Source organism: Cryobacterium sandaracinum (genome assembly GCF_004403415.1).
Taxonomy (GTDB): Bacteria; Actinomycetota; Actinomycetes; order Actinomycetales; family Microbacteriaceae; genus Cryobacterium; species Cryobacterium sandaracinum.
Genome location: NZ_SOGO01000044.1, coordinates 1 through 45,668 on the forward strand (window position 1 = coordinate 1; position 45,668 = coordinate 45,668).

Consider the following 45,668-nt stretch of genomic DNA (forward strand, 5'->3'; position numbering starts at 1 on the left):
GCGACGAGACGCGGGTCAGGCGGGTGATCAGGTCGATGCCACTGCTAGCCCCGTTCTTATACGCGAGGGACTCGTGGCCGAGGATACGGCGGGACCGCACCGAAATGTCAGCGGCGGAGGCGACCCTGGCCGCATCGACCCGACGGCCGAGGTCTTCAACCATGCCCAGCACCATCATCGCGTCCGCCTCGCCCAGGAGGGAGAAAGACACCGAGTCGAGCACGGCTGCGGCCAGGTCACGGGCCTGCTGCAGCTGCTAGGGGTGACTGTGCACGGGGTGACTGTGCACGGGGTGCCTGCGCGAGGGGTGCCTGCGCGAGGGGTGCCTGCGCGAGGGAAGGCACCGCCTGCGGTGAGGCGGTGGGGTGGTGCGGAGTGGGGGCTCCAGCCATACCTTAATAGTAGATGTGTACTAATAATAAGTCAAGAAGTCTCACATTACTGTAGAAAGTAATTTGCTTGGGGCGGTGCCGTGGAGTCGGTTACGCACCGGCATCCGTTGCCGCGCCCTCAGGCACCCGCGCCCCTCAGGCACCCGGGCTCCCTAACGAATTCGACGGAGATTTTACCGATTTCGAGCCCAAACGGATGTTCTGGGCCGGTTCTGAGCAAAATCTCCGTCGAATTCGTTCGGCCAGGGGGCCGACGCAGGAGTGCCGGGGAGCTCAACTGGGGAGCTCACGCCGACGGGCTCAACCGCCGCTACCCGCTAGAAGTTCGGCAGGAACTCCTGCCAGACCGCCCGCCGCTCTCCTCGCGGATCCGATTCGATGCGATCGACCTCGTCTCAGAGTCAGCCGGTCGGTTTCCGAGTAGGTCGGCCAGGTGTCGTCGGGCCGCCTTGTGCAGGCGAAGCGAAGCCAGTGCAGGCGCATCCGTTCGCCCGCGTTGATGAAGAGTTCCCGCCCGCCGAGCAGGATCATGGCCCGAGCCGTGGGGCCGTGGGGCCGTCGACGTGGTCGAACAGGGCGAACAGCTCGATTCCGTGTGTGGCGTTGATGCCCAGCGTGTGCTTAAGCCGCGGGACCAGGTCGAACCGGTACGTATAGACCGGCGCGACCCGGGAGTGGAAGTCGCCGATCTGCAGGCTCGGATACCAGAACACGAAATCCCCGCCGCAGTCCGACGACGACTGTTTCGCCGGCAGGCTCGCGTAGACGGAGCGCATCGCGTCGTGCGGGCTCACCGGGGCGTGGTCGAAGATGGCCGCGATACGCGTCGGCGACTTCGGCAGGATGTCCACCCGGCTTCGGAACAGCGACCCCTCCCGCTCTTTGGTGCCGATGATCAGCGGCACCCGGTGCGCGGTCCCGTGACGGAAGGCGTCGAGCGGCCGCTCGGGCAGGAAATCCACGTCGATCACCGGGATCAGGCAGAAGGTGCCCGGGCTGGCATCCGGCGTGCGCGCCTGCAGCGCCACGGCCGCCTGGGTCAGGTCGGCTACCGCGGCGGTGGTCAGCGTGGATAAAGACCATCACCGGGCGGCCCAGCCGTCTACGCGACGCCGACGCCGGCCGAAGCACGTTGACACTCAGGCACTCCTCACCGGCTGCGGGGCCCGGAACCGCAGCTCGCCCACGGGTGGCGCGGCGTAGGGGATGCCGCGCCAGGCCGAATGCCATTGTCGTCCACGCCGCGCACGATCCCGCCGGTGACCCGCACCTCCAAGCGGCTCCGCGGGGTCGCGGTCATGGTGTCCTCACTTCGGGCGCGTCGACGCCGCTATCGGTACTCCGGGTTCGGCTGGAATCCGAACCGCTCGCCCTCGTCCCACTCCGCGCGGAGGTTCCCGTAGGCGGGGATGCCGCCGTTTGCCTTCAGCATTGCGGCCAGGTGCATCAGGTTCCAGGTCATAAAGGTCACGTTGCGGTTCGTGAAGTCACTGTCCGGCCCCCCGGAACCCGGGTCCAGGTAGCTCGGGCCCGGACCGATCGCGCCGATCCAGCCGACGTCGGCCGCCGGCGGAATCGTGAAGCCGATGTGCTGCAAGCTATAGAGCACGTTCGACGCGCAGTGCTTCACGCCGTCCTCGTTGCCGGTGATGACGGCCCCGCCCACCTTGCCGTAGTAGACGTACTGACCCTTGTCGTTCAGCTCCCCCGACATGGCATAGAGCCGTTCGATCACGCGCTTGGTGACCGAGCCGTTGTCGCCGAGCCAGATCGGTCCGCCGATCACGACGATGTCGGAGGCGCGCACCTTGTCGAACAGGGCGGGCCAGGCATCCGTCGCCCAGCCGTGTTCGGTCATGTCGGGGTAGACGCCCGAGGCGATGTCGTGGTCGATGGCCCGGATATTCTCGACGTGGACGCCCTGCTCGTGCATCAGGTTGATGCTGAGGTTCATCAGGCCCTGTGTGTGGCTGATTTCGGGGCTTCGTTTGAGGGTGCAATTGATGAACAGGGCCCGAAGGCCGGCGTATTCGAAGGATGCCTGGGTGTTGCGGATCGCGGTCATGGCGTCAGTTTTGCACCTGCCCCAGACCTCGTCTAGGGCCACACCGGGGCCCGCGCCCTCCGGATCGGGCCTTCGATCGGGCCGCGAATCGGGTTAACTGGGAGAGTGATTTCCAGAGAGCATCGGGTGTTGATCGTGGCCATTCTGGCGTCGTTCGTGGCGTTCCTGGACGGCTCCATCGTCACGGTCGCGCTGCCGGCGATTTCTCGGGAATTCGGCGGCGGTCTGGTGCTGCAACAATGGGCGGTCGACGGCTACCTGCTGTCATTGGGCGCCCTGATCCTCGTGGCCGGGTCACTCTCGGACACGTTCGGCCGGGTGCGGGTGCTCCGAATCGGACTGGTCTGGTTCGGGATCACCTCGCTGGCGTGCGCGGTCGCACCCTGGGGGAGTGCGCTCGTGTTGGCCCGAGTGCTGCAGGGCGTGGCGGCGGCTCTGCTCGTGCCGAGCTCCCTGGCGCTCATCACCTCGACGTTCTCGGGGGCGGCGCAGGCTCGAGCGATCGGGGCCTGGACCGGCTGGACGGGCATCGCGGGCATCATGGGTCCGGTGCTCGGCGGCATCCTGGTGGACACGCTCAGCTGGCGCCTGATCTTCGGGCTCAACGTGATCCCCATCATGGTTACCCTGGTGCTGCTGGCCGGCCTGGACGAGCCGGTGCGCACCCGTCCGGCGGCCCCCATCGACGCGTGGGGCGCCGGCCTGGCCGCGCTCGGGCTGGGCGGTCCGGTCTTCGCCCTGATCGAGCAGGGGCGGCTGGGCTGGGCCAGCCCGGTCGTGTTCGTGCCGCTTGTCGTCGGGCTGCTGGCCTTCGCGGGGTTCCTCTGGTGGGAGGCGCGCGCGCCGCATCCGATGATGCCCCTGAGCCTGTTCAAGATCCGCAATTTCGGCGTCGGTAACATCGCTACGGTCGGTTTCTACGCCGCCCTCGGCCTCGGTTTCTTCGTGTTCACGCTCTATCTGCAGCAGGTCGGCGGCTTCTCGGCGACCGTAACCGGTTTCGCCGGCATCCCGGCGACCGCCATGCTCCTGCTCTTCGCGACCCTGTTCGGCACCCTGGCCGGCCGCTACGGACCGCGCGCGTTTATGACCGTGGGCCCGATGGTGGCAGGAGCCGGATTCCTGCTGCTACTCGGGGCGGTGCCGCCGATCGCGCTCTGGTCGCAGGTCGTGCCGGCCGTCGTCGTGATCGGCCTCGGCCTGGCCATCACCGTGGCGCCGCTCACTTCCGCGGTCCTCGGCTCCATCCGGCCCGAGCAGGCCGGCATCGGCTCGGCCATCAACAACGCCGTCGCCCGGGTGGCCGGTCTAGTCGCGGTGGCTCTGGCCGGCACGATCATCGGAACTACGCTCGACGTTCCGGGATTCCAGCGCGTGATGGTCGTCGTCGCGGGCTTGATGTTCGCCGCCGGGCTCGCCTCCTGGCTCGGAATCCGCACCTCGGGTCCGGTTCTCGCGCCGGAGCACCCCGAATAACTGCTATAGTTTTCAAGTTGTCAGAGAGTACTTAGCTCTGGGCAGCCTGCGCTCGTAGCTCAACGGATAGAGCATCTGACTACGGATCAGAAGGTTGGGGGTTCGAATCCCTTCGGGCGCACATCTGGACCCCCGCAATCAGCAGATTGCGGGGGTTTCCTGTTTGTCCGAAATGCACGGGCGTCGGCACCCGAAAAAACGCGGTCTCTCGCAGCGATAGAGTGAGAAAGTGCTCACCCGCCTGGTTCAGATCTCCCGACCGGTGCTCTGGGTCAACACCATCGGAACCACCGTCATCGCCATGTGGCTGGTCGGGGATTTGTGGCGGTGGGAGATTGTTCCGCTGCTCCTCTGGGTGACGCTGCCGTTCAACCTGCTGATCTACGGTGTGAACGACATTTTCGACCAGGAAACGGATGCCCGGAACGCCCGCAAGGGTGGCCTCGAGGGGGCCCGCATCCTCGGCTCGGAAACCCGCGCCATCGTGCTCGGAGTCGTGCTGACCAACGCGCCTTTCGTGGCGTATTTCCTCGCTACGTTGCCGGCGGCGGCGCTCGCCTGGATCGCCGCGTACATGGTGATCTTCATCTTCTACTCGGCACCCCCGCTGCGTTTCAAAGCCCGGCGCTACCTCGACTCGCTCAGTAATGCCGCCTACGCTTTCCCGCTGGTCTTCGTGCCTCTCGCCCTCGGTGAGTCACCGGTCTGGGCGGCGGCGATCGGACTCATGGCGTGGAGTGTGGCCAAGCACACCTACGACGCGGTGCAGGACATCGACGAGGATCGTGCAGCCGGAATTCAAACCACTGCCGTTCATCTCGGCGCGCGCGGCTCCGTGGTGTGGAGCGGCGCGTGGTGGGCCCTGTCCACCGTGGGTTTCGCGCTGATCAACTGGCCGGTCGCCGTGGTGAATGCGCTCATCACCGGCTGGTTGGTGGGGTCGCTGGGGCGCAGCCCCACGCCGATGACGGCCCGCCGAATGTACCGCTACTCGATCGCGTTCCCCTACGTCGCAGGTTCCGTTGCCGGGGCCCAGCTCGTGGCAGTTTTTTTGCTCAAGGAGATCCTATGACACGATCCCGCAGGAAGACGAACCTGACCCCGCAGCGCATCGTCGTGCTCGGCGCGGGAGTCGGCGGGCTCACGGCCGCCGCGCTGCTGGCCCGCGCCGGCCATTCGGTGACGGTGCTGGAGGGCTCCGACTGGATCGGTGGCAAGAGCCGACGACTCGAAATCGACGGGCAGCACGTGGACACCGGACCGGCGCTGGTCACCTTCCCTCTGGTCTGGGAGGAGCTGCTGGCCCGCTACGACGCGCTCGGCGCCCGCCGCTCTGTTCCCGCCGAAGCCGCCGCGGTGGCCGCGGTGACGTTGCGGAGACTGCCTGAGGTGGGCCGGTACTTCTACCGGGGAGCGGACGCCGTCCTGCCGGTGCCCGCCGGTCACCCGTGGCACGCGGCCTGGACCCGGTTCGAAAAAGAACACGGTGGTCTCGGGCCTCAACTCACGAGCATGCTGACCGCCGACCCGGCCGATCCGGCATCGCTGCCGGCCGTACGCAACGTGTTTCGGCTCTACGGCACCCGCCTGACCACGCGCAGCTTTCTCGACGGCCTGAGCTGGATGCCCGAAGGCCTGCGTGAGGTCATCGCCATCCACACCCTCAATGCCGGTGTCTCTCCCCGGCGGACCCTCGCACTGTATGCGAGCATGCCGGCGATCATGGCCAGGGACGGCGTGTGGGTTCCCGAGGGCGGCGTGAACGAGCTGCCGCTCGCATTGCACCGGCTCGCGTTGAACGCCGGCGCGGTCGTGCGCATTAGCGAGCCCGTCACAGCCGTGTCGAAAGGGCTCGTGACCACGGCGACGGCGACGCATCCGGCCGACGTGATTGTGAGCGGGCTCGACCGTGGGGTGCTCGACGGGCTGCTCGGCGTGCCGCCGGTCCGGCCACAGAAGCTGTCCTGCTCCGGCGTGGCCATTTATGCAGTGCTTGAGACCTCGTTGCCGGAGGGCACCGCCACGCATTCCGTCGTGTTGCCCGACGACCCGGCCGCCCTGCACCGCAGTCTCGATGCCGGGGCTGTGCCCGAGCAGACGATGGCCTTCCTGAACTATTACCGGCCGCACGAGGTCTATGCCAACGACCGGGCCACCGTGGCGGTGCTTCTCACCGCGCCCGCTGACGGCCGCCGCTATGACCTTGACAGCCCGTGGGTGGCGCGTGAGGTCGCGCGGGTCAGCGCCGCCGTGGGCCTGGACCGGCCGATCAGCGAGCTGTTCCGTGATCACGTCGTGCTTGATCCGCGGTACTTCGCTGGCTGGGGCTCCACCGGTGGTGCGCTCTACGGCGCCACCAACCCGCTCTGGCAGAGCGGGCCGTTCCACCGCCCCGGGTACACCAGCCGGGCACGCCCGTGGCTGTGGCGGGTGGGGGCATCGGTGCACCCCGGCGGCGGTATACCGGCCGTGCTCGGCGGCGCCATGACAGCGACCCACAAGCTGATCGGCCGCCTCGACGCCCGCTGACCGAGGAGTGACGGCCGCCGGATCAGCGAACGGCCAGGTCCGGCCGAGGCAGATGCGCCGACTCGGGGCGCACATTGGCGCGATCACAGCCGAAGCAGGTCAGCACGTAGACGGGGAGGGCGCGGTGTGCGGCGTGCACCGGGTTCGGCGTCAGGCGAGCTGTCGAGTGGCAAAACGGACACGTGATTCTCATGGCTGAAGCTCCTGATTTTGTACCCGCCACGATCTGCAACGCGTGTTTCGAAGTTGACTCAGGTGATGTGGGCGCAGTACCCACTTGACCTGGCCGGATGCGTGTGTCGCACCCTCCGGCATCCTGTGCTAGCGAGGTTCGATGTGCTCGATCATGAAGTCCGTGCCGGGGAACAGGATGCTCTCATGCCCTTCGCTGAACCGCACGAGGTAGGGAGGTTCGCCGTCAAGCCCGCGAACCTCCACGATCTCACCGTGCCGGTCCGGTGCTTCTACCGTCTTTCCTCGGATGACGACCCGGTCTCCCTGTGCTGCATGCATGGGAATTACCTCCTCGCGGATCACCGTACGCCCGCTCGCGCCCCCTGCACAGGGCAGCGAGACGCGGCGCGCCGGGTTCCGTCAAGGCGGCGCAACCTGGGCGGTGCAGGTCAGTCCTCGCCATGCAGGCGATCGCAGAGGGCGGTGAGTTGCAGGAGCTCGTCGGTGCCGAGCGTGTCGCCGATGCGGTCGGTGATGGTGCCCATGTGCTGGACAGCGACCCGGCGGAACAGGTCGAAGCCGGCATCCGTCAGTTCGATCAGGGCGCCGCGGCCGTCAGTAGGGTCGGTGTGCTTCCGCACATAGCCCCGCGCGGCCAGTCGGTCGACCAGACGGCTCACGCTCGGCTGGGTCAACAGCACCTGCCGATTCAAATCGCGGAGCCGCAGGCGCCGCCCGGCGGCCCGGGACAGGTTGAACATTACGTCGTACTCGTTGAACGAGATGTCATGAGCCGGAAAGTCGGCGGCCAGGCTGCGCATAATGGCAACCTGGGCACGAAACAGTGATTCCCAGGCGGCCACGGCCACGGCTCGATCGGTCACGCTGCCTCCACTCATCCTTGATCTCCAAGAATAGGGACTCGGCATCGGGACGCCTCCCCCACTCGTGGGGATTTGGACAAAAAAAGAATGACGAACAAGTGGCGCTTCGTTACGCGTTCGTTATATATTCGAAGTGCGTCAACCGTTTGCTGTGGCGGAAGACGCGAAATGTGATTGCAGGACACTCTTGGTGCAAGGGAAGAGGGCCGGTCGTAGCTACTACGACCGGCCCTCTGTCACGCCATCGCCGTCGAATTGTTTTGCAGCGTCGCTCCCGGAAGGCGAGAACCGACCGCAATTTGTGGATGTTGTTCATCCCGGGCGGAGCGCCGTGCCCGGTGTTGGACCAATTCGACGAAGATTCTGGTCTGAAACTGCTTTTCGGAGTATTGCGGGGACGATTTGGGCAGAATCTCCGTCGATTTCGTTCAAGGAGAGTCGCTGCAAGGCCCCAAAAACCCCAATCGGCGAACCCTCATCGCCCACGGCGGCGGGACTCACACAGCGGGAAGCTAGAAGACGTCCGGGCTCGGCGTGCTCGATTGGCGGATCGACACGTCGGCGTGCCGGTCGAAGCGGTAGCCGACCCCGCGCACGGTGCGCACGATGTCTTCGTAGCGACCGAGCTTGGCGCGCAGGCGACGCACGTGCACGTCGATGGTGCGCTCATTCGGCGCGTCTTCCTCGTCGGAGGCGTTCCACAGCTTGGCGATCAGTTCGGCACGCTCGATGGTGCGGCCTTCGCGGAGCACCAGGTACTGCAGCAGCTCGAATTCCTTGTAGGTGAGCGCCGCGGTCTCGCCGTCGAGGATGACTCGCTTACGGGAGATGTCCACCACGACGCCGCCGAGTGCGCGGTCGGGGTCGTCTGTCACAGTGCGGTGCCGGGCCAGCGCAGTCGGGTCCTGCAGGGCGAGGCGCACGACGTCGACGTCGCGTCCACCGGCTCCGGCGGGCGCCAGTGCGACGGCGGCATGAGTCTCCGCGGTCGGCGCGATGGTTCCGGTGAGGGCTTTGAGCGCCTCGACGATGCGGCTGAGGCTGGTCCCGGCCGCGGCGGCCGTGGCCTCGTCGATGCCGACGTAGAAAACGAAGCCGCGGGCCTGAGTGCCCTCGGGCACGGCGCGGATGCGGGGTGCGGCGGGCGTCGGAACGGCCTGGCGTTCGAGGCGTGCGGCCTGGGCCGAGCGGGCGGTGTCAATGTGGGCAAGCGACATGAGAGTAATCCTTGGCTGGGGTACTGCAGGTGAACCCGACGCTGAGGAGCTGTTCCGGGTTCGAAAAAGTGCGGCCGGTGAGGCCTGGAGGGAGCGAGAGAGGCTCCGGAGTTCAACCAGCCGGCCGCGTGAAGTCAGCGGGGCGGGAACTCGGCGAGGTGTTCGCTGCTTAGCGGGACATTCGGCAACACGCACAGCAGCTGCCGGGCATCACCATGCCGGCAGTCCCGGGGGCCTCGAAGGAGGTCTGGGGGCGTGCGCTCGTTGTCATAGTTGCGAGTAAAGCCCACTGTTACGGCGTGTGTCAATTCTGCAACCAAGGATGACGCCGTGTGACACGCATCACGTTCGATGGCTCCGCGGCGGATCGGAGAATCCACCGCGGATCGCGAAAGCATGAAAGTTTCCATGATGAAATTTGATTTCATCAAAGATTCTTGAATATGCCGGGTACTGGCGCCCGGCATGTCGCAGGACCTGCGGTGTCCGCCGCCCGACGGAATTGGTGCTCGCTAGAGCTAGACCAAACCGTAGAGGCGGTCGCCGGCGTCACCGAGGCCGGGAACGATGTATCCGTGCTCGTCAAGCTTGTCGTCGACGGCACCGAGAACGATGGTCACTTCGCGGCCCTCGAGGGCCTTCTCGACCGCGGCGAGCCCCTCAGGCGCGGCGAGGATGCAGATGGCCGTGACATCGACGGCGCCGCGGTCGAAGAGGAACTGGATGGCTGCGATCAGCGAACCGCCCGTGGCCAGCATCGGGTCGAGCACGAAGCACTGGCGGTCGGAGAGGTCGTCGGGCAGGCGCTCCGCGTAGGTGGCGGGCTGAAGGGTCTCCTCGTTGCGGGCCATGCCGAGGAAGCCGACCTCTGCCGTCGGTAGCAGTTTGACCATGCCCTCGAGCATGCCCAGACCGGCGCGGAGGATCGGCACGACGAGCGGCTTGGGGTCGCTGATCTGCACGCCGCGGGCCTCGGAGACCGGGGTCTGCACGGTCACGTCTTCGACTCGCACGCCGCGGGTCCCCTCATAGGCGAGGAGGGTCATCAGCTCTTCGACAAGTGACCGGAAGATCGGCGACGGCGTGTTCTTGTCTCGGAGTACCGTGAGTTTGTGGGTGATCAGGGGGTGGTCGGCTACGTGGACTCGCATAGGCTCAATCTACTAGTCGGGGAGGGGAACGTAGATGGGCGAGGTCGATCGCCGGCACAGCGAATGGATGCGGCTCGCGCTCTGCGAGGCCCGCGCTGCCCTCGAAACGGGGGATGTGCCCGTCGGTGCGGTGGTGCTGGACCCGTCCGGCCGTGTGATCGGCCGCGGACGCAACGAGCGCGAAGCGCTGCAGGATCCCACCGGCCACGCCGAGATCGTCGCCATCCGTCACGCTGCCGCGTCCCTGGGGGACTGGCACCTGACCGGCTGCACCCTGGTGGTGACGTTGGAGCCCTGCGTGATGTGCGCGGGCGCGATCCTGGCCGCACGGGTGCCGGTCGTGGTTTTCGGCGCGTGGGACGAGAAGGCCGGCGCCTCCGGATCGGTCTACGACGTGCTGCGTGACCGCCGGCTCAATCACCGCGCTGAGGTCTACGCCGAGGTCGACGCTGACGAATGCGGGGAACTGCTCAGGGCGTTCTTCGCGGACCCAGACCGTCGAGCCATTCGCTGAACATGGACCGGGAAGCGTTCTGCATACCGCTGGAGTAACGTTCGCGTTCGCGGCGCAGGTCGCCCACGTCGAAGCCCTCGGCGGCCACCTCCGCCTCCGAGGCCGCCAGCCACACCTCGTGCATCTCCTCGGTGACCTCCGGGTGGAACTGCACGGCCAGCGCCCAGTCTCCGATCCCGAAGGCCTCATTGCCGTACTGGGGGGACCCGGCGAGCCGTGTCACCCCGTCGGGCAGGTCGAACGTGTCGCTGTGCCACTGGAAGACGGGTACGCCGCTGACGTGACGCAGCGGGGAGGTCGCCCCGGCCTTCGTGGGCTCCACGGAACGGTAGCCGATCTCGTTCGTCGGCCCGCGGTAGACGCGGGAGCCCAGGGCGTTCGCCATCAGCTGCGCACCCAGGCACACGCCGAAGACGGGCAGAGAGGCGCCGAGCCGCTGCGTGAGCAGGTCGATCTCGGCGTGCAGCGCGGGGAACTCGTCGGCCTCGTAGACCCCCATCTCGCCGCCGAGAACGACCAGCAGGTCGGCTTCCCGCGGGTCGAGGGCACGCACATCCTCCTTGAGCGTGTCGACGTAGCGAATGGAGTAACCGTGCTCCCGCAGCACCGGTTCGAGGTTGCCGAGGTGGATCGTGTCATCGTGGCGCAGGACGACCGCGGTGCGGGTCACTCGCTGCCTTTGATGACGATGGTGTCGGTGGGCGGCGTGCGGCGGTTGGGGTCGAAGAACAGGTCCGGCTCGAGGTAGATGACGCGGGCCGCCGGCACGGCCTCGCGGATGCGGGTTTCGACGGTGTTGATGCCCGCCGCCACATCAGAGAAATGGCTGTCGGCCTCGAAGGCGATCTTGGCGGCGACGAGCAGTTCGTCCGGGCCGAGGTAAAGGGTCTTGAGGTGGATGATCTTGCGCGTCTCCGGACCGGCCAGGATGGCACGCTCGATGGCCGCGGCATCCGTTTTACCGGCGCCTTCGCCGACGAGGAGGCTCTTGGTCTCTACGCCGAGGACCACGGCGACCAGGACGAGCAGTACGCCGATGAACAGGGTGCCGATGGCATCCCAGACGGGCTCGCCGGTGATGATGGTGAGGCCGACGGCGAGGAAGGCGAAGACCAGGCCGGCGAGAGCGGCGATGTCTTCGAGCAGCACGACGGGCAACTCGGGCGCCTTCGCGTGCCGCACGAACTGCACCCAGCTTTGGTTGCCGCGCACGAGGTTCGATTCCTGGATGGCGGTGCGAAGTGAGAAGGACTTGAGGCCCATGGCGACCAGCAGCACCACGATGGGCAGCCACGGCACGTCGAGCGGGTGCGGGTCCTGCAGCTTCCGCACACCCTCGTAAAGGGAGAAGACGCCGCCGACGGAGAACAGGATGATCGACACCACGAACGCGTAGACGTAGCGTTCCCGGCCGTAGCCGAATGGATGCTCCTTGTCGGCTTCCTGCTTGGCCTTGCGACCGCCGACGAGCAGAAGCACCTGATTTCCGGAGTCGGCCAGGGAGTGCACGCCCTCGGCGAGCATCGAGGAGGAACCGGAGAATGCCCAGGCCACGAATTTCGTGATCGCGATCCCCAGATTGGCGAGGAGTGCCGCCACGATTGCTTTGTTCCCGCCAGAAGTGCTCATGGGGCAATCCTAGAATGCACACCAGACGGACCCGGCACAGGGGGCGAAAGTAGACTCGTCGGATGACTTCGACTGCAACCACCACACTGCCCGCCATCGCGTTCCTCGGCGCCGGATCGATGGCGAGGGCCGTTCTGACCGGGCTGCTGAACCCGAATGTGACCGTTCTGGGCGGCATCCGGGCAACCAACCGCTCCACGGCGAAGGCCGACGAACTCGCAGGAATCCCCGGCGTCACCGCCTGGGCCACCGCCGACGAGCCCACGGCCAACCGCAAGGCCGTCGCCGGCGCGCGCATCGTGATCGTCGCTGTGAAGCCCGTCATGGTCCTCGACCTGCTGGCCGAGATCGCCGACAGTCTCGAACCGGGCACGCTCGTCATAAGTGTCGCCGCCGGCGTCACCATTGCCACGTTCGAGGCGTCGCTGCCCGAATCCGTGTCGGTCATCCGCTCGATGCCGAACACGCCGGCCCTCGTCGGCAAGGCCGTCACCGGGCTGAGCGCCGGCACGCGGTCCAGCGACACCGATCTCGAGCTCGCGAGGTCCCTCTTCGGCACCGTCGGCGACGTCCTGGTCGTGCCGGAGGAGAAGCTCGATGCCCTCAGCACCATCTCCGGGTCAGGTCCGGCCTACGTTTTCTACCTGATCGAGCAGCTCACCGCCACGGCGATCGCCAAGGGTTTCACCCCGGAGGAGGCCGCGGTCATGGTGAACGGCACCTTCCTCGGTGCGACGAGCCTGCTGGTGGCATCCGACCTGTCCCCGACGGAACTGCGCCGCCAGGTCACAAGCCCGAGCGGCACCACCGAGCGTGCCGTGTGGGAGCTGGAAAAGGGCGGGATCAAGGACCTGTTCGACCGGGCGACGGATGCCGCACTCGCCCGGGCCCGCGAACTCGCCGGCCACTAGAACTCCAGGCCATGAGAACTCCAGGCCCCTAGAACTCCAGCGACGCGAACCGCTCGATGTCGGACTCGGTGCCGGAGACGATGATCAGGTCCTGGTCGGTGATGACCGTCTTCTCGGTGGCGTAGGTGAAGGGGCGGTCGGGGCTCTTCACGCCGACCACGGTGACGTTGTACTTGCGGCGCAGCCCGGATTCGGTCAGGTTCAGGCCCCGGATCGGCTTGGGCGGGATCATCTTGACCAGGGCGAAGTCGTCGTCGAATTCGATGAAGTCGAGCAGGCGTCCGGAGACGAGGTGCGCCAGGCGTTCGCCTGCCTGTGCCTCCGGGAAGACGACGTGGTTCACCCCGATGCGCTCGAGGATCGTGCCGTGCGACTTGGAGATCGCTTTCGCCCAGATCTGCGGGATCCCGAGGTCGACCAGATTCGCCGCGATCAGCACACTGGCCTCGACGGACGAGCCGACGGCGCAGACGGCGATCGAGAATTGCTGCGCGCCGATCTGGCGAAGCGCTTCCAGGGAGGTGGCGTCGGCCTGCACCGCGTGCGTGACGCGTTCGGACCACTTCTGCACGAGGACCGCGCTGTCGTCGACGGCGAGCACATCCCGTCCGAGCCGGTCGAGTTGCCCCGCGGTGGCCGCGCCGAACCGGCCGAGGCCGATCACGAGCACCGGTGCGTCGTGTTTGAAGCGGTCAGCCAACGATGGGTCTCTCTTCCGGACGGGAGAACAACTGCCTGCTCTGGCTCGCGGCGAGGGCAGCCGCGAGGGTCACTGTACCAACCCTGCCCATGAACATGGTTGCCGCCAGCACATACACTCCGGCCGGAGGCAGTTCGCCGGTCAGGCCCGTCGACAGGCCGCAGGTGGCGAACGCGGAGATCACATCGAAGAGCACCTGGTCGAACGGCGCCTTGGAGATCTGCAGGATCAGGATGCTGGACACGGCAACCGTCGTGGCGCCCCACAGCACCACGCTGACCGCGAGCCTCAGGATGTCGCTGGGGATCCGGCGGCCGAACGCTTCCATCTGGCTTCGTCCGCTGGCCTCGGCGAAGGCGGCGAGGAAGAGGATGGCCAGGGTCGTCACCTTGATGCCGCCGGCGGTCGACGCGGAGCCGCCGCCGATGAACATCAGCATGTCCGTGGCGAGCAGGCTCGCCCCCTGCAGGTCGCTGATGTCGATGGTCGCGAAGCCGCCGGACCGGGTCATCATCGACAGGAAGAGCGACTGGAAGATCGTGTCGCCCACGTTCAGCGACCCGAACGTCTTCGGGTTGTCGAATTCGAGCGCGATGTACACGGCAACGCCGGCCACGAGCAGCACCACGGTCGTGAAGAGGGTCAGTTTCACGTGCAGCGACCAGCGTCTGGGGCTATGCCAGCCCCGGGCGAGGGCGTAGATCACCGGGAAACCCAGGCTGCCGAGGAAGGCGCCCACCATCAAGGCGCTGAGGAACCAGTAGTCGCTGGCGAACGGGGCCAAACCTCCGACGTTGGGGGAGAAGCCGCTGTTGGTGAACGCCATGGCCGCGTAGTACACGCTCTGCCAGAGCGCCTCGCCGACAGGTGTCCCGACCGCGAGGAAACGCGGAAAGAGCAGGATAGCCACGACCAGCTCGATTACGAAGGCGCTGATCGCGACCGTCACGAGCAGGTTGCCGACCTCGCCCAGGCGAACGGCCTGTCCTTCATTGACCGGTCCGGCATGGATGCGAGAGGGGTTCGTGTCACTGGCGGCCATCAGCCGGGCGCGCAGGCCCAGGCGCCGGGAAATGACCATTCCCATCAGGGAGGCGAGGGTCAGCACGCCGACCCCGCCGATATTGACGCCGACCACCACCAGGACATTGCCGAAGGCCGACCAGTGCGTGGCCATGTCCACCGTCGCTAGGCCGGTCACGCAGATCACCGACACCGCGGTGAAGAGGGCGTCGTGCAGCGGGGTGACGATGCGGTCTGCCGTGGCGATGGGCAGGGAGAACAGGAGGGTGAACACCAGGACCAGCGCGGTGAAAACGAGGATGGCGAATCGGGACGGCGAGCTGCGGACCAGACCGTCCACTGAGTCTCGCAACCAGGCGTACCAACTGGTGGGACGCGGTGCGAAGGCGGAATCCGCCATCCGTGTCTGCACTGAAACCTCCGACTTGCTCGCGACGAACGGCCGTCGACATGGTATCCCCCACCGGGAATGAGTAGCCTTGAGGCATGGCAGACATCTTCGGCGTGGTGGCGGATTCGACCCGACGCGAAATTCTACGCATTCTCCTCGAGCGATACAACCAATCGAACACGGCCGGCGGAGAGCTGAGCGTGTCTGACATCGTCGACAAGCTCGGCCTGAGCCAGCCAACCATCTCGAAGCACCTGAAGGTGCTGCGCGAAGCGGGCCTGGTGGGCGTGAGAGAAGCCGGTCAGCACCGGTATTACCATCTTGACTACGCGCCGCTTGAGGAAATCGAAGACTGGCTGATTCCCTTCCTCAGCGTCGACTTCGACGCCACCGTCGAGGAGCTGACCGAGGAGACCGAGGGCTTGAAGGTGGAACAGCGGGCATTCGCCGCGGCCATCGGAAAGGCCTTTGCGGAGACATCGTACCAAATGGCGCATGCGGTCAAAGATGCGAAGCCCCGAAAATGGCGGAGAATTGACTAGTCGGCGGCGCTTGAGCTCCCGAATGCGCACACCGCGTAGGAGAGTGTTGTTTTTCCGGTAGACTGATATCTACCGTGTCTGTCGCGAATCCCGCGGCGAAACCAATTCTTTTGTGAGGTCCGTGTGGGTTCTGTAATCAAGAAGCGACGCAAGCGTATGGCGAAGAAGAAGCACCGCAAGCTGCTTCGTAAGACTCGCCACCAGCGTCGCAATAAGAAGTAGACGGTTCTGGACCGTTTGTAATAGCTACCGGCGTAAGCGCTAGGCCCCTGGGGTCTAGCGCTTTTTGCTTGTCCGGGTGGCGGCCTTGATGCTGCCGCGTTTGAGGATCATCACCGGCCAGTGGCGGGCTGCGGCATAGCGGCGGAGCGTGGCATCCGGATTCACGACCACCGGATTGCCGACCAGGTCCAGCAACGGAATGTCGTTGTGGGAGTCGGAGTAGGCCCAGCAGACGGCCAGGTCGACGCCGCTGCGCTCTGCCTGGGCGTTGGCGGCGACGGCCTTGCTGACACCGTGGCAGACACCCGCGGTGAGGCGGCCGGTGAAAATTCCGTCGACGGCCTCGAGCCGGGTACCGAGCGCGCCCGTGAGGCCCAGCCGTTCGGCGATGACGTCGGCCACCTCCTGGGCGGTCGCGGAGACGAGCCAGACCTCGCGCCCGGCCTTGAGGTGCGCACGGGCGACGGCGACCGTTTCCGGCCAGAGCCGCTGCAAGAGGCGGGCGTCGAAGATCTCCGTGCTGAGCGCGACGAGTTCGTCCCGGCTGTAGCCCACGACCACTTCCAGCGCGCGCTCCCGGATGCTCGCGAGGTGCATCCTGTTTTCGCCGACGTAGAGGAATCGGGCCTGTTTCCAGGCGAAGGAGAGCAGGTCCCGGCCGGTGACCAGTCGTCGCCGCCAGGCACCCACACCGAGGTGGTACAGGCTGGCGCCGCGCAGGAGGGTGTTGTCCACGTCGAAGAACGCGATTGCGGGGGCGATGGTGTCTTCGGACATATGTGCGGTCAAGTCTAGTTGCGTATTGCGTCGGCGGGCCAGCATAGGCTGGAGCAATGGCTACTGCACTCCTCACCCTGATCGGCAAGCCCGGTTGTCACCTCTGCGATGACGCCCGGGATCTGGTCGACAGCGTCGTGACCAAACTCGCCGACGACCCGTCCGCCCCCGACATCGTGCTCGAAGAACGCTCGATTCTCGACGACGCCGAGCTGCACGCCCTGTACGTCGAGGACATCCCGGTGCTCCTGCTCAACGGCAAGGTGCACAATTACTGGCGCATCGATCCACTGCGGCTGCGCACGGCGCTTCTGGCCGTGCAATGATCCGGCACATCGTCTCCTGGCAACTAGCCCCGGCCGACCCGGTTCAGAAGGCCGCCGCCGCGGCCGGGATCGCGGTCCGCCTGGAAGGGCTCGTGGGCGTCGTCGACGAGATCCGCTCGCTGCAGGTGGGTTTCGACGTCGCCGGCGGCTCCAACTGGGACGTCGTGCTGATCGCCGACTTTGACGACCTGGACGCCGTCAACCGCTACCAGGTGCACCCCGCCCACCAGGCGGCGGGAACCTTCATCCGTTCCGTCGTATCGTCGAGGATGGCCGTCGATGTCGCCGTCTGACCGTTCGGCTACGGCCCGTTCGGCTACGGCTCGAGGCGCGTCGGGCCGCGGAACAGGTAGGTGACCTCGCGGATGCTGGCCTGGTGCAGCATCAGCATGAGCACCCGGGCGAGGCCCATGCCGAACCCGCCGTGCGACGGAACGCCGTAGCGGAAGAAGTCGAGGTAGCCCTCGATCTCCTCGGGGTCGACGCCCTTCTCCTTGGCCTGCTCGACCAAAATGTCGATGCGGTGCTCGCGCTGCGCTCCAGTGGAGATCTCGGTGCCGTTGAAGATCAGGTCATAGCTCTTGGTGATGCTCGCGTCGCCCTCGTGGCGCATGTGGTAGAACGGCCGGATGCTTGAGGCGTAGTCGGTGAGGAAGACGAACTCGTGGCCGAAGGTCTCGCGCACGTAGGCGGCGATCCGGCGTTCGCCTTCGGGGTCCATGTCGTCGTCATCGCGCGGGACCTCGTAGCCGCGGGTCTTGACGATCTCCTTGGCCTCGGCCAGCGGGATGCGCGGGAACGGTGTACTGGGCACGGTGACCTCGACCCCGAAGAGGGCCAGGACCTCGTCGCCGTGCTTCTCCTTGACGGCCGTGAATCCGGCGACAAGCAGCTCTTCGTGCAGCTGCATGACGTCTTCGTGGCTGTCGATCCAGCTGATCTCGGAGTCGACGCTGGTGAACTCGGTGGAGTGACGGCTGGTGAACGACGGGTCGGCGCGGAACGCCGGTCCGACCTCGAAGATTTTGCCGAAGCCGGCGGCCTGGGCCATCTGCTTGAAGAACTGCGGGCTCTGCGCGAGGTAGGCCTTGGTGTCGAAGTACTCCACCTCGAACAGCTCGGCGCGGGACTCGCTCGCGCTGGCCATCAGCTTCGGGGTGTGCAGCTCAATGAAGTCATTGTCGATCCAGTACGTGCGCAGTGCGTGCTCGAACGTGGTCTGGAGGCGGAAGATCAGGTTCTGCTTGGGCTGGCGCAGATCGATGAAGCGCCAGTCGAGGCGCTTGTCCAGATTGGAGTCGGCCGCGATCGGGGTCTCGGGGATGGCGACCGTGACGACCTCGAGGGTCGCGAGCTTGATTTCGATGCCGCCGAGCTTGACGCGCTCGTCGTGCTTGAGCTCACCGGTGACGGTGACGAAGCTGCCCTGCGACAGGGTGGAGATGGTGGTGGCCGGTTCGTCGGCGACGACAATGCCGTCGGCATCCGTAGTGCGCGGGTTCACGAGCTGCACCGCGCCGGATTCGTCGCGCAGCACGACGAACTGCACCTTCTTCTGGTCTCGGACGGTGTCGACCCACCCGGACACCGTCACGGGTCCGTTGTCGAGGGCGGCCAGGTTCTTGATCATTATGCGCTCAGTCACCGGTCAAGTTTAGCCGCACGGCTCTCGGCGTATTCGCGGGTGCCCCCTCCGTAGACTGGGAGAGTGGTAGCCAGACAGGTACATCTCGTGCGGCACGGTGAGGTTTTCAATCCCGAGTGCGTTCTGTACGGACGCCTGCCCGGATTCCGCCTCTCCGATCTGGGGGCCCAGATGGCCGAGGCGGCTGCCGCCGATCTGGTGGAGCGCGGGCGCCCCGTCGCCCGCATCATCTCCTCACCGCTGCAGCGTGCGCAGGAGTCGGCCGCTCCGATCGCGGCTGCCTTCACCCTTCCGGTCGACATCGACCCGCGCATCATCGAGCCGACCAATTTCTTCGAGGGCAAACGGATGCGGGGCACGGGCGGGGCTTTGCGCGATCCCCGCAGCTGGCACGCGCTGATCAACCCGCTGCGTCCCAGCTGGGGCGAACCGTTCGACTCGATCGCGAAGCGCATGCTCGCCGCGATCGAGGATGCCCGCAACTCGGTCGACGAGGGCGACGTCGTGCTCGTCAGCCACCAGCTTCCGATCTGGATGGTGCACCGCGCCCTGGCCCGGCAGCGTTTGCCGCACGACCCGCGCAAACGCCGCTGCGACCTGTCGAGCATCACAACCCTGTCCTGGCCCGGCGGCTTCCCCGACGAGACCGGCTACTCCAACCCTGCCCTGTCGCTGCAGGTCGGCGCCTCGGACGTAGGAGCCGTATGAACCTCCGTCCCCGCGCCGCCGTCACCGCTCTGGTTGCCGTGGCGCTACTGCTGACCGGCTGCTCCGCCGACCCGCTCGCCGAACAGTACCGCGAGGGCAGCAGTAAGGGCTTCATCGCCGGTGACGGCAGCTGGACCGAGATCCCGGCCGCCGAGCGCGGCGATCCCATCTCCTGGAGCGGCGCCGACGAAAACGGCGACCCGCTCTCCAGCGAGGACTACGCCGGCGAGGTCGTCGTGGTCAACTTCTGGTACGCCAGCTGCGCGCCCTGCCGGGCGGAAGCCCCGGCCCTGCAAAAACTCAACGAGGAATTCGCCGGCACGGACGCCCACTGGGTCGGCGTCAACGTGCGGGACCAGGCCGCGAACGCGACCGCGTTCAACGAGAGCTTCGGCATCACCTACCCGTCGGTGATGGACGTCGACAACGGGAGCATGCAGCTCGCGTTCAGCGGCAGCATCCCGCCCAACGCCGTTCCCACCACGCTGGTGCTCGACCGGTCAGGCCGGGTCGCGGCCCGCATCCTCGGTGCGATCTCGGAGCCCTCCATCCTCGAAACTCTCGTGCGCGACGCGATCGCCGAGGATTCGTAGGCGTGGACAACCCCTTCGGCGAGATCGTCTTCAGCGGCCAGCTCTACCTGGCCATTCCCATCGCCGTGCTGGCCGGGCTCGTCTCGTTCGCCTCTCCCTGCATCCTCCCGCTCGTGCCCGGCTACCTGGCCTACATCGGCGGCTTCACCGACGGCAGCTCGACCCCCGCGCGCGGCGACCGCCGGGGCCGCAACCGTCTGCTGCTCGGGGTCCTGTTGTTCATCCTCGGCTTCACCCTCGTCTTCGTGCTCACCGGTGTCATTTTCGGGGTTGCCGGATTCTGGCTGAACCAGTATCGAGATGCGATCACCCGCATCGCCGGCGTCGTGGTAATCCTGCTCGGCCTGGTGTTCGTCGGCCAGTTCGGTTTCGCGCAGCGCAGCGTGAAGGCAACCTGGAGACCGGGGATGGGCCTGGCCGGCGCTCCTCTGCTCGGCGCGGTCTTCGCCGTGGGCTGGACCCCCTGCACCGGCCCCACGCTCACGGCCATCAACTCTCTCAGCCTGACCACGGGCTCTCCCTGGCAGGGGGGACTGCTGGCCCTGTTCTACGCGCTCGGGCTGGGCATCCCGTTCCTTCTCATCGCGCTCGGCCTCAGCTGGGCGACCGGAGCCGTTTCCTTCCTGAAACGGCACGTCAGGGCTATCAACCTGTCTGGCGGTCTCCTCCTCGTTCTCATCGGCGTGCTCATGGTCAGTGGCGTGTGGAACGCCTGGCTCCTCGACCTGCAAGGAACGATCGGAAGTTATGTCCCGGCCATCTGACCATTACGACGCCCCGGCCTCCGCGGGAATCGTGCAACCGCACCTCGGCTTCGCAGGCTGGCTGCGCTGGTTCTGGCGCCAGCTGACGAACATGCGCACCGCGCTGTTCCTTCTGCTGCTTCTCGCGATCGCCGCCGTGCCGGGATCCCTGGTACCCCAGCGCAGCTCCGACCCGAACGGGGTTACCCAGTACTTCGCCGACAACCCCGACCTCGCACCGCTGCTCGACACGGTTCAGGCGTTCGACGTCTACTCGTCGGCGTGGTTCTCGGCCATCTACCTGCTGCTGTTCATCTCGCTGATCGGGTGCGTCATCCCGCGCACCAAGCACCACTACCTCGCGCTGCGGGCCAAGCCGCCGCGCACCCCCGCCCGCCTGTCCCGGCTGGCCGGCTTCACGGCGCGCATCGCTCCGGCCGGCACGGATGCCCAGGCCGCCGTCGAGTCCGCCCGCAGGCTTCTGAAGACCAGCGGCTACCGGGCGGCCGTCTTCGAGAATCGCGGGGAGACCTCGGTCTCGGCCGAACGCGGCTACCTGCGTGAAACCGGCAACCTGGTCTTCCACTTCGCCCTGGTCGGCATCCTGATCACCGTCGGTTTCGGTGGCGGCTTCGGGTTCAGCGGCCAACGTGTACTGGTCGAAGGGCAGACCTTCGTGAACACCCTGCTGGCCTACGACTCGTTCAACCCCGGCCGGTTCTTCAACGACACCAGCCTCACGCCCTATAAACTCACCCTCGACAACTTCGACGTCACCTACGAGGAGGAGAACCTCAAGGCCTACGGCCAGCCGATCGACTTCACAGCAGAGGTCACCATCACCCCGCGGGGTGAGGCCGCAGAGGCCAGTCAGGTGAAGGTGAACGGGCCGGCCCGCACCGGCGGCACCGACGTCTACCTGCTCGGCAACGGCTACGCCCCCACCCTCACCGTAAAGGACCCGAACGGGGTGGTCGTCTTCACCGACTCTGTGCCGTTCCTGCCGCAGGATGCCAACCTCACCTCCCTCGGCGTGATCAAGGTTCCCGACGGGCTCGCCGAGCAACTCGGCATGATCGGCTTCTTCTACCCGACCCAGGCCACCGCGGATTCGGGGGCCTTCTTCTCCTCCTTCCCTGACCTCGAATACCCGCTGCTGACCCTCAACGTCTACTCGGGAGACCTGGGGCTCGACGCGGGCGTGCCGACGTCGGTCTACTCGCTCGACATCGACAAGATGACCCAGCTCACCGGGGGCAAGACCGGCGTGGAGTCGATCGAGTTGAAGCCGGGGGAAACCCGGGAACTGCCGAACGGCCTCGGGTCCGTCACTTTCGACGACGCCAACCCGGGGGCGCAGAACGGGGACTTCTCTGGTTCGGTGCTGCGGTTTGCCTCGTTCGACATCCACCACGACCCCACCCAGCTCTGGGTGCTGTCCTTCGCCGTTCTGGCCCTGCTCGGCCTGCTGACGTCACTGTTCGTGCCACGTCGGCGGGTCTGGGTGAAGGCCGTGCCGGAGCAGGACGGCTCGCTGCGCCTCGAATACGCGGGTCTAGCCCGGGGCGAGGACCCGACCCTGGAATCCGCCGTCAGCGACCTCGCCGATCGGCACACGGACCTGCTGTTATCCTCCCAATCGGCCACCCCGGCATCCGAACAGAAATAGGCTGTCATCGTGAATCTCAACGAGCTCTCCATTCTGAGCCTCTACTCGGCCATGGCGGTCTACGCCCTCGCGTTCATCGCCTTTTCCTTCGACCTGGCCAAGCGCTCCGCGGCGGTCACCTCCGCCACGGCGGCAGACGCACAGGTGCGCCGGGCCGAATCTGCGCGCGCGGAAGCGGCCGGCGCGGCGGGCGCAACCACCACCCTCACCCGCATCAGCGCTCGCATCGCGAACGACGCGGTCACCCCCTACGGCCGCTCGGCCAGCCTGCGGGTGGGCGTCTCGCTCACCGTGCTGGCGTGGCTGATCCACCTGGTGTCGGCGGTGCTCCGCGGCGTGGCCGCCGAGCGCGTCCCGTGGGCGAACATGTACGAGTTCGCGATGACGGGCACCCTGCTGATCGTCTCGGTGTTCCTGATCGTGCTGACCCGCGCCGACCTGCGCTTCCTCGGCACCTTCGTCACCGGCATGGTGCTGGTGCTTCTCGGCATCGCGGCGCTGCGCTTCTACGTCGAGGTCGCGCCCCTGCCGCCGGCCCTGCAGTCGGCTTGGTTGGTCATTCACGTCTTCGTCGCCTCGCTAGGCACCGGCTTCTTCGCACTCGGGTTCGCCCTCTCGACCGTGCAACTCCTCCAGTTCCGGCGTGAGTCGCTCCTCGCGTCCGCGAAGAGCGGTCGGCTGCGGTTCCTGGCCACCCTGCCGTCGGCGGCCACGCTGGAGAACCTGGCCTATCGGGTCACCATCATCGGCTTCATCCTGTGGACCTTCACCCTCATGGCCGGCTCGATCTGGGCCGAACAGGCCTGGGGTCGCTACTGGGGCTGGGATACCAAGGAGGTCTGGACGTTCATCATCTGGACCCTCTACGCGGGCTACATCCACGCCCGCGCGACCCGTGGCTGGCGCGGATCACGGTCCGCCTGGTTGTCGATCATCGGCTTCGCCGCCGTCATGTTCAACTTCGGCATCGTCAACGTCTTCTTCAAGGGCCTGCACTCCTACTCCGGCCTCTAGACCAGGGGTCCTCGCTCCTAACGAATTCGACGGAGATTTCGGCCGGATCGCCGCCAAACAGGCCGAAAACCCTCTTCTTGCGCAGAATCTCCGTCGAATTGGTTCAGTCGGTGAGTAGCGCGTAGCAGCGGGTCAGGCGGGCCAGCCACCAGTCACGCCGGTCGTCCGCGGCTGCGTAACGCTCCAGCAGCTGCGGGTCGGGGGTCACCCGACGCACCGGGATGCCGCCGTCGACCGGCAGCAGCGGGTCGGTGGTGACATCCGCGGCAAGGAGCGACGCCGTGCCGAGTCCGCAGTCGAAGTTGAGTTCCGGAATCGCGGCGGCCAGGTGGGCGCCCATCGAGATGCCGACCGAGGTGTCGAGGGCGCTTGAGACCACGGCGGGCAGCCCGGTCTGGTTGATCAGCGCCAGGGCGGCGCGGATTCCGCCGAGCGGCGCGGCCTTGATCACGAGGATGTCGGCCGAACCCGTGCGGGCCACCAGCAGCGGGTCCTTGGCGCGGCGTACGCTTTCGTCGGCGGCGACGCCGACGTCGAGGTAGCCGGTGCGGCGGCGGATCTCGGCGAGTTCCTTGATGGTGGCGCAGGGCTGCTCCACGTATTCGAGGTCGAACTCGTTGAGGGCGTGGATGGCGTGCTCCGCCTCATCGACGTTCCACAGACCGTTCGCGTCGACACGAATGCGCCCCTCCGGCCCGAGCACACGGCGAACCATGCGCACGCGTGCCACGTCGTCGACGAGGGTCTGACCGGGGTCGGCGACCTTCACCTTGGCGGTGCGGCAGCCGGGGAACCGGGCGAGCACGCCGGCGACCTCGTCGGCGGTGACCGCCGGCACCGTCGCGTTCACGGGGATGCGTTCCCGAAGCAGGGGCGGCGTGGCCTGCCAACCGAAATCGAGGGCGGCCCGCAGCCAGGTGGCAGCCTCCGCGTCGTCGTATTCGGCGAACGGGGAGAATTCCGCCCAGCCTTCCGGTCCCTCCACGAGCAGGGCCTCGCGGGTGTCGAGTCCGCGAAACCGCGTCGCCAGAGGCAGGGCGACGACGCGGGCAGTTCTGAGCAACTCAGCAAGTGGTGGCAGCATGTTCCCAGTGTGCCAGCCGGGGGCTCTCCCGGGGAACGCCGGTCAGGCGGGGAACGCCAGTCAGGTCAGAGCACGTCCTGGTTGAACGCCCCGTCCACCTCGAGATCGATGTCCGGGCCGTTGTGCGGTTTGACGTTGAGAATTGCGAAGGGGATGCCCGGCGCGATCAGCAGGTAGGCGTCTTCGAAGCGCCCGCCGCCACTGTTCACCCGCAGCCAGTAGGGCTTCCCAGCCAGGAACGCGGTCTCAACCTCGGTCTGGATGGACTCCAACGACCGGCCGCCCAACGAGTACTCCGCGCCGCCGTAGACAATATCGACTCGGATCACGATTCGTCCTTCACCAATACTGTCGCGGGTCAATGTGGTTCCGGCACGAGCTGGAGGCCCCCGGAGGAATTGGCCGAAAGCATGAGGGCTTCGATCCATTCGCGGTTGAGGCTGGGGGAGCGCCCGCCGAAATACTTGTAGGCCAGGGGTATCGCGGGATGCAGCCAGATCGTGCTGCGGCCGTCGCCGCCCTGGGGGTCGTCTCGCCACGTGAAATAGAAACACTCGCCGCGTCGCAACTTCGCCCCGATGACGACCTGGATATGGGCGAGGACCCGGTCGTCGAAATCTGCTGTCAGAGACGAGTTGTACGTGAGCTTGCCCATATATCCCCCGATATCAAAGTTTTAGCCGAGGATAGCGTGAAGTCGCCAGCACCGCTACGCTCCGTTCAGTGGGAACGGCCGAGGTTCAGTCCCGCAGGTACCGCTCGAGTCGGGGGACCTTCAGCAGGGCCAGTGCGCGCTTCTCGATCTGGCGCACCCGTTCCCGGGTCACGCCCTGAACGACGGCGATCTGGTCCAGCGTCTGGGGCGCGCCCCCGTCGAGACCGAACCGGGACATCAGGATCGACCGCTCCCGCGGCGGCAGGGCGCGCATGTAGAAAACGATGTCCGAAGCCCGAATGGTGAGCATGGCGTGCTTCTCGGGCTGGGCCATGCCGCGGTGGACGGCTTGGCGGATCCACCAGGTGGCGTAGGTGGAGAATTTGTAGCCGGTCATGAAGTCGTATTTTTCGACGGCGCGGACGAGGCCGATGTTGCCGTCCTGCACGAGGTCCATGATGGGCATTCCGCGTCCGGAGTAGTGCTTGGCGATGCTGTCCACCAGGCGCAGATTCGCTTCGATGAAGTGGTNTCCACCAGGCGCAGATTCGCTTCGATGAAGTGGTTCTTCGCGCGGCGGCCGTCATGGGCAAGCCAGGCCAGCTCGCGGGCCAAGGACGGGTCGTCGACTCCGTGGGACAATTTTTCGACGGCGAACAGCCCGACCTCGATGCGCTGCGCGAGGGTCACCTCGTCGATGGCGGTGAGCAGGGGCCCCTGCCGATGCGGCGCAGGTAGTCGCCGAAGGCATCCGTCGATGTGCTGTAGCGGGAGGGAGCGGTCGACGGAGCGGAGGTGAAATTCGCTGACGCTGACGCTGACGCTGACGCCGGGGTCGGGGGCTGATTCGCGGCCGGTGGCGGTCGGGAGCTTGAGCGCTCCGGGGGCTGGGTCTCTTGCGTGGCCGTGCTCATCGCAGTGCCGTTCCGCTGGGTGCCGGACGGAGGGCGAGACTGACCGTGGCGCGGTCAAAGGATGAGAAGTACGCTCGCTCCCGGGGGGCGGCCGAAATCCGTCACTTCGAAGGCGTCGTCCACGCGCTGGATGAAGCCGACCAAGGCGGCCGGATCGCCGTCCGCGATCATCCGGTCGCTGATGCGCCATTCCGTGGGGGAGAGTTCGTTGATCCCGATATTTCTCGCGGGTGGGGTGGGGATCGTTTTTCGTGTGCCATTGTCGGCCATCACTGCCTCCGAGTATTTTTCAATAACTCAGTACACAGGGTGGAAACGACGGCCTCAAGGGGCTTGACTTTGCCGCTCAAACGGGGATGCCAACCAGCTTCCGAGAGGCCCATGGCCAGCCGCATTCCGGCGCCGCAGGCCCGCGTAGGCTGGGTGCATGATCGAACAGGTTTCCGAAATCTTCGACCCGACCCAGTGGCAGGAAGTCGCGGGCTTCGACCGCCTCACCGACGTCACGTACCACCACGACGTGACTGGGAGGATCGCCCGGGTGGCGTTCAACCGGCCCGAGGTGCGGAACGCGTTCCGCCCGCACACCGTCGACGAACTGCACGCCGCCCTCGAGGACGCGCGCGTCAACCCGCACATCGGGGTGGTGCTCCTGACCGGCAACGGACCCAGCCCGAAGGACGGCGGTTGGGCGTTCTGCTCGGGCGGGGACCAACGCATCCGAGGCCGGGATGGCTACAAGTACGCCGAGGGAGAGACCGCGTCCGGGATCGACACGGCACGCGGCGGCCGACTGCACATCCTCGAGGTGCAGCGGCTGATCCGGTTCATGCCCAAGGTTGTCATCGCGGTCATCCCCGGCTGGGCGGCCGGCGGCGGGCACTCCCTGCATGTGGTCTGCGACCTCAGCATCGCCAGCGCCGAGCACGGCAAGTTCAAGCAGACGGATGCCGACGTCGGCTCCTTCGACGCCGGCTACGGCAGCGCCTACTTCGCCCGCCAGGTGGGGCAGAAGACCGCGAGGGAAGTGTTCTTCCTGGCCCGCGAGTACTCCGCGCAGCGCGCCTTCGAGATAGGGGCCGTGAACGCCGTGGTGCCGCACGGCGAACTCGAGGTGGAGGCGCTGGATTGGGCCCGCACGATCCTGACCAAGTCGCCCACCGCCATCCGGATGCTGAAATTCGCTTTCAACGCCGTGGACGACGGCCTGGTCGGCCAGCAGGTGTTCGCCGGGGAGGCCACCCGCCTGGCCTACGGCACCGACGAGGCGGTCGAGGGGCGTGACGCGTTCCTGGAGAAGCGCGACCCCGACTGGGGTCCCTACGACTGGCAGTTCTAGGCGACCATGTTCCGTCGGCTGAGGGTGGTGCCGGTCCGTGACCCGCTCGACCTGATGACCCCGTTGCGCCTCGCGCTGGCCGACACCGGCGACGCCGTGCTGCCGGTACCCGGCCGGCAGGAGGCCGCCGGGCGGCTGAGCCTGCTGCGCGTGCCCCGTCAGGTGGCCGTGGTGATCGAGACGTCCGGATCGACGGATGTGCCCAAGCGCGTGATGCTCAGCACCGACGCCCTGCTGAGCAGCGCCGCCGCCTCCAGCGTGCGCCTCGGCGGCTCCGGTCAGTGGCTGCTGGCCCTGCCCGTGCATTACATCGCCGGGGTGCAGGTGCTCGTGCGCTCGATCGTGGCCGACACCGTCCCCGTCGTGCTGCCGAGCGGCCACTTCGACCCGGCCGTGTTCGCCGCCTCAGCCGGGCGCCTCACCGAACCGCTGCGGTTCACCGCCCTGGTCCCGGTGCAGCTGGCCCGGCTGGTCGCCGCGGCCGCAGACGACCCTCATCTGCTGGCCGTGCTACGCCGCTTCGACGGCATTCTGGTCGGCGGCCAGGCGCTGCCGTCGCTGCTCGCCGAGCGGGCCGTCGACCTCGACCTGCACGTGTTCGCCACCTACGGCTCGTCGGAAACTTCCGGCGGTTGTGTCTACAACGGCACCCCGATCGGCGACTCCGAGGTGCGCGTGGTCGATGGGCAGCTGGAGATCGCGGGCTCCGTGCTCGCCGAGGGGTACCTCGGTGACCCCCTGCGCACCAGTGATCGCTTCCTCGAGGTGCACGGGGGACGCTGGTACCGCACGGGTGACCTGGGCGAGGTGGATGCCGCGACGGGCCTCGTGCGCGTGCTCGGGCGAGCCGACAACGTGATCATCTCCGGCGGCGAGAAGGTGTCGCTCGACGCGGTCGAGCGGGTCGTCCGGTCGCTGCCGGGCTTCGGCGAGGCCGTGGCGGTGGGGCGGCCCGACGTCACGTGGGGCCAGGTCCCGGTGCTGGTCGTGCCGGCGGAACCCGGTGCGGCCGGCCTCCCCGAGGACTCCCTCGAGAGAATCGGGGAAGCCGTGGCATCCGTGCTGGGCAAGGCGGCCAGGCCCGCGTGCCTCGTGCGGGTCGCGTCGATCCCGCAGCTTTCCACCGGCAAACCCGACCGTCTTGCCCTGGGCCGGATGCTCGCCGATCTCTGAGCTGCCGAGCTACCGAGCCACCGAGCCACCGGCACGTACTATGAAGGCGTGGCACACGGAGCGCGGCCGGTCAGGCCCTCACAACAGCGATTGAATCCCTCGGCAGCGACCTCTTCGGCGGCCCGGAACGGGAGGTCGGGCAACCCGGCCCGGCGGAACGCCCCCGCCGGCCGCGGCCCGGCGCGAACCGGACCGGCCACGGCAGGAGACTGGGTCTCCGGAGCACGCCTGCGCACCCTCCCGCTGGCTATCGCACCGGTGGCCCTCGGCACCGGTGCGGCGATCGTCGTGAGCGGCCCCGGCGTCTTCCATCCGGTACGAGCGGTGCTCGCCCTGATCGTGGCCCTGTGCCTGCAGATCGGCGTGAACTACGCCAACGACTATTCCGACGGTATCCGCGGCACTGACGCCAACCGGATCGGCCCGGCCCGGCTGACCGGCGGCGGATCCGCCCAGCCCCGTGCCGTACTCACGGTGGCCCTCGCATTCTTCGCGCTCGCCGCGCTCGCCGGCCTCACCCTGGTGGTGCTGACCGGTCAGTGGTGGCTGCTGCTGGTGGGTGTCCTCGCCATCATTGCGGCCTGGTTCTACACCGGCGGACGCAAACCGTATGGCTACTTCGGTCTCGGCGAGGTCTTCGTCTTCGTGTTCTTCGGCCTTGTGGCCACCGTCGGTACCACGTATGTGCAGGTCGGCACCGTGAACACCGAAAGCTGGCTGAGCGGCGTCGGGATCGGCCTGATCGCCATGGCCGTGCTGATGGTCAACAACCTGCGCGACCTGGAGCCGGACCGGGCATCCGGCAAACGCACGCTCGCGGTGCTGATCGGGAGCATGGCGTCGCGCGTCGTGTTCTGCCTGTTCCTGCTGCTGGCGTTCGCGATCGTCGCCTTCTTCGCGGTCTTCTACCCGCTGGCCTGGCTGACGTTTTTCGTGCTGCTGCTGGCGGTGCCGGCCGGGTTGATCACGGTGACGGCGACGACCTCGACCGAACTGGTGCTGGCCCTCAAGCTGACCAGCGTCTCGGCGTTGGCCTACGGGCTGCTACTGGCTCTCGCGTTCGCGCTGTAGGTCGGCATCGGCCGCCCGTGCATCGGCCCGGTCGAGGGCAGCATCCTCGGACACGGCGTCGGGGTGCGCCGGCTCCGTATCGGGGTGCCGCGCCTGGTAGAGGCCCAGCGCGACCTTCTCGCGAGGCTTTCGCAAGAAGATGAAGGAGAGCGAGGCTCCGATCACAGCGGCGGCGATCGCGGCAAGCCACCACTCGATCCGGAGGAAGAGCATCACGGCGAGCGGAACGGCGAACAGGAGCACGCGGAAGACCGAATAGGACACCCAGGCGGGAACAACATTCATGGTCACAGTTTAGATCGCCGGGCTGTGCGCTCACTCACCGATCTCACGGGTGGGAGCCATACACTGTGGGGATGGTTCGCCTGTGGTTCGCTCTTGGAGTCGTCGTCGTCGTCCTCACCGTCTATGCGTTGGTGGATTGCGCGCTCCTGCAACGATCCCGGGTTCGCGGGCTACCACGCTGGGTGTGGATGTTCGTGATCGTGCTCATTCCCGTGATCGGGCCGGTACTGTGGCTGCTGATCGGTCGCGGCCGTGCCAGCACGGGTAAGATCGTGCGATCGTTCGCCCCCGACGACGACATCGACTTCCTCAAGGGTCTGGACCGGGCCACGTCCGACCAAGAACGACTCCGTGCCCTCGAGCAGGAGCTTGCCGACCTCGACGCTCCGGATCCCCGGGACCTCGGTGCGGCAGGAACCACCGACACGACAGGAACCTCCGGCACGACCGGTCAGGGCAGTAAGGGCAGTCAGGCCGGCCAGAACGGCCAGGCCGGGTTCGAGCCGAAAAAATCCGAGCCGGGCGAAGGCGATCAGCCTGGCCGGCGGGATGCCTGACATCGCGTCGAGCGGTAGCCCGGCCACAGACTTCAGCTTCTCTCTCCTGGGTGAATTCGTGCGTCTGGGCGTGCGCGACCTGGTTCTCAGCCCGGGCGCCCGGTCGCAGTCCCTTGCTTTGGCCGCCGCCGAACTGGAGCGGATCGGGCTGATCCGGCTGCACGTGCGCCTCGACGAGCGCGGCGCGGGCTTCCTCGCTCTCGGCCTAGCCGTCGAGGCTGGCCGGCCGACGCTGGTCGTCTGCACCTCGGGCACGGCCGTGGCGAACCTCCACCCCGCGGTGCTCGAGGCGCACCACTCGGGGGTGCCCATGATCCTGCTCACGGCCGACCGGCCGAGCGAGCTGCGCGGCATCCGTTCGAACCAGACCACCGTGCAGCCCGGTCTGTTCGGTGTGGCGACGCGCCTGTGCGTGGATGCGCCCGCACCGGAGGGTGCGGCCGGCGAGCACGCCGACGCCATTGCCCTGGCCAGACAGGCGACGGATGCCGCCACCGGCGCCACCTCGCTCGATCCGGGCCCGGTGCAGCTCAACCTGGCGTTCCGGGAGCCGCTGTCGGCGCCGGTGGCGCTGACTCCCGAAGCGATCTCCGGCCCGGTCGGACTCGCCGAGTCGGCCGCGGTGCTCGCCGCGCCCGTCGTGGACGCTTCCCCGACCGAACCGGTCTTCCCGGTCACGGGCGGACCGCGTACCGTGGTCATCGCCGGCACGGGCGCCGGCCCCGAGGCCGAGGAATTCGCGCGTACCGGCGGCTGGCCGCTGCTGGCCGAGGTGTGCAGCGGCGCCCGGTTCGGCCCGAACCTCGTCTCCGCCTACCGCGAGTTGCTGCTGGCCTCCGACCTCGGCGGGCGGGTCGAGCGCGCTGTCGTGTTCGGTCACCCGACGCTCAGCCGTGAGGTGCCTGCCATGATCGTCCGCGAGGGTGTGGAGACGATTGTGGTGGCTCCCACCGGCACCGAATGGTTCAACCCCGGACACCGGGTGCGCGTATTCGCCCGTGCCGCCGCCCCAGACGCCGTGGCCATCGCAGCGGCCGGCAGCCCCGAGGGGCGGGAATGGCTGGGCCGCTGGGTGATGTCCAGCCGGCACCTGTTGGCCGCGGGAGCCGCCCGCGAATCGATCCCGATCGGTGATCGCGGAATCACCCGCGAAGAGCTGGCCGCCATGCGCGCGCCGGTCACCCGGCCCATGCTCGTGGACGCCGTCTGGCGCGCCTCCTGGCCGCACGACCGTCTCGTTTTCGGTGCCTCCCGGTTGGTGCGGGTGGCCGACCGCCGCGTTCCCGGCAAGAAGATCTCCGTGCACTCCAACCGCGGCCTGGCCGGCATCGACGGCACGGTCGCCACGGCCGTCGGCATCGCCCTGGCCAGCCAGACCGGTCCGACGCCGCAGTCCACCGGCGTCACCCGCCTGGTGGTCGGCGACCTCACCCTGCTGCACGATGTCGGGTCGCTCTTGCTCACCCCGGGGGAGGCGCTGCCGCGGCTCCAGATCATCGTCGGCAACGACGGCGGCGGCACCATTTTCGACGGTCTGGAGGTGGCGGCATCCGCCCGCGCCGACGCCATCAACCGGGTTCTCTTCACCCCGCAGCAGGCCGACGTCGCCAACCTCGCCGCCGCCTACGGCTGGTCATACGGTCTGGCGGCCACCCGAAGTGACCTCGAGCGCGCGCTGACCGCGCCGCATGCGGGGCCGAGCATCCTCGAGGTTCCGCTGGTTCGCTAGGTTTGCCGGGGCGTCTGCGGGACACTGATTCTGCAACGAAGGGTGCACCGTGGCTGAACGCAGTGAGCAGGAATTCTGGGCCGGGGAACCGAGGGCGTTGCTGCGGGTGACGCCGGGGTTCCGGCTCGCGGGCGTGGACCCCGCCTCGACGCCCGGCTTCGACGGGGTGGAGAAGGACAGCGCAGATGAAGCGCTGGCCTCCGGGGCCGGCGTGCTGTCGGACCTGCAGGAGATGCTCTTCGCGAACAGCCGGTCCGGCGACCCGCGCCGCGTGCTCCTCGTGCTGCAGGCCATGGACACGGCCGGCAAAGGCGGCATCGTGCGCCACGTCGTCGGCGCTGTCGACCCCCAGGGCATCCGTCTGTACGCGTTCAAGGCGCCCACGGAGGTGGAACGGTCCCACGACTTCCTCTGGCGGGTGCGCAAACGGCTGCCCGACGCCGGCTTGATCGGGGTCTTCGACCGTTCACACTATGAGGATGTGCTGGTCGGCCGCGTACGCGCGCTGGCCCCGGCGGCGGAGATCGAGGAGCGCTACGGCCTGATCACCCGGTTCGAGCAGGAACTCGTCGACGCCGGCACGACGATCGTCAAGGTCATGTTGCACATCGGCTCCGACGACCAGAAGGAGCGCCTGGCCGAGCGGCTGGAACGCGCGGACAAGCACTGGAAGTACAACCCGGGCGACATCGAGGAACGCATGCAGTGGGCCGCCTACCAGGAGGCGTACCAGCTCGCCCTCGAACGCACGTCGACCGTTGCCGCGCCCTGGTTCGTAGTGCCGGCCGAGAAGAAGTGGTACGCCCGCCTGGCCGTGCAGCACCTGTTGATCGACGCCCTGCAGCGTCTCGACCTGACCTGGCCGTCCGCGACCTTCGACGTCGAGGTCGAGAAGGCCCGCCTCGCCGCGACCTGAGTGTGTTCGTTCGGTCGAGAGTGGCCCGCGGAGCGGGCACTCTCGCCCGGAGCGGGGATCCTCGCTGCGCGGAGTCTGCGGAGGCTTCTCAGCCGAAGGCCTCCACGACGGGGCGGAACTTCATGCGGGTTTCGGCGAGCTCGCGCTCGGGCTCGGAGTCCAGCACGATGCCGCAGCCGGCGTAGGCCGTGACGCTGCCGGCGGGGCTGACCTGGGCGCAGCGCAGGGCGATTGCCCACTCGCCGTCGCCGTCGGCGCCGACCCAGCCGACCGGGCCCGCGTAACGGCCCCGGTCAAACGGCTCGAGTTCGCGGATCAGGGCGAGCGCCGTCCCGGTGGGCGTGCCGGCGACCGCGGCCGTCGGGTGCATGGCGGCGATCAGGTCGAGCGAGTTCGATCCGTCGCTCAGGGTGCCCTCGACATCCGTTGCCAGGTGCCAGAGGTTCGGCAGCTTCACGGTGAACGGGATCTCGCTGGTGATGAGGTGAGAGGTGTGCGGGCGGAGCGAGGCCAGCACGCTCTGCACCGCGAAGGCGTGTTCGTCGCCGTCCTTGGCGGAGGTGGCCAGCTGGAGGGCTGCCTCCAGGTCGGAGGCGGCATCCGCGCCCCGCGACATCGTGCCGGCGAGCACGCGGGCGTTGACCTCCCCGTGGTCGGCGCGGATGAGGGTCTCCGGGCTGGAGCCGACGAGGCCGTCGACCGCGTAGGTCCAGCAGTCGGGGTAGCCCAGCGCCAGCTCGCTGACGGCGCGGCGCAGGTCGGATTCCGCCGGCAGCCGCCCGACCAAGTCGCGGGCCAGCACGACCTTGTTGAGGTCTCCGGAGGCGATGCGGGACACGGCTTCGCCGACCGCGTCGCGGTACCCGGCGGGCGGCAGCGCGCCCGGCAGCAGGGAGATGCGGTATTCGGTGCCGAGAGGACGGCGAGCCAGGGGAATCTCCGGCGGCGTGGTGCCGGTCGGCCAGATGCGCGTCACCCAGCATCGGCCGTTGTCGCGCCCGATGACGACCTGCGGCACGATCAGCACGCTGGTCTGGGCCGAGGAGGCGTCGAAGGCGAAGGCTCCGAAAGCGAGCAGGCCCGTGCCGGTGCTTTCGATCGGGTCGGACACGGTGGCGGCGGCCGCGACGTCGCGCCAGGCGGTGGCGGCATCCGTCAGCCGGGTCGCTCCGGAGAACTCGAGCCGCAGGGCCGTGCCGATGCCGGCCAGACCCTGGTTGCGCCGCATCCAGAGCAGCGGTGCTCGGGTGTCGAGCAGAAGAATCAGTTGGCGGATGTCGGCGATGGGGGTGGTTTCAACCGTTAGAGCCTGAGCATTCACCTGCATAGCCTATGCCAGAGGCTGTGGAGAGCCCGGCGTGTCCGCGGGCAATCTAGACTGTGGGAGTGAGTAGAGCAGACCTCAATAAGCAGCCCGAGCAGGTCGCTGCCATGTTCGATCAGGTCTCCACCCATTATGACCGCACGAATGCCGTTCTCTCGGTAGGGAACGCGGCCCTGTGGCGGATGGCCGCGACCCGCGCCGTGAACCCCCGGCGCGGCGAACGCATCCTCGACATCGCCGCCGGAACGGGCACGTCCAGCGTCGCGCTGACGAAGACGGGCGCGCACGTTGTGGCCGCCGACTTCTCGGAGGGCATGATCGCGGTCGGCCATTCACGCCACGCGGACAATCCGCAGGTCGAGTTCGTTCAGGCCGATGCCACCGCGCTGCCGTTCGCCGACAACGAGTTCGACGCCGTGACCATCTCGTTCGGCCTGCGCAACGTGGTCGAGCCCAAGAAGGCCCTGGCCGAGTTCTACCGGGTGACCAAGCCTGGGGGGCGCGTCGTGATCTGCGAGTTCTCCACGCCGCCGTTCGCACCGATCCGGCTGGGCTACTTCGCCTACCTCACTCGCGTGATGCCGATGATCGTAAAGCTCGCGTCCTCCAACGCGGAGGCGTACGACTATCTGGGCGAGTCGATCGCGGCCTGGCCGAATCAGCAGACCCTCAGTGCCTGGCTGCGGGAGGCGGGCTTCGACGCCGTCGCCTACCGCAACCTGACCTTGGGTATCGTGGCACTGCATCGCGGCATCAAGCCGACGGATGCGTCAAACGCACCGTCTTGAATCCTCCCAGATCCGATCGTTAGGCTGACAGAGTGAAACCGAGCATGCCCCTGTTCCGTCGCGGCTCATCCGTGACGAGCCAGCTCGGCCTCAGCGATCGCATTTTCTCGACCGCCCAGGACCGTGGCCTCGCCGCGGGCATCGACGGGGGAATCGACCAGGTCGAGGCCAGTCTGCTCGCCGAAGTGACCTTTGCCGACGAGATCGCGAACGTCACCAGCCGCTACCTGCTCAACGCGGGCGGCAAGCGCGTGCGCCCCATGCTGGCGCTACTCACCGCCCACCTCGGCAGCGGCAACCACGCGGACGTCATCACCGCGGCCACCGCGATCGAGATCACCCACCTGGCCTCGCTCTACCACGACGATGTGATGGACGACTCGGACAAACGCCGCGGGGTGCCGAGCGCGCAGACCGTGTGGGGCAACTCGGTGGCGATCCTGACCGGGGATCTGCTCTTCGCCCGCGCCAACCAGCTGATGGCACGGCTGGGCGAACGGGCCATCCGTTTGCAGGCCGACACCTTCGAGCGCCTCGTGCTCGGCCAACTACACGAGACCGTCGGTGCGCAGCCCGGCCAGGACCCCGTGGAGCACTACATCCAGGTGCTCGCCGACAAGACCGGGTCGCTGATCGCGGCGGCCGCCCAGGCGGGCATCATCTTCTCCGACGCCCCCTCCGAGTTCGAAAAGCCGGTGATCGCGTTCGGCGAGAAGATCGGCGTCGCCTTCCAACTCATCGACGATGTGCTCGACCTCTCCCCGCAGCCGGAGGAGACCGGCAAGGTGCCCGGCACCGACCTGCGCGCCGGGGTGGCCACCCTCCCGCTGCTGCGCCTGCGCGAGCGCGCCCCGCACGACGCCGACGCCGCCGCCCTGCTCGAACGCCTCGAACGCGACGTGATGGCCAGCAACGGCGTCGCGACCGCTGCGGCGGACTCCGCGATCACCGCGCTGCGCGAGCACGACGTGACCGGGCAGACCCTCGCCGAGGCGCACGGCTGGGCGCATGACGCGGTCGAAGCCCTCGCCCCGCTGCCGGACGGCTCGGTCAAGAAGGCCCTCACCCGTTTCGCCGACACGATCGTTGAACGATCAAGCTAGAAAGGCTTCCATGACCAAGTTGCGATTGGCCATTGTCGGCGCGGGACCTGCGGGTATCTACGCCGCCGACATCTTGCTCAAGGCGGAACGGAACTTCGAGGTTTCGATCGACCTGTTCGACCACCTGCCGGCACCCTACGGGCTTGTGCGCTACGGCGTCGCCCCGGACCACCCCCGGATCAAGGGCATCATCACGGCCCTGCGCGATGTGCTCGACCGCGGCGACATCCGCGTCTTCGGCAACGTGCGGTTCGGTATCGACATCACCCTCGACGATCTGAAGAAGCACTACAACGCCGTCATCTTCGCGACCGGGGCCGTGCGCGACGCCGACCTGGACATCCCGGGCATCGACCTGGACGGGTCCTACGGGGCCGCCCGGTTCGTGAGCTGGTTCGACGGGCACCCCGACGTGCCGCGCTCCTGGCCGCTGGAGAGCCAGGAGGTTGCCGTCATCGGCAACGGCAACGTGGCGCTCGACGTCGCACGTATGCTCGCCAAGCACGCCGACGACCTGCTGAGCACCGAGATTCCGACGAACGTCTACGAGGGACTCAAGGCATCGCCGGTGACGGATGTGCACGTGTTCGGCCGCCGTGGACCGACCTCCGTGAAGTTCACCCCGCTGGAGCTGCGGGAACTCGGCGACCTGCCCGATGTGGACATCGTCCTCTACGACGAGGACTTCGACTACGACGATGCCGCGCGGGACGCCGTGGCCAGCAACAAGCAGGTCTTCGTGATCGACAAGGTTTTGAACAAGTGGCGGGAGCGCCCGGCCGGCACGGCCAGCCGCCGCCTGCACCTGCACTTCTTCGCCAAGCCCGTAGAGATCGTCAACGACGGCGAGGGCCGGGTCGGCGCCATCCGTTACGAACGCACCACCCCCGACGGGCAGGGCGGCGTCGTCGGCACCGGCGAGATCCGCCAGCTCCCGATCCAGGCCGTCTACCGCGCCGTGGGTTACTTCGGGTCGCCGCTGCCGGGCGTTCCCTTCGACAGGAAGCACGGCGTGATCCCCAACCGGGAGGGGCAGGTTCTCTGGAAGGGCGACCCATCGTTCGGATCGAAGAGCGCCAACACGCAGCTGTACGGCGTCTACGCGACCGGGTGGATCAAACGCGGACCGGTCGGGCTGATCGGGCACACGAAGTCCGACGCCATGGAGACCGTGCGGCACCTGATCAACGACCTCGGCAACTGGTGGCGCCCGGATTCGCCCTCGGAGCAGAGCATCGTGGACCTGCTCGACGAGCGAGGGGTGCAATACACGAACCTCGACGGCTGGCACCGGCTCGATCAGCACGAGCTCGCGCTCGGCTCCGACGAGGGTCGCGTGCGGGTCAAGGTCGTTCCCCGCGACGAGATGGTCACGATTTCCCGCGGCGTGAGGTAGACGCGCGTGGCGCCCTGGCTGTCGATTGTCGCCGGTCTGGTCGGCGCCGCACTCGGGGTTTTCCTGACCGGGATTGCCGAACGGATGCTGCGCATCCGCCGCCGCTTCGCCTGGCCGGTGCGTGCCGCGGTGACCGTGTCGACCGGCCTGCTGGTCGCCCTGGTCGTGTGGGAGTTCGGGGTCGGGTGGGAGCTGCCGGCGTATCTGTACCTGGCACTGATTGCCGTGGTGCTCAGCGTCGTCGACATCAACGAGAAGCGTCTGCCGAACGCGTTGGTCTACCCCTCGCTGATCGTGCTGCCGATACTGTTGACGCTCGCGGCGGCGGCAGCCGGGGCCTGGCAGGCCCTGCTCGGGGCCTTCCTTGGGGGTGCCGCGCTGTTCGCGTTCTATCTCGTGCTCGCCCTGATCTCGCCCGGCGGCATTGGCATGGGCGACGTGAAGCTGGCCGCCGTGATCGGCCTTGCGCTCGGCTACCTGGGCTGGACCCCGTTTCTCGTCGGTGCTTTCGGCGCCTTCCTGATCGGCGGCCTGGTCTCGTTGGTTGCCCTGACGCTTCGCCGGGTGACCCTGCGGGGCTCCATCCCGTTCGGGCCGTCCATGCTCGCCGGGGCCTTCCTGGGCGTGCTGTTTGCCTGAATTTTCCCCCCCGGCGGGGGCCAGGACGTTCGCTGAAACGGGGCTACGGTGACGCTGTCACCGACCCTACGGCGAGTTCGCTTCACCCGAGGAGTACCTGTGTACCCGAATCTTCCTGCCCGCGGCGCGCCCGGAGACACCTCCCGCGCGATTCCCTGAGCCACTCGAACTGACCGGCCCGAACCCGAATGACGGCCTCGCTCGCGACAAGCCCACGTCGCGAGTCATTGTCATGCCGCTTTCGGATTTCATCTAGCGCTCATTCAGCTACCCCTAAGACAGGGACCCCCCTTTTTGGGGCGTAGTGAGGTTTTCTCGACGAACGTAGCTTGTGGTCATTCGCTCGGCCGACCTGGCCGGCCCACACAGAACGGAAAACCCGAGATGAAGTTCTACACCAAAATTCAGGCCCTCATGAACAGCCTGCGCACCGACGAAGAGGGCGCCACCGCAGTGGAGTACGGCCTCATGGTCTCGCTCATCGCCGTCGTCATCATCGGCGCTGTCGGCGCAATCGGCCTCGCCCTGACGGGGATGTTCAATGGCGTTGCGGTCGACCTCGGCGGCACCCCCGGCTAACCGACGCGAGCCCGGCGGAGACTGACCGCCAGAACCCCGTGCGCCGGCGGCGGCTTGCCAAGGCGAGCCGCCGCCGCCCGCACTCACCCCCGACTTTCACCCGCAACGCCAGGCCTACCCGAAGGGGCCACCAAATGATGCGTTTCCTCCATCGACGAGGCGAACGCGGCGCTGCCGCCGTGGAGTTCGCGCTCGTGCTGCCCATTCTCCTGCTGCTGGTGCTCGGCCTCATCGAGTTCAGCCGGCTCTACAACATTCAGATTTCGCTGTCCAATGCGGCCCGCGAGGGCGCCAGGAACATGGCGATTCACGACAGTCAGTCGACGGCTAAGGCCGCGGCCATCGCCGCCGCCCCGTCAATCAGCCCGAGCATGTCGGGCGGCCAGATCTCGATCACGCCCGCGGCGTGTGCCGCCAACCAGGCCGTCACGGTCACCATCACCTACAACGTGTCACTTCTGACCGGTTATTTCGGCACCACGCTTCCCCTGACCGGCAAAGGAGTCATGCTATGCGGTGGTTGAATCGTGGGCTTCGTTCCGAGCGCGGTGCGAGCGCTGTGATGGTCGGTATCCTGCTCGTGCCTCTGCTGGGGTTCGTGGCGATTGCAGTCGATGTCGGGGCCCTCTACGCGGAGCGCGCACAGCTTCAGAACGGCGCGGATGCCGCTGCCCTCGCCATCGCCCGCGATTGCCAAGACGGTGTCTGCACCGATCCGGCCGGCGCCGCCGCGCGCTTCACCAACGACAACGCGAATGACGGCGCCGCCAACGTGCTGGCACCGAGCATCAGCATGGCTAACAAGACCGTGACGGTCTCCGACAGCACCCGCGTCGCCGGCACCAATGCAGGGGCCATCAGTCACCCCTTCGCCCGGTTCATCGGCATCGACCCTACGACCGTGGGCGCGACCGCCACGGCGCAGTGGGGCGGCCCGGGGTCCGGCCCCGTGCTCGCGCTCGCGCTGTCCTGGTGCGAGTTTCAGGAGTCGTTGGCGGCGTCGGGCAAACATGTGACCATCCGCACCGACACCAACAAGATCTGCAAGCACGCTCCCTCAGCGGAAGTCATCCCCGGGGGATTTGGTTGGCTTGACAACGCCAACGCCTGCGTGGCGATCGTCAACTTGAGTCTCAACCTTGACGCGGCCGGGCAGCTCTGGGTGGGCAGCGACGCCGGCGGGAGTGTGAACACCGACTGCAAGTCGAAGCTGGAAAGCCTCAAGGGCACGACGGTGCTGGTGCCGATCTATGACCGCGTTCGTGGCACGGGAACCAACGCCGAGTATCGCATCTTCGCCTTTGCCGGGTTCACCATCACCGGCTGGAACTTCCCGTCCACCAAGGTCCTCGATCCACTGGCCCCGCTCTGCCCCGCCGCAGCCCCAACAGCTCCCAAGGCTCCCAAGGACCCCAAGGCCCCTAAACCCTGCGATGAAAGCGACAAGAGCAATAACTGGAACGGCATCCAGGGCTACTTCAATAAATGGGTCTCCATCGACGGGGCGTTCGGACTGGGCGGGCCTCAACTCAACGCAACCAGCGTCAACCTAATCAAGTAGGAGCTGCAATGAAAACCCGACTCATTGGCGCGATCCTCGCGATCGTTCTGGCCATCGTTGGCACCGTCGTGCTCACCGGTTACGTGAACGGCGCCGACGCGCGAGCAGCCGACGGCGCCGAGTTCGTATCGGTCTACCTGGTCGCCGATGAGATCCCAGCCGGCACCGAGGCGAGCGCGATCACCGACCTCATCACCGCGAAGCAGATCCCGGCCCTCGCCGCGGTGCCGGGCCGGGTGACGAAGCTGAGCGACCTGGAGGGCCTGGTGGCGGACACCGCACTGATGCCCGGCGAGCAGCTGCTCGAGTCTCGCTGGGTGACGCCCGCCACGCGGGCGGCCAGCGGAGACGTCGCACTGCCGGAGGGAATGCAGGCGGTCAGCATCGCCCTTCCCGTCGAGCGGGTGGTCGGCGGCACGATCAAGCCGGGCGACACCGTCGGCGTCGTGATTTCCGCCACCATCAAGGGCGCTGACGGCGCCGAAGACACGCCAATCAGCCGGCAGGTCTTCCACAAGGTGCTCGTCACCGCGGTACGCGAGGGAACCAGTACGCCCCCTGCCGACGGAGCGGACGCGGCAGCCGAGGCAGCCGAGACCGTCATGGTCACTCTCGCTCGGCCGACCGCAGATATCCAGAAGTTGGTTTGGGGCAAGGAATTCGGCAGCGTGTGGCTCACCATCGAGCCGAAGACGGCTGATGAGACCGGTTCAGCGGTCGTCGACGGAAGCGTCGTGTTCCAATGAGCCGCCCACGACTGAGCCCCTGGCGTGACGGGGTGCTGGGGTCGGTAGCGCAGACGGCCTCGGCCGTCGGACCCGGCGACGAAGCCCGGGATGGCAACCCGGGCGAGATCGGGCTAGCGGATGTCACCGCACTCGACGACCGGTCGGCAGCCGATGAGCAGGAACCGTCCACCCTCGAACCCCCCACCCTCGATCCGCCCACGACCGAGGGGACTCCGGAGCCGGAGGTCATCCCGCGCCAGACCATCGCGGTGGTGGCCGCCAAGGGCGGTGTCGGCAAGACGACGATCGCGACCAACCTGGCCGTCGGCCTCGCCAAGCTGGCCCCGCTGTCGGTGGTGCTCGTCGACGCCGATGTGCAGTTCGGGGACGTGGCCATGGCCCTGTCGCTGACACCCGGACGCTTCCTGCCCGATGCCGTCACCGCCGTCGCGGCCAACGACGCCATGGTGCTCAAGGCCTACCTCACCCCGCATCCGGACGGCTACTACGTCGTGTGCGGCGCGGAGTCGCCGGCCGACGGGGACCGGGTCACCGGCGAGCAGCTCGGTCACCTGATTCGCCAACTCGCCGGGATCTTTCGGTTCGTGATCATCGACACGGCGCCCGGCCTGGGTGAACACGCGTTGGCCGCCCTCGAGGCTGCCACAGACGCCGTATTCCTCTGCGACATGTCCGTGCCGGGTGCGCGCGGCCTGCGCAAGGAGCTCGCCGTTCTCGCCACCATCGGCATCATGCCGCCGGCCCGTCATGTCGTGTTGAACTTCGCCGACCGGGTGAGCGGGCTGAGCGTGAAGGACGTCGAGGCAACGATCGGTGTGCCGGTGGACGTCGCCGTTCCCCGATCGAGCCTGGTGACGCTGTCCACGAATCGTGGCATTCCGCTGCTCCAGAACGGAAAGAAAAATCCAGCGTCGGCTGCCCTCACGGACTTGGTGCGCCGATTCGACCCCAGCGCGTCACTCAAACGCGGTCGCTTGCATCGAAGGGTGGTTGTCGCATGAAACTGACCGACCGAGTGGAGGCGGCACGCCGCGATGGTCCACTGCACAAGCTCGACAAGAAGACCGGCAACGGCAACCTCTCTGCATCGAGGGCGGTGACGGACTTTGCCCTTCAACCCTCCACCGAGGCCACAGCTGCACCGGAGGCAGAGGCTCCCGCTCCGGAACCCGCGCCCATCCCGGCGCCGCCGCTTGACCCACTGGCAGAACTCAAGGAACGGGCGGCACAGGAACTCTTCGGCCGTATCGGCACGCGCCTGAACGACCCGAGCCTGAGTGAGGAACAGCTGCACTCGTATGCCAGGGCCGAACTCGGCAGCATCGTCGCCGCCGAACAGGTTCCGCTCAGTCCGGAGGAGCGCACCCGGCTGATCGCCGAGATCGGTGCCGACGTGCTCGGGTTCGGCCCGCTGGAGGCACTGCTCGCCGACGTCGGCGTGACCGAGATCATGGTCAACGGCCACGAGCAGATCTTCGTCGAGCGTGACGGCCAGCTCAGCCGCAGCGCTGCCCGCTTCACCAGCGAGGCCCAGCTGCGCCGGGTGATCGAGCGCATAGTGTCGAAGGTCGGGCGCCGCATCGACGAGTCGTCGCCGCTGGTGGACGCGCGCCTCGCCGACGGCTCGCGGGTGAACGCGATCATCCCGCCGCTCGCGGTCGACGGCTCCTCGCTCACGATCCGCAAGTTCGCGCGCGAACCTTTCACCGTGAACGACCTGGTCGGCTTCGGCACGCTGAGCGCCGAGATGGCCCAGGTGCTGGATGCCTGCGTGAAGGCCAAACTCAACATCATCGTCTCCGGTGGCACCGGAACCGGGAAGACGACGCTGCTCAACGTGCTCTCCGCCTATATCCCCTCCAATGAGCGCATCATCACCATCGAGGACGCGGTGGAGCTGCAGCTGCAGCAGGACCATGTGATCCGGCTGGAATCCCGGCCGGCCAACATCGAGGGTAAAGGCGAGGTCACCATCCGTGACCTCGTGCGCAACTCCCTCCGGATGCGGCCGGACCGAATCGTGATCGGCGAGTGCCGCGGTGGCGAGAGCCTGGACATGCTGCAGGCGATGAACACCGGGCACGAGGGATCGATCTCGACCGTTCACTCGAACTCGCCGCGCGACGCGATCGCCCGGCTCGAAACCCTCGTGCTGATGGCCGGAATGGACCTGCCGCTGCGCGCCATCCGAGAGCAGATCTCGTCGGCGATCGATGTGATCATCCAGATCACCAGACTCAAGGACGGCACCCGTCGGGTCACGCACGTGACGGAGGTCCAAGGCATGGAGGGTGACATCGTCACCCTGCAGGACGCCTTCGTCTTCGACTACAGTGCCGGCGTCGACGAGGCCGGACGCCTGCTCGGCCACGCGGTGGCGACCGGGGTGCGGCCCCGGTTCGCCGACAAATTCCGGGACCTCGGAATTCCGTTGTCCCCGAGCGTGTTCCAGGCCAACCTCGTCACCCGGAGCCAGAGATGAATGAGCTGGCCCTCTACGGAGGAATCGCCGCCGCGCTGATCGCCCTGTTCGTGATCGTCTTCCTGGTGATCGCACCACCACGGCCCCGGGTGCCGCTGGAACGCCGTCGAGCGCCGGGTGCGGTGGACACGTCGACCCTCACCCGGGTGACCGACCGCACGGTCGAGGCCATCGAGGGGGCGATCCTTCGTCGCGGCCGCGCGCCGTTCACCGCGGAGGAACTGGAACAGGCCAGCATCCGGATGCAGCCGTCCGGCTTCGTGCTCATGGTGCTCTCGACGTCGACCGTGCTGGCCCTGACCGGCCTGCTCTTGGGAAACGGCACCTTCTGGGCGATACCGCTCCTGGCGACCTTCGCGGCGCTCGGCCCGATCGGCGCGAAGGCGTTTCTTCACGTGCGTGCGGGGCAGCGTCGCGCAAAGTTCGCGGAACAGCTCGACGAAACCCTTGCGCTTCTGGCCGGCGGCCTGCGGGCCGGTCACAGCCTGCTGCGGGCGGTGGACGCGGCCTCCCAGGAGACGCCGTCGCCGTCGGCGGACGAGTTGGCTCGGGTCGTGAATGAGACTCGCATCGGCCGGGACCTCGGTGATGCGCTCGACAACACCGCCACCCGGATGCGGAGCGAGGACTTCCAGTGGGTGGCGCAGGCGATCGCCGTCAACCGTGAGGTCGGCGGCAACCTGTCCGAGGTGCTCGACCGGGTGGGCCACACCATCCGGGAACGCAACGAGATCCGTCGCCAGGTGAAGTCGCTCGCCGCCGAGGGAAAGATGTCAGCCTGGGTGCTGATCCTCTTGCCGATCGGGGTGTTCACGTTTCTGCTGCTGACGCAGCCGAACTACTTCGCCGGCTTCTTCGGCAGCATCTGGGGCATCGCCGCCCTGGTCGTCGCCGCCATCCTGCTCGTCGCCGGCTCATTGTGGATGATGGCCGTCGTCAAGGTCAAGTTCTAGGAGAATCCAGTGCCTACACTCATCGCAATGCTTGCCTCGCTGGCCGTTGCCGGCGGATTCGCGGTCCTGGTCGGCATCCTCGTCGGCGGTCGCGCTGGCAAGCCGATCACCGACCTCGGGGATGCAGGTCTAAACCTCGTCGGGACGACCGCAACGCGCGTCAGACGGGGTCGAACGATGCGCGAACTGGCTCCCCGAGGGTACCTCGGGATGCTCGACCGCAGGCTGGCGCTCGCCGGTCGGCCCCCGGCCTGGACCATCGACAAGATCCTCATCGCCAAGCCGCTCGCGGGCACGGCCGGTGCGCTCCTGGCGCTCCTGTGGATCAGCGGGGACCCGGTCCCGACGCGATTCGTGCTCGGTGCGCTCCTTGTGGTTCTGTGCTTCTTCGTGCCCGACCTTCTCCTGATCAGCCGCGGGCAGGAACGGCAGGAGAAGATCCAGAACGCCCTGGCCGACACCCTTGACCAGATGACGATCGCCGTGGAGGCCGGCCTCGGCTTCGAGGCCGCCATGGCCAAGGCGGCGACGAACGGCAAGGGGCCGCTCGCGGAGGAATTCATCCGCACCCTGCAGGACATGAGCATCGGCCGCACCCGAACGCACGCCTATCAGGCGCTCGGCGACCGCACCTCGTCATCGGACCTGCGCCGGTTCACCCGGTCGGTCATCCAGGCCGACACCTACGGCATCGCGATCGCGGACGTGCTCCGGGTGCAGGCCGGGGAAATGCGCCTGCGCCGCCGTCAGCGCGCCGAAGAGAAGGCGATGAAGATCCCGGTCAAGGTGCTCTTCCCACTCATCTTCTGCATTCTGCCGGTGCTGTTCATCGTGCTGCTCACCCCAGCCGTGCTGAGCATGATCGAAGCGTTCTCCTGAACCTCGCCGGAGCCGAACGCGCCCCTAACGAATTCGACGGGGATTCTGCTGTAAAAGCACGCTTTGAGGCACTTCCGCGGCGAAATCGGCAAAATCTCGGCTCCCCTGCTGTATCCGTGGGTGTTTCGGAGCGCCTTAACGGCCGCACGCCGCTTCCTGTCTAGGTTTCTGACTGTCAAAGGAAAGAAACTTTATAG

General features: G+C 67.3%; 54 protein-coding genes, 1 tRNA gene and 1 pseudogene. 34 read left to right on the top strand and 22 right to left on the bottom strand.

The window, feature by feature from the left end:
- The 4 genes and pseudogenes from E3T25_RS16235 to E3T25_RS16245 all read right to left on the bottom strand — a co-directional run.
- A partial coding sequence (locus E3T25_RS16235; protein WP_134375411.1) for a hypothetical protein occupies nt 1-211 on the bottom strand: 211 nt, incomplete at its 3' end.
- A gap of 708 nt (nt 212-919) precedes the next feature.
- Nucleotides 920-1,420 carry a carboxylesterase family protein gene (locus tag E3T25_RS16240; protein WP_166785104.1) on the bottom strand — a complete coding sequence of 167 codons (501 nt, stop codon included), beginning with the start codon at nt 1,418-1,420 and terminating at the stop codon, nt 920-922.
- A gap of 111 nt (nt 1,421-1,531) precedes the next feature.
- Nucleotides 1,532-1,615: pseudogene (locus E3T25_RS18010) on the bottom strand (carboxylesterase family protein); the annotation flags it as partial.
- A 107-nt stretch (nt 1,616-1,722) separates the two neighbouring features.
- A complete protein-coding gene (locus E3T25_RS16245; RefSeq protein WP_104099160.1) occupies nt 1,723-2,457 on the bottom strand; it encodes a flavodoxin family protein in 735 nt (244 codons plus the stop codon).
- A gap of 105 nt (nt 2,458-2,562) precedes the next feature.
- Here E3T25_RS16245 and E3T25_RS16250 point away from each other — a divergent pair, with 105 nt between their 5' ends.
- From E3T25_RS16250 to E3T25_RS16265, 4 genes are all read left to right on the top strand, one after another.
- Nucleotides 2,563-3,933 (top strand): MFS transporter, encoded by a 1,371-nt coding sequence (locus E3T25_RS16250; protein WP_134375415.1) that lies wholly within the window; start codon nt 2,563-2,565, stop codon nt 3,931-3,933.
- Nucleotides 3,934-3,981: 48 nt separating this feature from the next.
- Nucleotides 3,982-4,054 (top strand) — tRNA-Arg (locus tag E3T25_RS16255).
- A 108-nt stretch (nt 4,055-4,162) separates the two neighbouring features.
- Nucleotides 4,163-5,005 (top strand): UbiA family prenyltransferase, encoded by an 843-nt coding sequence (locus tag E3T25_RS16260; protein WP_134375417.1) that lies wholly within the window; start codon nt 4,163-4,165, stop codon nt 5,003-5,005.
- Nucleotides 5,002-6,462 (top strand): phytoene desaturase family protein, encoded by a 1,461-nt coding sequence (locus tag E3T25_RS16265; RefSeq protein ID WP_134375419.1) that lies wholly within the window; start codon nt 5,002-5,004, stop codon nt 6,460-6,462. The genes E3T25_RS16260 and E3T25_RS16265 overlap by 4 nt, the downstream gene beginning before the upstream one ends.
- Before the next feature lie 22 nt (nt 6,463-6,484).
- On the opposite strand, the gene E3T25_RS16960 is transcribed toward E3T25_RS16265, so the two are convergent.
- The 5 genes from E3T25_RS16960 to upp all read right to left on the bottom strand — a co-directional run bounded on the left by E3T25_RS16960 (nt 6,485) and on the right by upp (nt 9,888).
- Nucleotides 6,485-6,655 (bottom strand): hypothetical protein, encoded by a 171-nt coding sequence (locus E3T25_RS16960; protein WP_166786033.1) that lies wholly within the window; start codon nt 6,653-6,655, stop codon nt 6,485-6,487.
- 128 nt (nt 6,656-6,783) lie between these two features.
- Nucleotides 6,784-6,975, bottom strand: a complete 192-nt coding sequence (locus E3T25_RS16270) for a DUF1918 domain-containing protein (protein WP_134375421.1) — start codon at nt 6,973-6,975, stop codon at nt 6,784-6,786.
- 110 nt (nt 6,976-7,085) lie between these two features.
- A complete protein-coding gene (locus E3T25_RS16275) occupies nt 7,086-7,535 on the bottom strand; it encodes a MarR family winged helix-turn-helix transcriptional regulator (RefSeq protein ID WP_134375423.1) in 450 nt (149 codons plus the stop codon).
- 497 nt (nt 7,536-8,032) lie between these two features.
- On the bottom strand, nt 8,033-8,737 hold the full coding sequence (locus E3T25_RS16280; protein WP_104100676.1) for a winged helix-turn-helix domain-containing protein: 705 nt from the start codon (nt 8,735-8,737) through the stop codon (nt 8,033-8,035).
- 518 nt (nt 8,738-9,255) lie between these two features.
- On the bottom strand, nt 9,256-9,888 hold the full coding sequence (upp, locus tag E3T25_RS16285) for a uracil phosphoribosyltransferase (protein WP_104100677.1): 633 nt from the start codon (nt 9,886-9,888) through the stop codon (nt 9,256-9,258).
- Nucleotides 9,889-9,922: 34 nt separating this feature from the next.
- Between upp and tadA the strand changes: the two genes are divergently transcribed.
- Nucleotides 9,923-10,402, top strand: a complete 480-nt coding sequence (gene tadA, locus E3T25_RS16290) for a tRNA adenosine(34) deaminase TadA (RefSeq protein ID WP_104100678.1) — start codon at nt 9,923-9,925, stop codon at nt 10,400-10,402.
- On the opposite strand, the gene E3T25_RS16295 is transcribed toward tadA, so the two are convergent.
- Nucleotides 10,359-11,072 (bottom strand): glutamine amidotransferase, encoded by a 714-nt coding sequence (locus tag E3T25_RS16295; protein ID WP_104100679.1) that lies wholly within the window; start codon nt 11,070-11,072, stop codon nt 10,359-10,361. The two genes, tadA and E3T25_RS16295, sit on opposite strands and share 44 nt — an antisense overlap.
- Nucleotides 11,069-12,031: a cation diffusion facilitator family transporter gene (locus E3T25_RS16300; protein WP_134375425.1), complete on the bottom strand. Its 963-nt coding sequence runs from the start codon at nt 12,029-12,031 to the stop codon at nt 11,069-11,071. The genes E3T25_RS16295 and E3T25_RS16300 overlap by 4 nt, the downstream gene beginning before the upstream one ends.
- A 62-nt stretch (nt 12,032-12,093) precedes the next feature.
- Between E3T25_RS16300 and proC the strand changes: the two genes are divergently transcribed.
- Nucleotides 12,094-12,942 carry a pyrroline-5-carboxylate reductase gene (gene proC / locus E3T25_RS16305; protein WP_104100681.1) on the top strand — a complete coding sequence of 283 codons (849 nt, stop codon included), beginning with the start codon at nt 12,094-12,096 and terminating at the stop codon, nt 12,940-12,942.
- Between the two features lie 28 nt (nt 12,943-12,970).
- Here proC and E3T25_RS16310 read toward each other — a convergent pair whose 3' ends face one another.
- Nucleotides 12,971-13,642 (bottom strand): potassium channel family protein, encoded by a 672-nt coding sequence (locus E3T25_RS16310; protein ID WP_134375427.1) that lies wholly within the window; start codon nt 13,640-13,642, stop codon nt 12,971-12,973.
- Nucleotides 13,635-15,065: a TrkH family potassium uptake protein gene (locus E3T25_RS16315; RefSeq protein ID WP_134375463.1), complete on the bottom strand. Its 1,431-nt coding sequence runs from the start codon at nt 15,063-15,065 to the stop codon at nt 13,635-13,637. Before E3T25_RS16315 ends, E3T25_RS16310 begins: the two co-directional genes overlap by 8 nt.
- Nucleotides 15,066-15,151: 86 nt before the next feature.
- On the opposite strand from E3T25_RS16315, the gene E3T25_RS16320 reads away from it, so the two are divergent.
- Nucleotides 15,152-15,598 carry an ArsR/SmtB family transcription factor gene (locus E3T25_RS16320; protein WP_134375429.1) on the top strand — a complete coding sequence of 149 codons (447 nt, stop codon included), beginning with the start codon at nt 15,152-15,154 and terminating at the stop codon, nt 15,596-15,598.
- Nucleotides 15,599-15,721: 123 nt separating this feature from the next.
- Nucleotides 15,722-15,820: a 30S ribosomal protein bS22 gene (locus tag E3T25_RS16325; protein ID WP_003792170.1), complete on the top strand. Its 99-nt coding sequence runs from the start codon at nt 15,722-15,724 to the stop codon at nt 15,818-15,820.
- A 54-nt stretch (nt 15,821-15,874) separates the two neighbouring features.
- On the opposite strand, the gene E3T25_RS16330 is transcribed toward E3T25_RS16325, so the two are convergent.
- Nucleotides 15,875-16,597 carry an HAD family hydrolase gene (locus E3T25_RS16330; RefSeq protein ID WP_134375431.1) on the bottom strand — a complete coding sequence of 241 codons (723 nt, stop codon included), beginning with the start codon at nt 16,595-16,597 and terminating at the stop codon, nt 15,875-15,877.
- Between the two features lie 56 nt (nt 16,598-16,653).
- On the opposite strand from E3T25_RS16330, the gene E3T25_RS16335 reads away from it, so the two are divergent.
- Together E3T25_RS16335 and E3T25_RS16340 are read left to right on the top strand one after the other, a co-directional pair.
- A complete protein-coding gene (locus E3T25_RS16335) occupies nt 16,654-16,923 on the top strand; it encodes a glutaredoxin family protein (protein WP_134375433.1) in 270 nt (89 codons plus the stop codon).
- Nucleotides 16,920-17,216: a Dabb family protein gene (locus tag E3T25_RS16340; RefSeq protein WP_104100687.1), complete on the top strand. Its 297-nt coding sequence runs from the start codon at nt 16,920-16,922 to the stop codon at nt 17,214-17,216. Before E3T25_RS16335 ends, E3T25_RS16340 begins: the two co-directional genes overlap by 4 nt.
- 23 nt (nt 17,217-17,239) lie before the next feature.
- Here E3T25_RS16340 and aspS read toward each other — a convergent pair whose 3' ends face one another.
- On the bottom strand, nt 17,240-18,553 hold the full coding sequence (gene aspS, locus E3T25_RS16345) for an aspartate--tRNA(Asn) ligase (RefSeq protein ID WP_134375465.1): 1,314 nt from the start codon (nt 18,551-18,553) through the stop codon (nt 17,240-17,242).
- Between the two features lie 78 nt (nt 18,554-18,631).
- Between aspS and E3T25_RS16350 the strand changes: the two genes are divergently transcribed.
- From E3T25_RS16350 to ccsB, 5 genes are read left to right on the top strand one after another with little or no spacing between them, the layout of a single operon-like run.
- On the top strand, nt 18,632-19,276 hold the full coding sequence (locus E3T25_RS16350) for a histidine phosphatase family protein (RefSeq protein WP_134375435.1): 645 nt from the start codon (nt 18,632-18,634) through the stop codon (nt 19,274-19,276).
- Nucleotides 19,273-19,869 (top strand): TlpA family protein disulfide reductase, encoded by a 597-nt coding sequence (locus E3T25_RS16355; RefSeq protein ID WP_104100690.1) that lies wholly within the window; start codon nt 19,273-19,275, stop codon nt 19,867-19,869. The genes E3T25_RS16350 and E3T25_RS16355 overlap by 4 nt, the downstream gene beginning before the upstream one ends.
- Before the next feature lie 2 nt (nt 19,870-19,871).
- Complete coding sequence (locus E3T25_RS16360) at nt 19,872-20,633, top strand: cytochrome c biogenesis CcdA family protein (protein WP_134342559.1); 762 nt, start codon at nt 19,872-19,874, stop codon at nt 20,631-20,633.
- The gene (gene resB / locus E3T25_RS16365) at nt 20,617-22,281 is read left to right on the top strand and encodes a cytochrome c biogenesis protein ResB (protein WP_104170474.1); all 1,665 of its coding nucleotides are present in this window, start codon (nt 20,617-20,619) and stop codon (nt 22,279-22,281) included. The genes E3T25_RS16360 and resB overlap by 17 nt, the downstream gene beginning before the upstream one ends.
- A 51-nt stretch (nt 22,282-22,332) precedes the next feature.
- Entirely contained in the window at nt 22,333-23,295 is a 963-nt protein-coding gene (ccsB, locus tag E3T25_RS16370; protein ID WP_134375467.1) for a c-type cytochrome biogenesis protein CcsB, read from the top strand.
- A 103-nt stretch (nt 23,296-23,398) separates the two neighbouring features.
- On the opposite strand, the gene E3T25_RS16375 is transcribed toward ccsB, so the two are convergent.
- From E3T25_RS16375 to E3T25_RS17770, 4 genes are all read right to left on the bottom strand, one after another.
- Entirely contained in the window at nt 23,399-24,379 is a 981-nt protein-coding gene (locus E3T25_RS16375; protein WP_134375437.1) for an o-succinylbenzoate synthase, read from the bottom strand.
- A 65-nt stretch (nt 24,380-24,444) separates the two neighbouring features.
- Nucleotides 24,445-24,708 carry a hypothetical protein gene (locus E3T25_RS16380; protein WP_104170472.1) on the bottom strand — a complete coding sequence of 88 codons (264 nt, stop codon included), beginning with the start codon at nt 24,706-24,708 and terminating at the stop codon, nt 24,445-24,447.
- Nucleotides 24,709-24,737: 29 nt separating this feature from the next.
- A complete protein-coding gene (locus E3T25_RS16385; protein WP_104100695.1) occupies nt 24,738-25,034 on the bottom strand; it encodes a DUF7882 family protein in 297 nt (98 codons plus the stop codon).
- Nucleotides 25,035-25,119: 85 nt separating this feature from the next.
- Nucleotides 25,120-25,557, bottom strand: coding sequence for a sigma-70 family RNA polymerase sigma factor (locus E3T25_RS17770; protein WP_277613335.1), 438 nt, complete (start codon nt 25,555-25,557; stop codon nt 25,120-25,122).
- 38 nt (nt 25,558-25,595) lie between these two features.
- Here E3T25_RS17770 and E3T25_RS16965 point away from each other — a divergent pair, with 38 nt between their 5' ends.
- Nucleotides 25,596-25,772, top strand: coding sequence for a hypothetical protein (locus E3T25_RS16965; RefSeq protein WP_166786034.1), 177 nt, complete (start codon nt 25,596-25,598; stop codon nt 25,770-25,772).
- A gap of 230 nt (nt 25,773-26,002) precedes the next feature.
- Here E3T25_RS16965 and E3T25_RS16395 read toward each other — a convergent pair whose 3' ends face one another.
- Nucleotides 26,003-26,218 carry a hypothetical protein gene (locus E3T25_RS16395; RefSeq protein ID WP_134375441.1) on the bottom strand — a complete coding sequence of 72 codons (216 nt, stop codon included), beginning with the start codon at nt 26,216-26,218 and terminating at the stop codon, nt 26,003-26,005.
- Nucleotides 26,219-26,375: 157 nt separating this feature from the next.
- Here E3T25_RS16395 and E3T25_RS16400 point away from each other — a divergent pair, with 157 nt between their 5' ends.
- The 3 genes from E3T25_RS16400 (at nt 26,376) to E3T25_RS16410 (ending at nt 29,531) form a co-directional block, all read left to right on the top strand.
- Entirely contained in the window at nt 26,376-27,287 is a 912-nt protein-coding gene (locus E3T25_RS16400; RefSeq protein ID WP_134375443.1) for a 1,4-dihydroxy-2-naphthoyl-CoA synthase, read from the top strand.
- Nucleotides 27,288-27,314: 27 nt separating this feature from the next.
- Nucleotides 27,315-28,460, top strand: a complete 1,146-nt coding sequence (locus E3T25_RS16405) for an AMP-binding protein (protein ID WP_241980925.1) — start codon at nt 27,315-27,317, stop codon at nt 28,458-28,460.
- A 90-nt stretch (nt 28,461-28,550) separates the two neighbouring features.
- Complete coding sequence (locus tag E3T25_RS16410) at nt 28,551-29,531, top strand: 1,4-dihydroxy-2-naphthoate polyprenyltransferase (RefSeq protein WP_134375445.1); 981 nt, start codon at nt 28,551-28,553, stop codon at nt 29,529-29,531.
- Here the strand turns inward: E3T25_RS16410 and E3T25_RS16415 are convergent.
- A complete protein-coding gene (locus E3T25_RS16415; protein ID WP_134375447.1) occupies nt 29,505-29,816 on the bottom strand; it encodes a DUF4229 domain-containing protein in 312 nt (103 codons plus the stop codon). The genes E3T25_RS16410 and E3T25_RS16415 overlap by 27 nt on opposite strands.
- Before the next feature lie 71 nt (nt 29,817-29,887).
- Here E3T25_RS16415 and E3T25_RS16420 point away from each other — a divergent pair, with 71 nt between their 5' ends.
- The 3 genes from E3T25_RS16420 to E3T25_RS16430 are packed head-to-tail and all read left to right on the top strand — an operon-like array spanning nt 29,888 to nt 33,018.
- A complete protein-coding gene (locus tag E3T25_RS16420; protein ID WP_134375449.1) occupies nt 29,888-30,373 on the top strand; it encodes a PLD nuclease N-terminal domain-containing protein in 486 nt (161 codons plus the stop codon).
- A complete protein-coding gene (gene menD, locus E3T25_RS16425; RefSeq protein WP_134375451.1) occupies nt 30,366-32,102 on the top strand; it encodes a 2-succinyl-5-enolpyruvyl-6-hydroxy-3-cyclohexene-1-carboxylic-acid synthase in 1,737 nt (578 codons plus the stop codon). Before E3T25_RS16420 ends, menD begins: the two co-directional genes overlap by 8 nt.
- 49 nt (nt 32,103-32,151) lie before the next feature.
- Nucleotides 32,152-33,018, top strand: a complete 867-nt coding sequence (locus E3T25_RS16430) for a PPK2 family polyphosphate kinase (RefSeq protein WP_134375453.1) — start codon at nt 32,152-32,154, stop codon at nt 33,016-33,018.
- Between the two features lie 88 nt (nt 33,019-33,106).
- On the opposite strand, the gene E3T25_RS16435 is transcribed toward E3T25_RS16430, so the two are convergent.
- A complete protein-coding gene (locus tag E3T25_RS16435; RefSeq protein ID WP_233191371.1) occupies nt 33,107-34,339 on the bottom strand; it encodes an isochorismate synthase in 1,233 nt (410 codons plus the stop codon).
- Between the two features lie 65 nt (nt 34,340-34,404).
- Between E3T25_RS16435 and ubiE the strand changes: the two genes are divergently transcribed.
- The 12 genes from ubiE to E3T25_RS16495 all read left to right on the top strand — a co-directional run bounded on the left by ubiE (nt 34,405) and on the right by E3T25_RS16495 (nt 45,471).
- Entirely contained in the window at nt 34,405-35,130 is a 726-nt protein-coding gene (gene ubiE, locus E3T25_RS16440; protein ID WP_134375455.1) for a bifunctional demethylmenaquinone methyltransferase/2-methoxy-6-polyprenyl-1,4-benzoquinol methylase UbiE, read from the top strand.
- Between the two features lie 32 nt (nt 35,131-35,162).
- Entirely contained in the window at nt 35,163-36,233 is a 1,071-nt protein-coding gene (locus E3T25_RS16445; protein ID WP_369827960.1) for a polyprenyl synthetase family protein, read from the top strand.
- Nucleotides 36,234-36,243: 10 nt separating this feature from the next.
- Nucleotides 36,244-37,629: an FAD-dependent oxidoreductase gene (locus E3T25_RS16450; protein ID WP_104100706.1), complete on the top strand. Its 1,386-nt coding sequence runs from the start codon at nt 36,244-36,246 to the stop codon at nt 37,627-37,629.
- A 6-nt stretch (nt 37,630-37,635) separates the two neighbouring features.
- Nucleotides 37,636-38,268 (top strand): prepilin peptidase, encoded by a 633-nt coding sequence (locus E3T25_RS16455; protein ID WP_241980926.1) that lies wholly within the window; start codon nt 37,636-37,638, stop codon nt 38,266-38,268.
- A 384-nt stretch (nt 38,269-38,652) separates the two neighbouring features.
- On the top strand, nt 38,653-38,847 hold the full coding sequence (locus E3T25_RS16460; protein ID WP_104100708.1) for a Flp family type IVb pilin: 195 nt from the start codon (nt 38,653-38,655) through the stop codon (nt 38,845-38,847).
- A gap of 134 nt (nt 38,848-38,981) precedes the next feature.
- Nucleotides 38,982-39,371 (top strand): TadE/TadG family type IV pilus assembly protein, encoded by a 390-nt coding sequence (locus tag E3T25_RS16465; RefSeq protein WP_241980927.1) that lies wholly within the window; start codon nt 38,982-38,984, stop codon nt 39,369-39,371.
- On the top strand, nt 39,359-40,408 hold the full coding sequence (locus tag E3T25_RS16470; RefSeq protein ID WP_134375457.1) for a TadE/TadG family type IV pilus assembly protein: 1,050 nt from the start codon (nt 39,359-39,361) through the stop codon (nt 40,406-40,408). The genes E3T25_RS16465 and E3T25_RS16470 overlap by 13 nt, the downstream gene beginning before the upstream one ends.
- An 8-nt stretch (nt 40,409-40,416) precedes the next feature.
- A complete protein-coding gene (gene cpaB / locus E3T25_RS16475; protein ID WP_158250254.1) occupies nt 40,417-41,154 on the top strand; it encodes a Flp pilus assembly protein CpaB in 738 nt (245 codons plus the stop codon).
- On the top strand, nt 41,151-42,158 hold the full coding sequence (locus E3T25_RS16480) for a CpaE/TadZ family protein (protein WP_134375459.1): 1,008 nt from the start codon (nt 41,151-41,153) through the stop codon (nt 42,156-42,158). Before cpaB ends, E3T25_RS16480 begins: the two co-directional genes overlap by 4 nt.
- On the top strand, nt 42,155-43,639 hold the full coding sequence (locus E3T25_RS16485; protein WP_134375461.1) for a TadA family conjugal transfer-associated ATPase: 1,485 nt from the start codon (nt 42,155-42,157) through the stop codon (nt 43,637-43,639). Before E3T25_RS16480 ends, E3T25_RS16485 begins: the two co-directional genes overlap by 4 nt.
- A complete protein-coding gene (locus E3T25_RS16490; RefSeq protein WP_241972955.1) occupies nt 43,636-44,592 on the top strand; it encodes a type II secretion system F family protein in 957 nt (318 codons plus the stop codon). The genes E3T25_RS16485 and E3T25_RS16490 overlap by 4 nt, the downstream gene beginning before the upstream one ends.
- Nucleotides 44,593-44,601: 9 nt before the next feature.
- On the top strand, nt 44,602-45,471 hold the full coding sequence (locus E3T25_RS16495) for a type II secretion system F family protein (protein ID WP_241980928.1): 870 nt from the start codon (nt 44,602-44,604) through the stop codon (nt 45,469-45,471).
- Nucleotides 45,472-45,668 lie beyond the last annotated feature (197 nt).

Bases quoted from the DNA above. Each gene is read 5' to 3' on its own strand.
- E3T25_RS16460 (WP_104100708.1), top strand. From the start codon at position 38,653: ATGAAGTTCTACACCAAAATTCAGGCCCTCATGAACAGCCTGCGCACC.
- E3T25_RS16340 (WP_104100687.1), top strand. From the start codon at position 16,920: ATGATCCGGCACATCGTCTCCTGGCAACTAGCCCCGGCCGACCCGGTT.
- aspS (WP_134375465.1), bottom strand. From the start codon at position 18,553: ATGATCAAGAACCTGGCCGCCCTCGACAACGGACCCGTGACGGTGTCC.
- E3T25_RS16375 (WP_134375437.1), bottom strand. From the start codon at position 24,379: ATGCTGCCACCACTTGCTGAGTTGCTCAGAACTGCCCGCGTCGTCGCC.
- cpaB (WP_158250254.1), top strand. From the start codon at position 40,417: ATGAAAACCCGACTCATTGGCGCGATCCTCGCGATCGTTCTGGCCATC.
- upp (WP_104100677.1), bottom strand. From the start codon at position 9,888: ATGCGAGTCCACGTAGCCGACCACCCCCTGATCACCCACAAACTCACG.
- E3T25_RS16400 (WP_134375443.1), top strand. From the start codon at position 26,376: ATGATCGAACAGGTTTCCGAAATCTTCGACCCGACCCAGTGGCAGGAA.
- E3T25_RS16395 (WP_134375441.1), bottom strand. From the start codon at position 26,218: ATGGCCGACAATGGCACACGAAAAACGATCCCCACCCCACCCGCGAGA.
- E3T25_RS16320 (WP_134375429.1), top strand. From the start codon at position 15,152: ATGGCAGACATCTTCGGCGTGGTGGCGGATTCGACCCGACGCGAAATT.
- E3T25_RS16470 (WP_134375457.1), top strand. From the start codon at position 39,359: ATGCGGTGGTTGAATCGTGGGCTTCGTTCCGAGCGCGGTGCGAGCGCT.
- E3T25_RS16315 (WP_134375463.1), bottom strand. From the start codon at position 15,065: ATGGCGGATTCCGCCTTCGCACCGCGTCCCACCAGTTGGTACGCCTGG.
- E3T25_RS16330 (WP_134375431.1), bottom strand. From the start codon at position 16,597: ATGTCCGAAGACACCATCGCCCCCGCAATCGCGTTCTTCGACGTGGAC.
- tadA (WP_104100678.1), top strand. From the start codon at position 9,923: ATGGGCGAGGTCGATCGCCGGCACAGCGAATGGATGCGGCTCGCGCTC.
- E3T25_RS16245 (WP_104099160.1), bottom strand. From the start codon at position 2,457: ATGACCGCGATCCGCAACACCCAGGCATCCTTCGAATACGCCGGCCTT.
- E3T25_RS16485 (WP_134375461.1), top strand. From the start codon at position 42,155: ATGAAACTGACCGACCGAGTGGAGGCGGCACGCCGCGATGGTCCACTG.
- E3T25_RS16335 (WP_134375433.1), top strand. From the start codon at position 16,654: ATGGCTACTGCACTCCTCACCCTGATCGGCAAGCCCGGTTGTCACCTC.
- E3T25_RS16275 (WP_134375423.1), bottom strand. From the start codon at position 7,535: ATGAGTGGAGGCAGCGTGACCGATCGAGCCGTGGCCGTGGCCGCCTGG.
- E3T25_RS16420 (WP_134375449.1), top strand. From the start codon at position 29,888: ATGGTTCGCCTGTGGTTCGCTCTTGGAGTCGTCGTCGTCGTCCTCACC.
- proC (WP_104100681.1), top strand. From the start codon at position 12,094: ATGACTTCGACTGCAACCACCACACTGCCCGCCATCGCGTTCCTCGGC.
- E3T25_RS16270 (WP_134375421.1), bottom strand. From the start codon at position 6,975: ATGCATGCAGCACAGGGAGACCGGGTCGTCATCCGAGGAAAGACGGTA.
- E3T25_RS16480 (WP_134375459.1), top strand. From the start codon at position 41,151: ATGAGCCGCCCACGACTGAGCCCCTGGCGTGACGGGGTGCTGGGGTCG.
- E3T25_RS16385 (WP_104100695.1), bottom strand. From the start codon at position 25,034: ATGGGCAAGCTCACGTACAACTCGTCTCTGACAGCAGATTTCGACGAC.
- E3T25_RS16280 (WP_104100676.1), bottom strand. From the start codon at position 8,737: ATGTCGCTTGCCCACATTGACACCGCCCGCTCGGCCCAGGCCGCACGC.
- E3T25_RS16490 (WP_241972955.1), top strand. From the start codon at position 43,636: ATGAATGAGCTGGCCCTCTACGGAGGAATCGCCGCCGCGCTGATCGCC.
- E3T25_RS16465 (WP_241980927.1), top strand. From the start codon at position 38,982: ATGATGCGTTTCCTCCATCGACGAGGCGAACGCGGCGCTGCCGCCGTG.
- E3T25_RS16300 (WP_134375425.1), bottom strand. From the start codon at position 12,031: ATGAGCACTTCTGGCGGGAACAAAGCAATCGTGGCGGCACTCCTCGCC.
- E3T25_RS16450 (WP_104100706.1), top strand. From the start codon at position 36,244: ATGACCAAGTTGCGATTGGCCATTGTCGGCGCGGGACCTGCGGGTATC.
- E3T25_RS16415 (WP_134375447.1), bottom strand. From the start codon at position 29,816: ATGAATGTTGTTCCCGCCTGGGTGTCCTATTCGGTCTTCCGCGTGCTC.
- ccsB (WP_134375467.1), top strand. From the start codon at position 22,333: ATGGCGGTCTACGCCCTCGCGTTCATCGCCTTTTCCTTCGACCTGGCC.
- E3T25_RS16960 (WP_166786033.1), bottom strand. From the start codon at position 6,655: ATGAGAATCACGTGTCCGTTTTGCCACTCGACAGCTCGCCTGACGCCG.
- menD (WP_134375451.1), top strand. From the start codon at position 30,366: ATGCCTGACATCGCGTCGAGCGGTAGCCCGGCCACAGACTTCAGCTTC.
- E3T25_RS16265 (WP_134375419.1), top strand. From the start codon at position 5,002: ATGACACGATCCCGCAGGAAGACGAACCTGACCCCGCAGCGCATCGTC.
- E3T25_RS16355 (WP_104100690.1), top strand. From the start codon at position 19,273: ATGAACCTCCGTCCCCGCGCCGCCGTCACCGCTCTGGTTGCCGTGGCG.
- resB (WP_104170474.1), top strand. From the start codon at position 20,617: ATGTCCCGGCCATCTGACCATTACGACGCCCCGGCCTCCGCGGGAATC.